We start from the raw sequence: 54,949 nt of genomic DNA on the forward strand, positions 1-54,949 counted from the left end.
GCGGGCTTTCCTCCGGGCTTTCGTTCGGTATTTCGTGTTTCCGACTCTATCAGACTCTTTCGTGTCCGACTTCCTCGGTGCTTTCCAGTTCTTCGCTTTCGCGTTTCCCTTTCCGGCGATCACTACTTTAGCGGATTTCCCTTGCGGCTCATAATCGAGCCGGTGGGCTTGAATTCGGGCATGCCGAAATTCGTACCCGTCAGGGAAGTCGAAGGTAGTGGTTGGCCGCTTCGAGGTGCTTCGGTTCGGCCCGAGGGCCCGTATCGAAAGCACTGCCCGTGTCAAGCGGCTCGGGCTACGTTAGGCGTCCGCCGGGTCCGAGTCAAGTTGATCGGCGGCGAGGCTTGTGCGCCCTGAAAACGCTCACCGTGGGGTCGTCGGCGACCCAGAAGCGCCAGGGGTGGTGCGCGCCGTCGCCGCCCACTCCGGTGCGTGGGCCGTTCTGCACCAGCTCAGCGGGGGCGGGGGTGCCGTGCAGTACATATAGAGCGGAGCCTGGGCCGTCGCAGAGGTCGGTGCCGTCGAGGGTGCGGTCGATGGCCAGTGCGGTCGCGAGGCGGGCCGGGCCTTTGGCCAGTTCCTTGTCATTTCGGGCTGATAGTCGCCGTTTGCGGACGAGATCGTGGCCCCGTGTCACCTCTCCCGCGCGCAGGAGGACGCCGCTCGCCGTGTGTTCCTGGCCGCAGACCAGGTTGAGGCTGAACCACATGCCGTAGATGAAGTAGACGTACACATGTCCGGGCGGGCCGAACATCGAGGCGTTGCGTCGGGTCTTTCCACGGAAGGCGTGGGAGCCGGGGTCGCCCGGGCCGTCGTACGCCTCGACCTCGGTGAGGCGGAGCTCGATCGGGCCGTCTGCGGTCTCGCGTACCAGGGTGCGGCCCAGCAGATCGGGGGCGACCTCCAGTACAGGGCGGTCGAAGAACGCGCGAGGGAGCGGCGTACGGTCGGGGTCCGTGATCATGCCCTCCGAGCGTAGTGGATGTCGTCCGTTCGGGTGGGTGGCGGCCGGGCGGCCGCTTTGTCAGGGTGAGGGCGCGGAACCGGGCGTCCCCGTTCCGCGTTTGTAGTGGTCAGAACCAAGAGCTGGGGAGGAAGACATGGGCTTCAAGAAGTTGCTGGCGAGCCTGGGTGCCGGTGGCGCGTCGGTGGAGACGGTGCTGACCGAGGCGAACGTCGTGCCGGGTGGCGTGGTCCAGGGCGAGGTGCGTATTCAAGGCGGCTCGGTGGATCAGCAGATCGAGGCGCTCTCCGTGGGGCTGCAGGCCCGCGTCGAGGTCGAGGGTGGTGACCAGGAGGTCAAGCAGGACATCGAGTTCACGAAGCAGCGGCTCGGTGGCGCCTTCGAGGTGAAGGCCGGTGCGGTGCATGTGGTGCCGTTCGGGCTGGAGATTCCGTGGGAGACGCCGGTCACGAGCATTGCCGGTCAGCAGCTGCACGGGATGAACATCGGAGTGACGACCGAGCTGGAGATCGCGCGGGCCGTCGACTCGGGCGACCTGGACCCGATCAATGTTCACCCGCTGCCGGCGCAGCAGGCGCTGCTGGATGCCTTCGTACAGCTGGGCTTCCGCTTCAGGAGTGCGGACATGGAGCGCGGTCACATCCGCGGGACGCGCCAGCGGCTGCCGTTCTACCAGGAGATCGAGTTCGCTCCGCCGCAGCAGTACCGCGGGCTCAACCAGGTCGAGCTGACCTTCATCGCGGACGACCGGGAGATGGACGTCGTCCTGGAGATGGACAAGAAGCCGGGGCTCTTCAGTGAGGGCAGCGACTCCTACCGGTCCTTCAAGGTCGGGCTGAACGACTTCCAGGGGACCGACTGGGTCGCGTACCTCAACCAGTGGCTCGCGCAGGTCGGCGGCCAGCGCAACTGGCTCTAGTTCGGATTCCAGGCTCGCAAGCTGTCAGGCAGGACAGCCCAATCGGAGGTTCAGACGTGTCCGAGGCGAAGAGGCCGCCGCTTCCTCATGACTTCCATCCGCCGGTGCCCTCCTTCACCGTGGTGAGTGAGGACGTCACGCACGGGTCGGTGTTGAAGGACGCTCAGGTCAAGGCGGGCGGCGATACGTCGCCGCATCTTCGGTGGGAGGGTTTCCCCGCCGGGGCCAAGAGCTTTGCCGTGACGTGCTTCGATCCTGACGCGCCGACCGGCAGTGGGTTCTGGCACTGGACCGTGTTCGACATTCCGGCGTCGGTCACGGAGCTGCCTGCCGGGGCGGGCAGCGGGAAGTTCGAGGGTTTGCCCGAGGGCGCCGTTCAGGTCCGTAATGACTACGGAACGAAGGACTTCGGCGGGGCTGCGCCGCCGGCCGGTGAGAAGCACCGCTATGTGTTCACCGTGTACGCGGTGGACAGCGAGAAGCTCGGGCCGGATGCCGACGTCTCCCCCGCTGTCGTCGGGTTCAATCTGCGCTTCCACACGCTGGGGCGTGCGCAGTTGGTGGCCGAGTACGAGGCTCCCGCGCAGATTTGATCGTTCATCCTCTGTTTGCCCGCCCCCGGTCTTGGAAGAGATCAGGGGCGGGCATCTTTTTATTGCGTTGTCCATCTCGGTGTGCCCGGTCAGAGTTGATCCAAGCCCGCCATGGGGTGGGCGGGCGCAGGGAGGTGGGCGGGATGCGGGACACGCTGGTACTGAACGCGAGCTTCGAGCCGCTGTCGACGGTGACGTTGAACCGCGCGGTGGTGCTTGTCCTGACGGACAAGGCCGTCGTCGAGCAGGCGCATCCCGGACTGCTGATGCGTGCGGCCGCCGTGGAACTTCCGGTTCCGCAGGTGATCAGGCTCTGCCGGTATGTACGGGTGCCCTTCCGAAGACAGGCACCGTGGTCGAGGCGCGGCGTGCTGGTCCGCGACCAGCACCGGTGTGCGTACTGCGGGCGTCGGGCCACGACCGTCGACCACGTGGTGCCGCGGGCGCAGGGTGGCGGGGACAGCTGGCTGAATACGGTGGCGTCCTGCGCGGAGGACAACCACCGCAAGGCGGACCGTACGCCGGAGGAGGCGGGGATGCCGTTGCTGCGGCGGCCGTTCATACCGTCGCCCGCCGACGCGATGCTGCTGGCGTTGGGGGCTGATGAGCGGTCCGTGCTGCCGGAGTGGCTGGCGCAGCCGGCGTAGGAGTGGCGTAGGGAGTTGCTGTACGACGCGGAAGCCCGCCTCCTGTAGGAGGCGGGCTTTCGTGTGTCGGTGTCAGCGCAGCAGCAGTTGGACGATGGCCAGCGTCCCTACGGCCACGATCACTGTGCGCAGGATCGCCGGGGGAAGGCGGCGGCCGATCTTGGCTCCGATCTGGCCGCCGAGGGTGGAGCCGACCGCGATGAGTGCGACCGCCGTCCAGTCGAATTCCGCGGCGAAGACGAAGAAGAGCGCGGCGATGGAGTTGACGACCGCGGCAAGGACGTTCTTGGTGGCGTTGATGCGCTGCAAGGTGTCGTTGAGCAGCATGCCCATCAGTGCGACGTAGATGATTCCTTGGGCCGCGGTGAAGTAGCCGCCGTACACGCTGGCCAGCATGAGGGCGACGAAGAGGAGCGGGCCGCCGTTCTCGGAGGCGTGGGAGCCGTTGCGGTCGCGGCGGCGCTGGACGGCCTTGGTGATGCGGGGTTGCAGGACCACCAGGACGAGGGCGAGGCCGACGAGGACGGGGACGATCGTCTCGAAGGCTGTCGGTGGCAGTGCGAGGAGCAGTACGGCTCCGCAGAAGCCGCCGGTCGCGGCCGCCAGGCTCAGGCGCAGGATGCGGTCGCGCTGGCCGGTGAGTTCCTTGCGGTAGCCGATGGCGCCGCTGACGGCTCCCGGTATCAGGCCGAGGGCGTTGGAGACGGTTGCGGTGACCGGCGGCAGGCCGGTGGCGAGCAGGACGGGGAACGTGATCAACGTGCCTGATCCCACGATGGTGTTGATGGTTCCGGCGCCGACGCCTGCCGCGAAGATCGCGAGCATTTCCCAGATGGACAAGGCCATCTCCTTCGGTGTTCAGGGAAGCCTCCCCGCCATGAAGGTCGAGGGGCTCCCTGATCATGCACGAAGGCGGGGCCGGGTCAGTCGACCGGGGGCTCCTCGCGGCGCTCCTTGCCGGTGTTGAAACCGGGGACGCCTCCGCCGAGGTTGCCGAAGGCGCCGCTGAGGCCCTTGAGGGCGTCGCCGATTTCGCTGGGTACGATCCAGAGCTTGTTCGCGTCGCCCTCGGCGATCTTCGGAAGCATCTGGAGGTACTGGTACGAGAGGAGCTTCTGGTCCGGGTCGCCCGCGTGGATGGACTCGAAGACCGTACGGATGGCCTGTGCCTCGCCCTCGGCGCGCAGCGCGGATGCCTTGGCCTCACCTTCGGCGCGCAGGATCGCGGACTGCTTCTCGCCTTCGGCGGTGAGGATCGCGGACTGCCGGATGCCCTCGGCGGTGAGGATCGCGGCGCGCTTGTCGCGGTCGGCGCGCATCTGCTTCTCCATCGAGTCCTGGATGGAGGTCGGCGGCTCGATCGCCTTGAGCTCGACGCGGTTGACGCGGATGCCCCACTTGCCGGTGGCCTCGTCGAGGACGCCGCGCAGGGCCGCGTTGATCTCCTCGCGGGAGGTCAGGGTCCGCTCCAGGTCCATGCCACCGATGATGTTGCGGAGGGTCGTGACGGTGAGCTGCTCGATCGCCTGGATGTAGCTGGCGACTTCGTACGTCGCGGCGCGGGCGTCGGTCACCTGGTAGTAGATGACCGTGTCGATGTTGACGACCAGGTTGTCCTGGGTGATCACCGGCTGGGGCGGGAAGGGCACGACCTGTTCGCGGAGGTCGATCCGGTTGCGGATCGAGTCGATGAACGGGACGACGATATTCAGGCCCGCGTTGAGCGTCCGCGTGTAGCGGCCGAAGCGCTCGACGATGGCGGCGCTGGCCTGCGGGATGACCTGGATCGTCTTGATCAGGGCGATGAAGACCAGCACCACCAGAATGATCAGGACGATGATGACGGATGACATCGCGTACCCCGTGCCCTTCGTGTCGTGCTTCTCGGGAGACCGGTCAGGACTATCTGATAACTGAAGATCGATCTTTCCAGAACGCGGTGCGGTGTGTGGGGTGTTCGGCTCAGCTCATGGGCATTCGGCTCGGCTCACATGACGACGGCCGTGGCTCCGTCGATCTCGATGACGTCGACGTGCTCGCCCGGTTCGAAGATCTGGTCCGCGTCGAGGGACCGTGCGGACCAGATCTCGCCCGCGAGTTCGATCCGGCCACCGCTGCCGTCGACCCGTTCCACTACCACAGCCTGACGGCCCTTCAGCGCATCGACGCCGGTGGCCAGTTGGGGGCGCTCCGCCCGGTGTCTGGCCGCGATGGGACGTACGACTGCGATGAGCGCGACCGAGACAGCGGCGAAGACCAGTACTTGCGCGACCATGCCGCCGCCGAGGCCCGCGGTGACCGAGCCCGCGACCGCGCCGGCCGACAGCATTCCGAATTCGGGCATCGCGGTGACTACGAGCGGAATGCCCAGCCCCACCGCACCGATCAGCCACCACACCCACGCGTCGATGTCCACGTGGTCATGGTAGGTGCGGGGGGTCTCCGCGGACAGGGCGTCCCCCAGGTCAGCCGAGAGGCAGACCCTGGGCCGTCCAGCGGTCGGACCTGCGCTCGACGATGAGCGGGAGGCCGAAGCAGAGGGAGAGGTTGCGGGAGGTCAGTTCGGTCTCCATGGGGCCCGCGGCAAGCACCTTGCCCTGACGGATCATCAGGACGTGGGTGAAGCCGGGGGCGATCTCCTCGACATGGTGCGTGACCATGATCATGGAGGGGGCGTACGGGTCACGGGCGAGGCGGCCGAGACGGCGTACGAGGTCTTCGCGGCCACCGAGGTCGAGGCCGGCGGCGGGCTCGTCGAGGAGCAGCAGCTCGGGGTCGGTCATCATCGCGCGGGCGATCATCGTGCGCTTGCGCTCGCCCTCCGAGAGCGTGCCGAACTTCCGGTCGAGGAAATCCGTCATGCCGAGGCGGTCAAGGAAAGCGCGGGCGCGCTGCTCGTCGACCTCGTCGTAGTCCTCGTGCCAGGTGGCGGTCATGCCGTACGCGGCGGTGAGCACCGTCTGGAGCACGGTCTGGCGCTTGGGCAGCTTCTCGGCCATCGCGATGCCGGCCATGCCGATGCGGGGGCGGAGCTCGAAGACGTCCGTGCCGGGGCTGCCGAGCTGCTCGCCGAGGACGGTGGTGGTGCCGGTGGAGGGGAAGAGGTAGCTGGAGGCGATGTTCAGCAGGGTGGTCTTGCCGGCGCCGTTCGGGCCGAGGATGACCCAGCGCTCGCCCTCTTTGACCGACCAGGAGACGTCGTCCACCAGAGCGCGTCCGTCGCGGACCACGGATACGTCCACCAGCTCCAGTACATCGCTCATGAGCGCGTTGTCTCCCCATGCAGTCTCGAGATTGTCGGGCGTACCTGTAGGCACAGCTCCAGGGAAAACCTACGCCACCGGTCGAGCGGCCCGGCTTCTAGGTCCGCCCTACGGTCGGGCCCGGGGTCCGGCCCAGGCTCCGACCCGGGTCCGCCCCAGGTCTGCGCCGGGTCCGGCGCCTGGCTCGGGTCCGGGTCTGTGGCCGGTCCGGCGCCTGGCTGTCCCGGTCTGTCCATAGGGTGGGCCCATGCTCTTGGAACCACGCTCAGGACGGCTGGCCGCATGGGGAAATGCCCTTTTGGCCGGACTTGCTTCACCGGATGACGCCGCGCTCGGCATTGTCGGGGAGGACACGGTGCACCGGGTTGAAGGGGTGCCCGGGGAGGCGGGGCCGGTCGGGCTCACGCTGACCCTCGGGCGACTGCGCGGCCTGGGAGTGACCGGGTTCCGGGTTGCGCTCCCCGCGCCCGGGCATCCGCTGGGGCTCAGCGGGCCGCCGGAATTCAATGCGCGTGCGCTGGAGGCGGAGGAGGCGGTGGTCTGCTCCGGGGCGGCGTTCGGGCTCGTGCCGGAGGTGTACGAAGCGGGGCCGGCCGGTGATGTGCATACCGAGGTGACGTGGCACTGCCTGGCGGTACGGGAGGCTCCGCCGGCGGATGTGCCGTCGCTCGGGGAGGCCGAGCGGGAGCTCGCGGAGGCGCTGCGGGATGCGACGGCGGTGCTCTCGCGGCTGGACGTCGCCGGGTCCGGGCCGGTGGCGGAGGCGGCGATCGATGCGTACCGGGCGCGGGTCGAGGGCGGCGGCGGGGAGTTGCTGGCTCCCGGGTATCCGCCGCGTGCGGTACGGGTCCTGGAGCTGGCGCAGCGGGTTGGGCTGCTGATCTCGGTGGCGTACGAGAACGGACACGGCGGTGCGGTGAGCGCGTCGGAGATCGCGGCGCGGGGGGAGGCACTGCGGCCGGTGGAGCGGGTGGCGCGGAGGGCTCAAGTGGCGGCGTACAACGCGTGGGTGGAGGAGCGCGAGCGGGGGGTGTGAGCGGGGGCTCGGTGCGGGGGGCGTGCGGGAGCCTGTCGGCGGGGTGTGGGTGCGTGCCGGGAACTGCGTACCGTGCGGGTGCCTGCAGGCGCGATGTGGGGTGCGTACCGGGAACTGCCTACCGTGCGGGTGCCTGCGGGCAGGATGTGGGGGGCGTGCCAGGAACTGCGTACCGTGCGGGTGCCTGCGGCCGCGATGTGAGGCCGTGCCGTGTGGGTGCCTGCGGCGCTGGTCCCCTCCCCGCGCCCCTTCCCGAAACCGGGGGCAAGCCCCGGACCTCCAGGGGGTGGGGAGGAGTGCCCCGGTCCGGGGATCCGGACCGGGGCACTCCTCCCGGGTAGCGGACCGGCCCCCAGGCGCTGTGCGCCTGGGGGCCGGTGGTCACCGCTCGACCGGGGGTGGTCAGTGGTTGATGCCTTCGTTCCCGAAGGCCGGGTTCAGGACGCCGACCACGTTGATGGTGTTGCCGACGACGTTCACCGGGATGGCGACCGGGGCCTGGACCAGGTTGCCCGAGGCGACGCCCGGGGACTGGACGGCCTTGCCGTTCGCGTGCGCACCGTCGGTGGCGGAGGCGACGCCCGCACCGGCGGCGATGAGGCCTCCGGCAACCATCGTGACGGCAGCGGCCTTCTTCAGGGTCTTCACTTCAGGATCCTCCTAGCGGTCGCTGCGGCCAGCCGCCGCAGCACGCCATGGAGAACGGCCGCGGGCCGATCTGGTTGCGCCATGTGGGGGACGTACACCCGACAGTATGAATCTCGGATCGGATGTAGACGCTCCGGTTAGCCCGTTACCCCATGTCGTACGGCCCAGAGCGCCGCCTGCGTCCGGTCGGAGAGATCGAGCTTCATCAGGATGTTCGATACGTGCGTCTTGACGGTCTTTTCCGAGAGGACCAGCGCCCGGGCGATCTCGCGGTTGGAGCGGCCGTCGGCGATCAGAGTCAGTACTTCCCGCTCCCGCTCGGTGAGCGTGTTCCCCCGGCCTGTGCCGCCGTTCCCCTCGTCCTGGGACAGCAGGGCGCCCGCGACCTCCGGCTGGAGGAGCACGTGGCCGGCGTGGACGGAGCGGATGGCTCCGGCCAGGGCGTCCGGGTCCACGTCCTTGTATACGTAGCCGGAGGCGCCGGCGCGCAGGGCGGGGACCACGGTCCGCTGCTCGGTGAAGCTGGTGACGATCAACACCTTGGCCGGGTTGGCCAGTTCGCGGAGTTTGCGGAGTGCGTCGATGCCGTCCGTGCCCGGCATCTTGATGTCCATGAGTACGACGTCGGGGCGGAGCTCTTCGGCCCGGGCCACCCCCTCGGCGCCGTCCCCTGCCTCCCCGACCACCTCGATGTCGTCCTGGATCTCCAGGAACGTGCGGAGGCCTCGGCGTACCACCTGGTGATCGTCGACCAGCAGTACGCGGATACCGGCCTTTGCCTCAGCCACCGGGGACCTCCATCTTGATCGTGGTGCCCGTGCCGGGCGCCGATTCCACGGTGAGCTGTCCGCCGGCCCCGCTTGCGCGGTCGCGCATCGAGACCAGGCCCAGGTGGCGGCCCGCCTTGCGGACGGTTCTCGGGTCGAAGCCGGAGCCGTCGTCCGTGACCCTCAGCATGGCGCCCTGGCCGTGCTTTTCGAGTACGACGTCCACGCGGGAGCCGCCCGAGTGGCGCAGTGCGTTGTGCAATGCCTCCTGGGCGACCCGGAGGAGGGCTTCCTCCTGGGCGGCGGGAAGGGCGCGTACCCCTGAGCTTTCAAAGGTGACGCGGGCGCTGTGGGCGCGGTCCATGACCTGGATCTGGGTACGGAGGGTGGCGATCAGGCCGTCCTCGTCCAGGGCCGCGGGGCGGAGTTCGACGACGGCGTCGCGCAGTTCGTCGGCCGCTTCGGCGGCCAGCGCCGCCACCTGCTGGAGCTCTCCCTTGGCGCGGGCCGGGTCGCGGTCGACGAGAGCGGCCGCGGCCTGGGCGGTCAGGCGCAGGGAGAAGAGCTTCTGGCTCACGGCGTCGTGGAGCTCGTGGGCCAGGCGGGAGCGTTCCTCGACGATGGTGAGTTCGCGGCTGCGCTCGTACAGACGGGCGTTGGTGAGGGCGATCGCGGCGTGCTGGGCGAGCATGCCGAGCAGCTCCTCGTCCTCTTCCGTGAAGCCGCAGCCGCCGTCGGGCTTGGGGCAGCGCTTGTTGGCGAGGAAGAGCGCGCCCATGACCTCGTCGCCGTCGCGGATGGGCAGGCCCAGGAAGTCGGACATGTCAGGGTGCGCGGACGGCCAGCCCTCGAAGCGGGGGTCCTTGCGTACGTCCCCGAGGCGCTCGGGCTGCGCGCCGTGCAGCATCGCGGCGAGGATGCCGTGCTGGCGGGGCAGGGGGCCGATGGCCTTCCACTGCTCGTCGCTGACGCCGTCGACCACGAACTGGGCGAACCCGCCGTGGTCGTCGGGGACGCCCAGGGCGGCGTACTCCGCGTCCAGGAGCTCACGGGCGGAGGCGACGATCGTCTTGAGGACGTCGCGCACTTCCAGGTGCCGGCTCATCGCGAGCAGCGCGGTGCTCACGGCGGACAGGCCGGAGCGTGGGGATGGGGTCTCCGCCCCTGCTCGCACGGGGTTGAGACCTCGGGGAACGGTCATGGGATCACCGTACCGGCGGGGGTGCGGTGGCCGTATCGGACCTGCGGCGGCCTCTGCTTAGGGCGCAAGGCGTAGGCCGAAGTGCCCTGGTGCGGTGGGGCTCTCGCATGAGGCGCGGGGCGGGGGCGCGTTCCTACGTTGGGGGCATCGACGCGATGCCTAGGGATACAAGGGGACGGTTGCCATGCCGGTTGCGATCATCACGGGGGCTTCGAAGGGGCTGGGGCGTGCGCTGGCCCTGGGGCTCGCGGAGCGGGGCTGGGATCTGGTGCTGGATGCCAGGACCGGGAGCGTGCTGGAGGACGCGGCGCGGGAGGTGCGTAAGTACGGGACGCGGGTGGTGGCCGTGGCGGGGGATGTCACGGACGCCGCGCACCGGGCGGAGCTGGCCCGGGCGGCGCGCGGGCTCGGCGGCCCGGATCTGCTGGTGAACAACGCCAGCGCGCTGGGCGCGGAGCCGCTCGTACGACTGGAGGAGCTGCCGCTGGAGGGGCTGCGGGCGGCGCTGGAGACGAACGTGGTGGCGGCGCTCGGGCTCGTACGGGAAGTGCTGCCGATGCTGCGGGAGGCGGGGGGCGCGGTGCTTTCGGTGAGCTCGGACGCGGCGGTGGAGGCGTACGAGACGTGGGGCGGGTACGGGGCTTCGAAGGCGGCGCTCGACCATCTGTCGGCGGTGCTGGCGGTGGAGGAACCGGGGCTGCGGGTGTGGGCGGTGGACCCCGGCGACATGCGGACCGATCTGTACGCGGCTGCTGTGCCGGGGGACGAGGACGCGCGGCCCGAGCCCGGGAGCGTGGTGCCTGCGCTGCTGCGGCTGCTGGACGAGCGGCCGGCCAGCGGGCGGTTCACGGCGGCCGCGCTGCTGGGGGTACGGCGATGACCGTGCTCGACACACTGCGCGTACCGGAGGAGCTGTCGGCCCGGGTGCCCGCCGAGGCACGTGGCAGCGGCCGCGACGATGTGCGGCTGCTGGTCTCGCACGGGACGGAGGTGGCGCACCACGCGTTCCGGGAGCTGGCCGGTCGGCTGAGGGCCGGGGACGTCCTGGTGGTCAATACGTCGCGGACGCTGCCGGCCGCGGTGGACGGGTGGCTTGTGGGGCCAGGGTCCGGGGCGGTTTTTGTTGGCGAGGCTGTGGTTGTGCACTTCTCCACCCGGGGGGACGACCTGCGGTGGAGCGTGGAGCTGCGGAGTCCTGTGGGGGACGGGACCACCCGGCCGCGTGCCGGTGTGGGCCCGGGGAGCGTGGTGCTGGTGGGTGAGGGCGTGCGTCTGGTGCTGGAGGAGGCTGTCAGCGCTGGTGGGGAGCGGTTGTGGTGGGCCCGGGTTTCCGGTGGGGACGTGCCGGGACTGTTGCGCGGGCATGGGCGGGCCATTCGGTACGGATATACGGAGCGGGACCAGCCGCTGTCCGCTTACCAGACGGTGTTCGCGCTGGACTCCCCCGACGGGTCCGGTTCCGCGGAGATGCCCAGCGCCGGGCGGCCCTTCACCGCGGCGATGGTGGCGGGGCTGGTGAGCCGGGGTGTGCAGTTCGCACCGCTCACCCTGCATACAGGGGTGTCGTCGGCCGAGGCGCATGAGCCGCCGTACCCGGAGCGCTTCGAGGTTCCGGAGGCGACGGCGCGGCTGGTCAATGCCGCCCGTGCGGGAGGAGGCCGGATCGTTGCCGTCGGGACGACGGCCGTGCGCGCGCTGGAGTCGGCGGCGGGTCCCGACGGGGTGGTGCGCGCGGCGGCGGGCTGGACCGATCTGGTGGTCACCCCCGAGCGCGGGGTGCGTGTGGTGGACGGGCTGCTGACCGGGCTGCACGAGCCGGAGGCGTCGCATCTGCTGATGCTGGAGGCGATCGCGGGGCGGACCGCGTTGCGCCGCAGTTACGCCGAAGCGCTGACCCATCTCTACCGCTGGCACGAGTTCGGCGACGTACACCTCATCCTGCCGGACGAGGCCACTCACTCTGAGCATCGCTCGTGCAACGAGCGGTGAGGTTGTTACGTGCCCGATGTGAGCCCGCGCATAGGACACACATCACTTACGAAGGAGCGTAGTGGTCGCATAAGGGCCAGTTCGGTGGGGTAGGCGCGGGCGCCGGGCCTAGATCCGGGGGCCCCTTCCCACTACCTCCCGTAGTACGTCACACCTTTGCCACAGGATTTTGCGGACGCTAACAATGGCTGCCGTCGCGGACTCCGCGGCTTCCGCTACTCGAAGAGGTACGTCTGTATGTCCGCGTCCAGCACCCCCGGCCATAGTCGCCTGAAGAAGACCCACAAGGTTTCCATCGCCGGTGTCGCCGCCCTCGGCGCCGCTGCCCTCGCGTTCTCTCTCGTCCCCGGTAACGCATCTGCTCAGGCCGAGCCCGCGACCCTCGCCGCCGCACCGGTGGCATGGTCCGCAGCGGCCGCCGACGGTGCACAGGCCAAGACTGTGCACACCAGCATCACCCAGCAGCACACCGACGCCGACAGGCTGGCGAAGGCTGTGGCCGACGCGCGGGCGAAGGCCGACGCCAAGGCCGCCGCGGCCGCCAAGGCCAAGGCCAAGGCCGAGGCCCAGGCGAAGGCCAAGGCCGCCGCGAAGAAGCGCGCCGCCGACCAGAAGGCCGCTGCCAGCCGCGCTGCTGCCCGTAAGCCCGTCTACGCGAACAACCTGGACGGCTGGATCCGCGAGGCCCTGTCCATCATGAAGGCCAAGGGCATCCCGGGTACGTACGACGGTCTGCACCGCAACATCATCCGCGAGTCCGCCGGCGACCCCCGCGCCATCAACAACTGGGACATCAACGCCCAGAACGGCGTCCCGTCGATCGGCCTGCTGCAGGTCATCAAGCCGACGTTCGACGCCTACCACGTGGCCGGTACGGCCCACAGCCAGTACGACCCGGTTGCCAACATCACCGCCGCTGCCAACTACGCGGCCGACCGGTACGGCTCCATCGACAACGTGAACAGCGCCTACTAAGAGGCACCGGACTTCACGAGCATGAAGGAAGGGCGGCACCCCGTGCGGGGTGCCGCCCTTCTTCGTGTGCGCGGGCGCGTGTTTCGTGTGCGCAGGCGCGTGCGCGCAGGTGCTGTTACGCGCAGGTGCTGTTACTTGCGCATGACCTCGGGCTCGTGGCGGCGCAGCAGTCGCGCGACCGCGAAGCCGCAGGCGACGCCGATCGCCAGCAGGACCGTGATGTTCATGCCCCACACGCCCGCGCTGTGCTCCCACAGCGGGTCCAGGTCCGTGGGGTTCTGCGGGTCCCACGGCGGCATCAGGTGCGACAGGTCGAGCGTCGCACCCGCGCCGGCGATGGCCCAGCGGGACGGCATCAGCCAGGCGAACTGCTCCAGGCCGGGCGAACCGTAGACCTGGAAGAGGATGCCGGTGAAGACGACCTGGACGATCGCGAACATGACGAGCAGCGGCATGGTCTTCTCGGCGGTCTTCACCAGCGAGGAGATGACCAGGCCGAACATCATCGAGGTGAAGCCGAGCGCGATGATGATCACGCACAGCTCGACGGCCGGGGGCATCAGCAGGCCCTCTTCCGGCAGGTCGCGGGAGGCGAAGCCGATGGCGCAGATGATGACGCCCTGGATGGCCGTGATCACTCCGAGGACGATGACCTTGGACATGAGGTACGCCGAGCGGGACAGGCCGGTGGCCCGTTCCCGTTCGTAGATGACCCGTTCCTTGATCAGCTCACGTACGGAGTTGGCCGCGCCGGAGAAGCACATGCCGACCGCGAGGATCAGCATGATCGTTCCGGCGTCGCCGTTGAACCTGGACGGCGGCTCGGGCGGCGCGAGGCCGAAGTCGGCCGGGATGACGACGCTGACCACGCCGAGGACGGCGGGCAGGACCACCATCAGGCCGATAAAGCCCTTGTCGGACGCGATGACCGAGGTGTATCGCCTGATCAGTGTCCAGAGCTGAACCATCCAGCCTTGCGGCTTGGGCGGCCGCATCTGCTGGGCGGGCGGCATGTGTACGGACTGTGCGGCAACGGCGTCGATGTCCGCGGCGTACATCTGGTAGTGCTGAGAGCCGCGCCAGCGGCCCGCCCAGTCGTAGTCGCGGTAGTTCTCGAAGGCGGAGAAGACGTCGGCCCAGGTGCTGTAGCCGAAGAAGTTCAGTGCCTCCTCCGGCGGACCGAAGTAGGCGACGCTGCCGCCGGGCGCCATGACGAGGAGCTTGTCGCAGATCGCGAGCTCGGCCACGGAGTGCGTGACGACGAGGACCGTACGGCCGTCGTCGGCGAGGCCGCGGAGCAGCTGCATGACGTCGCGGTCCATGCCCGGGTCGAGGCCGGAGGTCGGCTCGTCCAGGAAGATCAGCGACGGCTTGGTCAGCAGCTCCAGGGCTACGGAGACGCGCTTGCGCTGGCCACCGGAGAGGGAGGTGACCTTCTTCTCCTTGTGAATGTCCAGCTTGAGCTCGCCCAGCACCTCGTCGATGCGGGTCTGGCGCTCGGCCTCGGTGGTGTCTGCCGGGAAGCGGAGCTTGGCGGCGTACTTGAGGGCCTTCTTGACGGTCAGTTCCTTGTGCAGGATGTCGTCCTGCGGGACCAGACCGATGCGCTGGCGGAGCTCGGCGAACTGCTTGTACAGGTTCCGGTTGTCGTAGAGGACGTCGCCCTGGTTGGCGGGCCGGTAACCGGTGAGCGCCTTGAGCAGGGTGGACTTGCCGGATCCGGACGGGCCGATGACCGCGATGAGCGACTTCTCCGGTACGCCGAAGGAGACGTCCTTGAGGATCTGCTTGCCGCCGTCGACCGTCACCGTGAGGTGGCGGGCCGAGAAGGAGACCTCACCGGTGTCGACGAACTCCTCGAGCCGGTCCCCGACCAGGCGGAACGTCGAGTGACCGACGCCGACGATGTCGCTCGGACCGAGCAGCGCGGTGCCGGACTTGGGAATCGGCTGACCGTTGACGTACGTGCCGTTGTGGCTGCCGAGGTCGCGGATCTGGAAGCGGCCGTCGGGCGTCGACGTGAACTCCGCGTGCAGGCGGGAGACCTGGAGGTCGGAGACGACCAGCTCGTTCTCCAGCGCACGGCCGATCCGCATCACGCGGCCGAGGGCCACCTGGTGGAACGTGGTCGGGCTACGGTCTCCGTACACCGGCGGAGCCCCCGCGACACCGCCGGACTGGGCGCCGCCCTGGCCCGCGTGGCCGCCCTGCTGGTGTGGCACCTGCGGCTGCTGCCAGGCTTGCTGGGGCTGCTGCTGTTGCTGTTGCTGTTGCTGCTGGGGCTGTTGTTGCGGGTGCTGCTGTTGCTGAGGGGCCTGTGCTGCCCAGCCGGGAGCGCCCTGCTGGTGCGGTGCCTGCTGCTGCGGCGCCTGGTGCTGCTGCGGCGCCTGAGCCGGTGCCTGCTGGGCCATCGCGCCCGCCCCGCTCAGGCTCAGTCGCGGACCGTCGGTCGCGTTGCCGAGGTGCACGGCGGAGCCGGGGCCGATCTCCATCTGGTGGATCCGCTGGCCCTGCACGTACGTGCCGTTGGTGCTGCCGTGGTCCTCAATGACCCAACTCCGGCCGCCCCAGCTGATGGTGGCGTGTCGCCACGAGACTCTGGCGTCGTCGATCGCCAGGTCGCCCTGCGGATCGCGTCCGAGGGTGTACGACCTGGACGGATCGAGCGTCCAGGTCCTTCCATTCAATTCCAGTACGAGTTCCGGCACTCCGCGCCCCACTAGTTGTCCCCCGAGTTACCCCCGTCGCAGGGAGTCTAGGGATGCTGAACATCGGGAGGAACTATTTCAGGCCCGGTCCCGAATTAGAAAGTCGGGCTCCGTACAGACCGTGCACGGGCTGCCCGTTGACGCGGGAGAAATACCTCCGGAGAGTGGTAAGCACCCATGAGTACGTACGGATCATGCGCGAATAGAACAACCTAGGACAGTTCTGCACGGATCGGGGGGTCCTGATGGACGCTGGCGGCAGGGTGGGCATGCGGTGGGGCGATGTGCTGTTCGCCGCGATCGCCTCGGTGAGCTGGGCGTTGGTCGGCATGGCGGGCGTCGCGGCCCTCGGTCTCCATCTGCTGGGCGCGGATTCGGCGGCGTCGCTCGGGCCGATGACGGCGGCGGTGGTGGTGCTCGGGGCAGGGGGGTCGGTCAGCCCGTCCGGCAATGTCTCGGCCTTCGGTCTGGAGGGCGCAGAGGCGACGACCGCCGTCGACATCGCGCCACTTGGGGTGGGTCTGATCGGGGCTCTCCTGCTGGCATTCTTCTTCCTGCGGTCGCTGCGGGGCGCGGGGAAGGTGATCTCCGGGGGTGAACTGGCCGCGCGGGCGGGCTCGGTGGCCGTGCTGTTCGTCGCCACGATGGGCGGGCTCGCCTGGGCCGGCCACGACGTCATCACCATCGACGGCGATGCGCTCGGCGGCGCGCTCGGGCTCGACGACACCGGCAACGTGCCCGGCGGTATCGCCGACCGCCTTCCCGACGGACTCGGGGACATCGGCGGCCTGCTCCCCGGCGGCCTCCCCGACCGGCTCGCCGACCTCGCGGACGCGAAGGCGTCGGTCGGCTTCACCGTCAATACCGGCGATTCGCTGGTGGGCGGTGCGTGCTGGGTGGTCGGAGTACTGGTCATCGCGTTACTCGCGTCCCGTCGTACGCCGCTGCCTCGTGGGTGGGACGCGGTGCACCGGGTCGTACGGCCGGCCGCTTCCGCCCTGGTCACGGTGCTGGTCGTCGCGGTCGTGGCCGGGCTCGCCGCGGCGGCGTACGCGGCGATCGGCGACGACCACCCTGGGGGTCCCCCCGCCGGAGGCAGGGGGAGGGTCGCGGGCGCCGCGCTGCTCGGGGCGCCGAACGGGGTGTGGCTCGGGATCCCCCTCGGGCTGCTCGTCCCGTGGGACGGCGAGGCGACGGGCGAGCTGGCGAAGGTACTGCCGGATCCACTGGACGAGCTGCTTCGGGCGGGTGCGGAGGAACCGGTAACGCTGGGCAGGCTCGCCGAACTCGACGGGCGCGTATGGCTGTTGGGCGTCGCGGCCGCGGTGATGATGCTGTACGCCGGGGTGCTTGCGGCAGCTCGTACGCCTCGGGGGGAGCTGTCGGTCGCGGGGTTCGCGGGGCGGTGCGGGGTGCGGCTGGGGGCGGTGACCTCGCTTGCGCTGCCGCTGCTGGTGTGGCTGACGGATGTTTCCGCCGACGCTTCGCTGTCGGTGCTGGGGTTCGACGCGTTCGGTGCCGGTATCGAGCTGCACGGGAGTGTGCCGATGGCGGTACTGATGGGCCTGGCGTGGGGTGCGGGGGCGGGGAGCGTGGGGGCGCTGCTGGCGTGTGTGGCGGGGGTGGCGGGGGCGCGGGCTGCGGCCCTGGCGTCGACGTCGGCTTTGGGGAGCGCCGGGGGGCGGACCTACCCGGATCTTGCTTACGTGCCGGGGCCCTACCGGCCGTCGCCGGCGTATCGGCCCTCGCACGACGATACGAACCCGTATCTGCGGCCGCCGGAGGATGTGCATGGGGCGCCTACGGTGGCGGGACCGCTGGTGCCGCCGCCCCCGGTGGGGCCGGGGCCGTCGTGGCCTCCGGAGGAGGAGGGACCGCCGCCCCCCGGGTGGCCGGGGCGGCGGGGCTGAGTGCGCCTGGGCGGGGTGTGCTGGTGGGCGGGGGCTGCGGCGCCGGGTCTTTGTTTCCCCGTACCCGCCCGTTCCCGGCTGTGACATGTGCGGCTGCCACCGTGTGGGGGCTTGCCCCCAGTTCCGGAAGGGGCTGGGTGGGGAAAAGTGCCGCTGACCACGTCCTCCCTGGGCCCACAGGACCGCCGACACCCGCACCAGTGTCCGGCCCTCGGGACAGGAGGTGAGCGTGGGAGGCCGGGCCGATACGGTGGGAGCATCATGAGCGCATCGCAGCCCAGCCAGACCTCCGACGCCCCCACCCTTCTCGTCAAGATCTTCGGGAAGGACCGCCCCGGAATCACCGCCGGGCTCTTCGACACCCTCGCCGCCTACTCCGTCGACGTGGTCGACATCGAGCAGGTCGTCACCCGTGGCCGCATCGTCCTGTGCGCCCTCGTGACCGAGCCCACCGTGAGCACCGCCGGTGAGCTGCGCGCCACCGTGCACAGCTGGGCCGGGTCCCTCAAGCTGCAGGCAGAGATCATCTCGGGTACGGGCGACAACCGGCCGCGCGGCAGCGGTCGTTCGCACGTCACCGTGCTCGGGCACCCGCTCACCGCGGAGTCGACCGCCGCCATAGCGGCCAGCATCACGGCGACCGGCGGGAACATCGACCGTATCTTCCGGCTCGCCAAGTACCCCGTCACCGCCGTCGAGTTCGCGGTGTCCGGTACGGAGACCGAACCCCTCCGCACCGCGCTCGCGCTGGAGGCCGCCGAGCTCGGCATCGATGTGGCCGTGGTGTCCGCCGGGCTGCATCGGCGGGCGCAGCGGCTGGTCGTGATGGATGTGGATTCCACGCTCATCCAGGACGAGGTCATCGAGCTGTTCGCGGCGCACGCGGGGTGCGAGGACGAGGTCGCCGAGGTGACCGCGCAGGCGATGCGCGGTGAGCTCGACTTCGAGCAGTCGCTGCACGCGCGCGTGGCGCTGCTCGCCGGGCTCGACGCCGCCGTCGTGGACAAGGTGCGGCAAGAGGTGCGGCTCACGCCCGGCGCCCGGACCCTGATCCGTACGCTCAAGCGGCTCGGTTACCAAGTGGGCGTCGTATCGGGCGGCTTCACGCAGGTCACCGATGATCTCAAGGAGCGGCTGGGGCTGGACTTCGCCTCGGCGAATACGCTGGAGATCGTCGACGGGAAGCTCACGGGGCGCGTCGTCGGCGAGATCGTGGACCGCGCCGGCAAGGCCCGGCTGCTGCGCCGCTTCGCCACGGAGGCGGGCGTACCGCTCTCGCAGACCGTCGCGATCGGCGACGGTGCGAATGACCTCGACATGCTGAACGCGGCGGGCCTCGGCGTTGCCTTCAATGCGAAGCCTGTCGTCCGCGAGGCCGCCCACACAGCCGTGAATGTGCCCTTCCTGGACACGGTGCTGTATCTGCTGGGCATCACGCGGGAAGAGGTCGAGGCGGCCGACGGCCTCGCCGAGTGAACGTGAGGGAGGCCCCGGGACGGATGGATGTCCGTTACGGGGCCTCTTTTCGTACGCGGAAGATTCGTACGCGGAAGAGAAAGGGCGCCGTCAGTCGTGCGGTGCCCAGTAGTCCAGGAGCCTGCCCGCGCCGTGCTCCACGGACTTCCAGGAGCCGGTGAAGCCGATGACCGCGAAGGACGCGGTCGGGAAGCCGCTGCGGGTCATCCGGGCCAGTGCGTCGCCCTCGGCGCCGCCCGCGAGGGCGTCGGCGGCCGCGTGCATACCGGGGTTGTGGCCGATGACGAGAAGGTCGTTCACCTCGTCCGGGGTCTCGTTCAGCAGCGCGAGAAGGTCGCCGAGGGAGGCTTCGTACAGCCGCTCCTCGTAGACGGTCTTGGGCCGCCGCGGCAGCTCCTGCACGGCCAGCTTCCAGGTCTCACGGGTCCTGGCGGCGGTCGAGCAGAGAGCCAGATCGAAGGTGATGCCGGTGTCCGCCAGCCGGTGGCCGGCGACCGGGGCATCCATGCGGCCTCGGTCGGCGAGCGGGCGCTCATGATCGGACACCTGTGGCCAGTCGGCCTTCGCATGCCGGAGTAGGACGATCCTTCGGGGTGTATCGACGCTCATGCATCCCAGCTTCGCACGAATCGTGCCACGGGGCGCTGGGTGTTGGCGGGCTCCCCCACCACGGGTGAACGGGCCGTGGGGGACTAGCGGGACAGGGTCTGCTGGATGCGTTCCACGAGGTGCGCGACCGTCGGATCGCCGCTTACGGCGTGCGCCTCGCCGGGACCGGCGATGAGGAGGAGCAGTACGGCGAAGGCGAGCGTGGGGAGAGCGACGCCCCACCACGGCAGGCGGATGTCGACGCCGGAGGCCTGTGGGTTGGACCGGGTGTGTGCACGGGCCGCCATGGCCGCCTCCGTTGACGTTTCGACTGGTGTACGTCGAACCTACGGAGGGCCGGCGGCGTAACCCATCCGGTGACCCACCCACTTCACCCTGACCCTGTCCCCCTAGGGGAGGGTGGGGAAAACCCCACCACCCTCAGGTCAGGGGGAGGCGAGCGACGCGACGATCGCGATGAGCACCGTGATGCCGAGCATCGCGCCGAGCACGATGAGCAGCTTCTTCTGACCGTTCTGGGGGTTGGGGTCGAGTACAGGCATACGGCCAGTCTCGCACCCTTTGTACGCCCGGACGCGGCCGGGTCAGCGGAGCTCTTCCTCGATGGTGCGGTTGCGTCCGGCCAGCGTGCCGACCACGATCTGCGGCACCATCAGCCCCGCCATCAGGGCGATCGGCAGGCCCCAGCTGCCGCTGTGCTGGTAGAGCACGCCGACGAGCAGCGGCCCGGGGATCGAGAGGAGATAGCCGGTGCTCTGCGCGAAGGCGGACAGGCGGACGACGCCCGCGCCGGTCTTCGCGCGCATGCCGATCATGGTGAGGGCGAGCGGGAACGCGCAGTTGGAGATGCCGAGCAGCAGGGCCCACGCCCAGGCGCCGGAGGCCGGTGCGAGGTAGAGGCCGGTGTAGCCCATGAGCCCGCACAGGCCGAGGGCGACGGCGATGGGGCCCTGGGTGCGCATGCGGGACGCGAGGCGCGGGATGACGAAGGCGAGCGGGACCCCCATCGCCATGGTGACGGCGAGCAGCACACCGGCGGTGCCCGCGGAGACTCCGGCGTCGCGGAAGATCTGCGGCATCCAGCCCATCGTGATGTACGCCGCCGTGGCCTGAAGGCCGAAGAAGCAGGCGAGCGCCCATGCCGTACGGCTGCGGGTGATCCTCAGCGCGGGGGTGTTCCGCTGCTCCTGGGCTGCGGCGGCGCGCGTCTCGGCGGCCCTGGCGCCGGCCTGGCGGGTCAGGACGAGCCAGGGCAGTACGGCGACTGCGGCCAGCGCGCCCCACAGGGCGAGGCCGGTCTGCCAACTGCCGCCCAGGGCCTGGGTCATGGGGACGGTGGCGGCCGCGGCGAGGGCGGTGCCGAGGGAGAGGGCCATCGAGTAGAGCCCGGTCATCTGGCCCACACGGTCGGGGAACCAGCGCTTGACGATGACCGGCATGAGGATGTTGCTCAGCGCGATGCCCATGAGGGCGAGCGCGCTGGCCGCGAGGAATCCGGCGGTGGCCCCGACGAAGGGGCGTATCAGCAGGCCTGCCGCGACGGCCGCCATACCGGCGCACACGATCGCGCCGGGGCCGAAGCGGCGGGCGAGGCGCGGGGCGGTGAGGCCGAAGAGCGCGAAGCAGAGCGGAGGGACGGAGGTCAGGAGGCCGGCGACGCTGCCGCTCATGCCGAGCCCGGTGCGGACCTCTTCGAGGAGCGGGCCGAGGCTGGTGATGGCGGGGCGGAGGTTCAGGGCGGCGAGGACGAGTCCGACGATCAGGAGCCGGGTGATCCAGACCGTGCGCCGGTCTGCGGAGGCCGGTGCCTGTGCGGGGGTGGTCGGCGCCTTGTGGGCGGGGCTCAGGGTCCTGGTCTCGTCGTCGGGCATGGGGCCATCATAGAATCATGGGATGATTGGTTGTCCAATCGTGGCACTGCTGACCAGAGGAGCACCATGGCGCTGACCTCCCCCCGGCGTTCGGCACTCGCCGACCAGGTGATCAACGAGCTGCGCAACCAGATCACCTCGGGCGAGTGGCCCGTCGGCTCGCGGATCCCGACCGAGCCGGAGCTCGTCGAACAGCTGGGAGTGGCCCGCAACACCGTGCGCGAGGCGGTGCGCGCGCTCGCGCACAACGGGCTGCTCGACATCCGGCAGGGCTCGGGGACGTACGTCATCGCCACCAGCGAACTGGCCGGCGTGATGCACCGCCGCTTCGCGGACGCCGACCCCCGCCACATCGCCGAGCTGCGCTCCACCCTGGAGTCCTCCGCGGCCCGGCTGGCGGCGGAGCGGCGTACCGAGCGTGATGTGAGGCAGCTCGACGCGGTGCTCGCGCGCCGGGAGGCGGCCTGGGAGTCGGGCGACGCGGAGCTCTTCGTCCGCGCGGACGCGACGCTGCACCTGGCCGTGGTCGCCGCCTCGCACAACGACGTACTCATCGGGCTCTACGCCGACCTGGGCGACCTGCTGCGCGACTGGCTGCGCGACGACGTGGGTCACGAGCTGCGCCCCGAGGACCACATGGACCATGCGCGGATGGTGGAGGCGATCCGGGCGGGCGACGCTGATACGGCGGCCACCGAGGCGGCGAGCTACGCCTTCAAGTGCCTCGGGGACCGCGTGCAGTCATCTCCCGGGATGTGACTGCATCCGCTCGTGGCTGACCCACGCCGCGCGGACTTCCTTCCAGCAGCGGTCGGTGAGCCGCACGGTCCGGGCGGGGCCGACCTCGACCGGTGGGCCGTCCGCGTCTATGTCCCACCAGCGGTCGCACTCGGTGTGCAGCTGCACCCGGTCGGACTCGGGGAAGGGGTTGTGGCAGTACGCGACGACTCGGGACCCTTCGATCGAGGTCCGGCAGGTGGAGCCGAAGGGTGGTGTGCCGGATGCGGCCGCCTGGACGGCGGTGGCGGGGGCCACCAGTCCGGCCACGGCGACCGATGTCAGTACGAAAGCTGCCGCTCGGTGGTTGGACGGACGCAAGCGCCGTCACCTCCTCCCCACAGCACACCGGGTGAATCCCGGCCTTCACAGTGTGAGGGGAGTGGCCCGCATTTTCGACTCGGGGAGCCGTACGCACACCGGCCGCACACCGGACACGCAGGAAGCCGCGCACCGTCTCGTCGACGGTCGCGCGGCTTCCTGGCAGCCGTGAGACGCTGAGTGGTCGAGCGCTGCGTGCTACGCGCCGATGGCGTGCAGCCCGCCGTCGACGTGGATGATCTCGCCCGTTGTCATCGGGAACCAGTCGGAGAGCAGCGCGACGACGCCGCGGCCGGCCGGCTCCGGGTCGGACATGTTCCACTCCAGCGGGGAGCGGTGGTTCCAGACGTCCGCGAGCTCCGTGAAGCCCGGGATGGACTTGGCGGCCATGGAGCCGATCGGTCCGGCCGAGATCAGATTGCAGCGGATGTTGTCCTTGCCCAGGTCACGGGCGAGGTAGCGGGAGGTGGCCTCCAGCGCGGCCTTGGCCGGGCCCATCCAGTCGTACTGCGGCCAGGCGTACTGGGCGTCGAAGGTGAGGCCGACGACCGAGCTGCCGCTGCCCATCAGCGGGCGGCACGCCATGGTGAGCGACTTCAGCGAGAACGCCGAGACGTGCATCGCCGTGGCGACGGACTCGAAGGGCGTGTTGAGGAAGTTGCCGCCGAGCGCGTCCTGCGGGGCGAAGCCGATGGAGTGGACGACGCCGTCGAGGCCGCCGAGCTCCTCGCGGACCAGGCCTTCGAGCCGGTCCAGGTGCTCGGTGTTGGTCACGTCCAGCTCGATGACCTTCGCGGGCTTCGGCAGCTTCTTCGCGATGCGCTCGGTGAGCGTGGGCCGGGGGAAGGCGGTCAGGATGACTTCGGCACCCTGCTCCTGGGCCACCTTGGCGGTGTGGAAGGCGATGGAGGACTCCATCAGCACACCCGTGACGAGGATGCGCTTGCCGTCAAGAATTCCACTCATGTGATCAGTGACCCATGCCCAATCCGCCGTCAACCGGGATGACGGCTCCAGTGATGTACGACGCGTCGTCGGAGGCGAGGAACCGCACCGTCGCGGCGATCTCGTCCGGCTGCGCGTAACGGCCGAGCGGCACCTGGGCGACGATGCCCTTGCGCTGCTCGTCCGAGAGCGCCTGAGTCATGTCGGTGTCGACAAACCCGGGCGCGACGACGTTGAAGGTGATGTTGCGCGAGCCCAGCTCACGGGCGAGCGAACGCGCGAAGCCGACCAGACCGGCCTTGGAGGCGGCGTAGTTCGCCTGCCCCGCCGAGCCGAGGAGCCCGACGACCGAGGAGATCAGCACGACCCGGCCCTTCTTGGCGCGCAGCATGCCGCGGTTGGCACGCTTGACGACCCGGAAGGTGCCGGTGAGGTTGGTGTCGAGTACGGACGTGAAGTCCTCCTCGGACATGCGCATGAGGAGCTGGTCCTTGGTGACGCCGGCGTTGGCCACCAGCACCTCCACGTTCCCGTGCTTCTCCTCGATCTCCTTGTAGGCCTGCTCCACCTGCTCGGCGTCGGTGATGTCGCACTTGACGGCCAGGCAGCCCAAGTCGGTGAGAGCTGCCGGCGGCTCGCCGGAACGGTAAGTGATCGCGACCTTGTCGCCTGCCTCGGCGAAAGCGCGGGCGATGGCGAGGCCGATGCCCCGGTTTCCTCCGGTGACGAGAACCGAGCGGCTCAACGGATCACCCTTTCGATAGCGGTCTGGTACCGATCGAAGCTATCGGTACCGGGCCGCGTACGGAGAATCGGGGCCTGACAGCGCCGTACGAAAGTCACTGTCGGGTCCCTACAGAAAGTAGTGGGCACGGGGCCCCCGGGCGCGACATGATCGGGGTGACCGGTCTCGACGACAGGAGTCATCCGTGCCTCATTCCATCGACGAAGCGTTCACGGCGCTGCCGTTGCGCGCGCTCGCCGACGCGGCGCTCGCGCGTGCTCGCGCGCTCGGCGCCGATCATGCCGATTTCCGCTTCGAGCGGGTGCGCAGCGCGACCTGGCGGCTGCGCGACGCCAAGCCATCGGGTACCTCCGACACCACGGACCTGGGGTATGCGGTACGGGTGGTGCACGGGGGCAGTTGGGGGTTCGCTTCCGGCGTCGACCTGACCATGGACGCGGCCGCCCGGGTCGCGGGCCAGGCCATTGCGATGGCGAAGCTGTCGGCGAAGGTGATCAAGGCGGCGGGGTCGGACGAGCGGGTTGAGCTGGCCGACGAGCCGGTGCACGCCGACCGGACGTGGGTCTCGGCGTACGACATCAATCCGTTCGATGTACCGGACGACGAGAAGTCGGGGCTGCTCACCGACTGGAGCGCGCGGCTGCTGGCGGCCGAGGGGGTCGCCCATGTGGACGCGTCGCTGATGACCGTGCAGGAGAACAAGTTCTACGCGGACACGGCCGGCACCGTCACCACCCAGCAGCGGGTGCGGCTGCATCCGCAGCTCACCGCGGTCGCCGTGGACGACAAGAGCGGCGAGTTCGACTCGATGCGGACCATCGCGCCGCCGGTCGGGCGCGGCTGGGAGTACCTGACGGGGACCGGCTGGGACTGGGAGTCCGAGCTGGAGCAGATTCCCTCGCTGCTCGCCGAGAAGATGCGCGCGCCGAGCGTGGAGGCCGGGACGTACGACCTGGTGGTCGACCCGTCGAATCTGTGGCTGACCATCCACGAGTCGATCGGCCACGCGACCGAGCTGGACCGGGCGCTGGGCTACGAGGCGGCGTACGCGGGGACTTCTTTCGCCACCTTCGATCAGCTCGGGAAGCTGGCGTACGGCTCCCCGATCATGAATGTGACGGGTGACAGGACCGCCGAGCACGGGCTCGCGACGGTCGGGTACGACGACGAGGGTGTCGAGGCGCAGTCCTGGGATCTGATCAAGGACGGGACGCTCACCGGCTACCAGCTGGACCGGCGCATCGCGAAGCTGACGGGCCTGGGGCGGTCGAACGGCTGCGCCTACGCCGACTCCCCCGGCCATGTGCCCGTACAGCGCATGGCGAATGTCTCGCTCCAGCCGGATCCGGGCGGGCTTTCGACCGAGGATCTGATCGGGGGCGTCGAGCGCGGGATCTACGTCGTCGGTGACCGGTCCTGGTCGATCGACATGCAGCGGTACAACTTCCAGTTCACCGGGCAGCGCTTCTTCCGAATCGAGAACGGGCGGCTCGCCGGGCAACTGCGCGATGTCGCCTACCAGGCGACGACGACGGACTTCTGGGGCTCGATGGAGAAGGTCGGCGGCCCGCAGACGTACGTGCTGGGCGGCGCCTTCAACTGTGGCAAGGCCCAGCCGGGCCAGGTGGCGGCGGTCTCCCACGGCTGCCCGTCGGCCCTGTTCCGGGGCGTGAACATCCTCAATACGACGCAGGAGGCCGGTCGATGAGCCGCACAGCCAAGCCGTACGAGATCGTCGAGCGGGCGCTGGAGCTGTCAACGGCGGACGGCTGCATGGTCATCGCCGACGAGCACTCCTCCGCCAATCTGCGCTGGGCGGGCAACGCCCTCACCACCAACGGCGTCACGCGCGGGCGCACTCTCACCGTCATCGCCACCGTCGACGGCGCGGAGGGCACAGCGTCCGGTGTGGTGTCGCGGTCGGCCGTCACCGCCGACGAGCTGGAGCCGCTGGTACGGGCCGCCGAGGCCGCCGCGCGCGGCGCCGGGCCGGCCGAGGACGCCCAGCCGCTGGTCACCGGAGTGCCCACGTCCCCCGACTTCACGGACGCACCCGCCGAGACCTCCTCCAGCGTCTTCGCCGACTTCGCGCCCGCGCTCGGCGAGGCCTTCGCCCGCGCCAAAGCCGGTGGGCGTGAGCTGTACGGGTTCGCGAACCACGAGACGACCTCCAGCTACCTCGGTACGTCGACGGGCCTGCGCCTGCGTCACGACCAGCCCAACGGCACGCTGGAGCTCAACGCCAAGTCCCCGGACCGTACGCGCTCGGCCTGGGCCGGTCATGCCACCCGCGACTTCAAGGACGTGGACCCGGCCGCGATGGACGCGGAACTGGCGAAGCGCCTGGGGTGGGCGGAGCGCAAGGTCGACCTCCCGGCCGGGCGGTACGAGACGCTGCTGCCGCCGACCGCCGTGGCCGACCTGCTGATCTACCAGCTGTGGTCGTCGACGGCCAGGGACGCCGCGGAGGGCCGCACCGTCTTCAGCAAGCCGGGCGGCGGCACCCGGATCGGCGAGACGCTGTCCGAGCTGCCGCTGACGCTGCGCAGCGACCCGAACGAGCCGGGCCTGGAGTCCGCGCCGTTCGTCATCGCGCACTCCTCCGGCGACGACTCGTCGGTCTTCGACAACGGACTGCCGCTCAACGCCACCGACTGGCTGCGCGACGGCAGGCTCGAACACCTGCTCACGACCCGGCACAGCGCGGGCCTGACCGGGCTGCCGGTGGCTCCCGGGATCGGCAATCTGATCCTGGACGGCGGGGGCGGGCGTTCGCTGGACGAGATGGTGGCTTCCACGGAGCGCGGGCTGCTGCTGACCTGCCTCTGGTACATCCGCGAGGTCGACCCTGCGACGCTGCTGCTGACCGGGCTGACCCGGGACGGTGTCTATCTCGTAGAGAACGGCGAGGTCGTCGGCGAGGTGAACAACTTCCGGTTCAACGAGTCGCCGGTCGACCTGCTGTCGCGGGCCGCCGAGGCCGGACGCAGCGAGAAGACGCTGCCGCGTGAGTGGGGCGACTGGTTCACCCGGGCCGCGATGCCCGCGCTGCGTATCCCGGACTTCAATATGAGCTCGGTCAGCCAGGGCGTATGACGCCCATAGACTGGCCGGGAGACTTCCCATCATTTCGAGGAGAGACAAGACCGTGACGGACATCGTCGACGAGCTGAAGTGGCGCGGGCTGTTCGCCCAGTCCACTGACGAGGACGCACTGCGCAAGGCGCTCGCGGACGGTCCGGTCACGTTCTATTGCGGCTTCGACCCGACGGCGGCCAGCCTGCACGTGGGGCACCTGGTGCAGGTCCTCACCGTGCGCCGGCTCCAGCAGGCCGGTCACCGGCCGCTCGCCCTGGTGGGCGGGGCCACCGGCCAGATCGGTGACCCGCGGCCCACCGCGGAGCGCACGCTGAACGACCCGGAGACGGTCGCGAACTGGGTGGCGCGGCTGCGCGCCCAGATCGAGCCGTTCCTCTCCTTCGAGGGGCCGAACGCGGCCACCATGGTCAACAACCTGGACTGGACCGCGGAGATGTCCGCGATCGAGTTCCTGCGGGACATCGGCAAGCACTTCCGGGTCAGCAAGATGCTCGCCAAGGACTCGGTCGCCCGGCGGCTGGAGTCCGACCAGGGCATCAGCTACACGGAGTTCAGCTACCAGCTGCTTCAGGGCATGGACTTCCTGGAGCTGTACCGGCGCTACGGCTGCACCCTCCAGCAGGGCGGCAGCGACCAGTGGGGCAACCTCACGGCGGGTCTCGACCTGATCCACCGCCTGGAGCCGCACGCGAACGTGCACGCGCTCGCCACCCCGCTGATGGTCAAGGCGGACGGCACCAAGTTCGGCAAGTCCGAGAGCGGTGCGGTCTGGCTGGACCCGGAGATGACCACGCCGTACGCGTTCTACCAGTTCTGGCTGAACGTGGACGACCGGGACATTTCGCCGTACATGCGCATCCTCAGCTTCAAGAGCCGTACGGAGCTGGAGGAGCTGGAGAGGCTCACCGAGGAGCGCCCGCAGGCCCGCACGGCCCAGCGCGCGCTGGCGGAGGAGCTGACGACGCTCGTGCACGGCGCCGAGCAGTGCGCGGCGGTCATGGCCGCGTCGAGGGCGCTCTTCGGCCAGGGCGAGCTCGCCGAGCTCGACGAGGCGACGCTGGGCGCGGCACTGTCCGAGCTGCCCCACGCGACGGTCGCCGAGCTCGGGTCCGTCGTGGACCTGTTCACGGAGGTCGGCCTGTCGCCGAGCAAGTCGGCCGCCCGACGTACGGTCCGGGAGGGCGGGGCCTACGTGAACAACGTCAAGGTCACCGACGAGGACGCCGTACCCGGGCGGGAAGAGCTGCTGCACGGCCGCTGGCTGGTGGTGCGCCGGGGCAAGAAGAACCTGGCGGCGATCGAGGTTGCCGCCGGCTGAGTCGCTTCCGCACGGCAGAGCGGCCGGGTGCGCGATTCCGCGCTCCCGGCCGCTTCTCGTTGTCCCGGCTCGTATGCGTCAGGCCCGCTCTCTGGTGCCCTTCCTCGATGTCCAGAGCATGTCGCCCACTCCGACGATCACGACGGCGCCGATGAGCTGGAACAGGTGGCGGAACCAGTCGATGCCGCGGGTCTCGTCGACGCCGAGCCCCCGGGCGACGGAGTTGCCGACGATGCTGCCGAGAATGCCGAAAATGACGGTGAGCCACAGCGGAATCTGCTGCTTGCCCGGGATGATCGCCTTGGCGATCAGGCCGAGGACCAGGCCCACGATGATCGCCCACAACCAGCTCATGTCGCCTCCTCGTGCGGCGCCGTGTGCGCATGTGCGCCCAGTCTCGGACCGCCCCCGGTACGGCGCATGCCCGACGGCGCCATACGTGGCCGGGCGGTCGCCGTGCGCGCAGGGCTGGGGATCCCCCGGTCTCGAACGCGGCGCAGGCGCGGCGTAACGTGGAATGCGTCCGGTCCGGGGAGTGTCCGGCACACGAATCGGGTGGTGGAACATGATGCGGAAGCACAGCAGCGCCGAGGTCTTCCGGATCACAGGAGCCCGGCAGTCGCTGGCCGACGACGTGCGTGGCCGGCAGCGCCGCTACGTCATTTCGATGTCCGTACGGACGGTTTCATTCATCCTGGCCGCGGTCCTGTGGAACGTGGAGCGGCCCGTCGCGATCGTGGCCCTGGTACTGGGAGCGCTCCTTCCGTACATCGCCGTGGTCATCGCCAACGCGGGGCGGGAAAACGCACCTTCACTGCCCTCGACCTTCGTCCCCACACCCGTGCGCCCGGCGCTCACCGCCTCCCCCGAACCGGCCTCCCCGGAAGCCGAGCCGGAGGCAGCTGAACCCGGCCGGGGTCAACGGGCGCCTGACCAGAGCTGATCCCGTCCGGTCCGCAAAGCTCAAGAAAAGCTCAGATCAATCATGAAGTTCCGGTGCACCGCACCCCATGTCGCGTGACATACTTCGTAGGCGCTCCGCATCCCCCGTCGGAGCGACGGACCGACGCCGGGCAGCTCCCCCCGTGGCTGCTCGGCGTCGCCATTTGGGGCTGACCTAGGGTTGAGCGCGTGAACTCCCCTGATGCTTCCGATTCCAGCGCACCGGTCTGCTCCGCCAAGGGCTGCCGCACCCCCGCCGTCTGGGTCCTCGCCTGGAACAACCCGAAGCTGCACACTCCGGAGCGCCGCAAGACCTGGCTGGCCTGCGACGAGCACCGTGAGCACCTGTCCCAATTCCTCGGCGTACGCGGCTTCTTGAAGGATGTGGTGACGCTCAAGGAGTGGGAGGAGTCCACCGCCGGAGACGACCAGGACGGCTGAGACCAAGAGGGCTGAGACGACCGATCGGCGTCTCAGCCTCCGATGGCCGACATCGGACGGTCGGGCTGCAGGAAGGACGGGTCGTCGAGACCGGAGCCCGCCTTCTTGCCCCACATCGCCAGCTTCCAGAGCCTGGCTATCTCCTCGTCCGGGGCGCCGGAGCGAAGGGCACCACGCAGGTCCGACTCCTCACGGGCGAACAGGCACGTGCGCACCTGGCCGTCGGCGGTGAGCCTGGTCCGGTCGCAGGCCCGGCAGAACGGGCGGGTGACGGAGGCGATGACGCCGACGCGGTGCGGACCGCCGTCGACGACCCAGCGCTCGGCGGGGGCCGAGCCGCGCTCGTCGTCGCCCTCCGAGGTGAGCGTGAAGCGCGTACGCAGCGACTCCAGGATGTCACCGGCCGTAATCATGCCGTCGCGCTTCCAGCCGTGCTGGGCGTCGAGCGGCATCTGCTCGATGAAACGCATCTCGTAGTCGTTCTCGACGGCCCAGGCGAGCAGGTCGGGGGCCTCGTCGTCGTTGAGCCCCGGCATCAGCACGGCATTGACCTTGACGGGGGTGAGGCCCGCGTCACGGGCGGCCGCCATGCCGTCGATCACGTCGTGGTGCCGGTCCCGGCGCGTGAGGGTCTTGAAGACGTCGGGGCGCAGGGTGTCCAGCGAGACATTGACCCGGTCCAGGCCGGCCGCCTCGAGGGCGACGGCGGTGCGCTTGAGGCCGATGCCGTTGGTCGTCAGGGACATCTGGGGGCGCGGCTCCAGGGCGGCGCACCGCTCCACGATGCCGACGAGGCCGGGGCGCAGCAGCGGCTCTCCGCCGGTGAAGCGCACCTCGGTCACGCCCAGGTCCGTCACGGCGATCCGTATCAGCCGGACGATCTCGTCGTCGGTGAGCAGATCCGGCTTGGCCAGCCACTGCAGGCCCTCTTCCGGCATGCAGTACGTACAGCGGAGATTGCAACGATCGGTGAGCGAAACACGCAGGTCAGTGGCGACCCGGCCATAAGTGTCGATAAGCATCCTCGGCCCCCTCCCCGATCCGGAATTCGTCTTGGTCCAACGCTGTCGAGCCTACGCGACGCGTCTGACAACAACAGGGGCCCGATGCCACGAGGAGCACAGTGGCCGCGTCGTACGACTCTACGACGCGGCCAGGGCTCACGATTGTGGAATGTGCTGTGGATTGTGCGGTGGATCCTGCTGTGGCACCTGAGGTCAGTGCGCTCCGATGCCCGTGAGGGACTTGACCTCCAGCTCCGCGTACTTGCCGACGTCCGGCTCCTCCTTCGACAGTACGGACCCGAGCCAGCCGAGCAGGAAGCCCAGTGGGATCGAGATCAGCCCCGGGTTCTCCAGCGGGAACCAGGCGAAGTCCGCGTCGGGGAACATCGACGACGGCTTGCCCGAGACGACCGGCGAGAAGAGCACCAGGGTCACGGACGAGATCAGGCCGCCGTAGATCGACCACAGCGCGCCCTGCGTCGTGAACCTCTTCCAGAAGAGGCTGTAGAGGATCGTCGGCAGGTTGGCGGAGGCGGCGACCGCGAAGGCGAGGGCGACGAGCCCGGCCACGTTCAGGTCGCGGGCCAGTGCGCCCAGTGCGATGGAGACGATGCCGATGGCGACCGTCGCCCAGCGTGCGGCGCGTACCTCTTCCTTCTCGGTGGCCTTGCCGCGCCGGATGACGTTGGCGTAGATGTCGTGCGCGAACGACGACGAGGACGCCAGGGTGAGGCCGGCGACGACCGCGAGGATGGTCGCGAAGGCGACTGCGGAGATCACGGCGAGCAGGATCGCGCCGCCCGGGGAGTCCGCGCCGCCGCCGATTTCCAGGGCGGCCAGCGGGGCGGCCGTATTGCCCGCCTTGTTGGAGGCGACGATGTCGCCGGGCTTGAGCAGCGCGGCGGCGCCGAAGCCGAGCACGATGGTCATCAGGTAGAAGGCGCCGATGATGCCGATCGCCCAGTTCACCGACTTACGGGCGGCCTTCGCCGTCGGCACGGTGTAGAAGCGGATCAGGATGTGCGGCAGGCCGGCGGTGCCCAGGACCAGGGCGATGCCCAGCGAGATGAAGTCGAGCTTCGAGGTCCCCGTGGCGCCGTACTTCAGGCCGGGCTCCAGGAACGCCGAGCCCTTGCCGCTGTTGGATGCCGCCGTACCGAGCAGGTCGGAGAGGTTGAAGTTGAACTTCAGCAGAATCAGGAAGGTGATCAGCAAGGTGCCCGCGATGAGCAGGACGGCCTTGACCATCTGGACCCAGGTGGTGCCCTTCATGCCGCCGATGGTGACGTACACGATCATCAGGACGCCGACGAGGGCGACGATGAGGATCTTGCCCGCGTCGCTGGTGATGCCGAGGAGCAGCGAGACGAGTACGCCCGCGCCCGCCATCTGCGCGAGCAGGTAGAAGATCGAGACGACGATGGTGGAGGTGCCTGCGGCAGTACGGACCGGGCGCTGGCGCATGCGGTACGCGAGGACGTCGCCCATGGTGTAGCGGCCGGAGTTGCGCAGCGGCTCCGCGACGAGGAGCAGTGCGACCAGCCAGGCGACCAGGAAGCCGATGGAGTAGAGGAAGCCGTCGTATCCGAAGAGGGCGATGGCGCCCGCGATGCCGAGGAACGACGCGGCGGACATGTAGTCGCCGGAGATCGCGAGGCCGTTCTGGAAGCCCGTGAACTGGCGGCCGCCCGCATAGAAGTCGGCGGCATTCTTGGTCTGGCGGCCCGCCCAGACCGTGATGAACAGGGTGGCGACGACGAACAGCCCGAAAAGGGTGATGATGAGCGGCCGGTGCTCGCTCGCGTCGCCGGCGGCGGCGAGCTGGACCGTGGCCGCCGTGGTCAGCGCGGTGCTCATGCGTCGCCCTCCATACGGGACTTGATCGCCTCGGACTTCGGGTCGAGCTGCGCGGCGGCGTGGCGCGAGTAGAACCAGGCGATGAGGAACGTCGTGGCGAACTGGGCGAGGCCGAGGGCGAGCGCCACGTTGATGTTGCCGAAGAGCTTGGTGCCCATGAAGCCGCCCGCGTAGTTGGACAGCAGGACGTACAGCAGGTACCAGGCGATGAACGCGACGGTCAGGGGGAAGGCGAAGGAGCGGTGGGAGCGGCGCAGTTCGCCGAATTCCGCGCTCTCCTGCATCTCGACGAATTCTTCCGTCGTGTGCCCTGCGGTGTGTTCTGCCGTGTGCTCTGCCTGGCTCAGGCCCGTGCCGCCCTCGGGCGGTGGTGCATCGGTTGCCACGGAATCTCCTCGCGACGCGGGTGCGGTGGGTGGGGTGGGCAATGTGACCTCACTGGTGGGGGACGGTGGTGCGTGTCTCCCTGTCAACGGCACGGGTCGCGCGACGACTCGGTTCAACATCGGCCATTATCTTTTCCCAACTCGTTGATACGAATGCATGATCGGCGCTAGCTTCACTCGTCACGTACCCGCTCTCGCGCACCCCGCGCAAGGGCGGCTTTCAAAGATGATGTGGAGAACCCATGGCTCATCTGGGATCCAGACGGCAGCGCAACCTGGCACTGCCCCTCGGACTGGCTCTCACGGCGTCGCTCGGCTTCCTGCCTGGAGCGATCGCCACCGCGGCGCCTCTCGAAGACCCGGTTACGGCCACAGCCGCCGCGACAGGCCCGAAGCTGTCGTACGTGGTGAACACCAACGGTGGCCACGGCACGACCGCTTCGGTGAAGAGGGCGATCGTCAGGGCCGGCGGCACCGTGGTGAAGGCGTACGAGCAGATCGGCGTCATAGTCGTCCACTCGCAGAACCCCGACTTCGGCAAGCAGATACGCATGGCGAAGGGTGTGGCGTCGGCGGGTGCCACCCGCACCGCGCCGCTCACCCCGGTCGCCACCACCGAAGAAGGCACCACGCAGAAGCTGTCGGCGGCCGAGGCCGCGAAGGCGGCCGAGGCGGCTGAGCCCGGGCAGGAGCCGCTGGAGGCCAACCAGTGGGACATCCGCGCCATCGGTGCGGACAAGGCCGCCAAGATCAATGACGGCAGCAGCAAGGTCACGGTCGGTGTGATCGACACCGGTGTCGACGACACGCACCCGGACCTCGCGCCGAACTTCTCCAAGTCCCAGTCGGCCAACTGCGTCGGCGGTGTGGCGGATTCGTCCGAGGGCGCCTGGCGTCCGTACACCGACGGCAGTGACCACGGCACCCATGTCGCCGGTACGATCGCCGCCCCGCGCAACGGGCTCGGCGTCACCGGTGTCGCGCCGGGCGTCAAGCTCGCCGGCATCAAGGTCAGCGAGCCGGGCACCAGCCTCTTCTTCACCGAGGCCGTCGTGTGCGGTTTCGTGTGGGCCGCCGAGCACGACATCGACGTGACGAACAACAGCTATTACGTCGACCCGTGGATGTTCAACTGCAAGGACGACCCGGACCAGAAGGCCCTCCTCGACTCCCTGACGCGCGCCACGAAGTACGCGGAGCGCAAGGGCGCCCTGAATGTCGCCGCGGCGGGCAACTCGAACTTCGACCTCTCGGCCGACGAGATCCTCGACGACTCCAGCCCCAATGACACCACCCCGGCCGACCGGCTCATCGACCCGTCCGAGTGCTTCGACGTGCCGACCCAGCTGCCGGGTGTCGTGACGGTGACCGCGACGGGCGACAAGAACGTCAAGTCGTACTATTCCAGCTTTGGTTACGGTGTCGCCGATGTCGCGGCCCCGGGTGGCGACAAGTACCAGATCCCGGCCACGCCCGACGCCAACGGCCGGGTCCTGTCGACCGTCCTGGACGGCGGCTACGGCTACAAGCAGGGCACTTCGATGGCCACCCCGCACGTCGCGGGCGTAGCCGCGCTGCTGAAGAGCACGCACCCGAAGGCGACTCCGGCGCAGCTCCAGGCGCTGCTCAAGGCGCAGGCCGACAACACCGGCTGCCCGAGCCATGTCTACGACGCGGCCGGCAAGTGGGTCGAGGCGACCACTTGCGAGGGCGACAAGAACTACAACGGTTACTACGGCTTCGGCGTCGTCGACGCTCTCGACGCCGTCAAAAGGTGACCGGCCGGCGCTCCGTCCACTTCCGCTCCGCCCACTTCAGCGAACCGGAGATCTCATGACGCCGCACCGCACCCTGCGTTCCAGCCGTACCGTGGCCATATCCGCGGGCATGGCCATCACCGCCGCCCTTGCCTTCCTGCCGGGCACCGCATCGGCGACATCGGCCGACGCCACCGGCGCGACAGGCATGGCAGATGCCCGGGCCGCGGTCGCCGAGGCCGCGGGTACGCCGCTCAGTTACGTCGTCAATGTCCGCCCGGGACACGGCAATGCGTCGAAGGTGAAGCAGGCCATCGGCAAGGCCGGCGGCACGATCGTCCAGGCGTACGACCAGATCGGCGTGATCGTCGTCCACTCGTCGAACGACGCGTTCGCGAAGACGATGCGCAAGGTCAAGGGCGTCCAGTCGGCGGGTGCCACCCGTACCGCGCCGCTGCCCGCCCAGTCGACGAAGGATGTCGGCACGCCGAAGGCGCTCACCGGCGCGCAGTTGGAGGCGGCGTCCGCGGACGCCGTCGCCGGTGAGGACCCGTTGCAGCCGCTGCAGTGGGACCTGCCCGCCATCAAGGCGGACAAGGCCCACGAGAAGTCGCTCGGCAGCAGGGACGTCACGGTCGCAGTGATCGACACGGGTGTCGACGACACCCACCCGGACCTCGCGGCGAACTTCGACCGCGAGGCGTCGGTCAACTGCGTGACCGGCAAGCCGGACACGACGGACGGCGCCTGGCGCCCGTCGGCGGAGGAGAGCCCGCACGGCACACATGTGGCGGGCGAGATAGCCGCCGCGAAGAACGGTGTCGGGGTCACCGGTGTCGCGCCGGGCGTCAAGGTCTCCGGCATCAAGGTGTCCACGACGGCCGGTTTCTTCTACACCGAGTCGGTCGTCTGCGGCTTCGTGTGGGCGGCCGAGCACGGCGTCGATGTGACGAACAACAGCTATTACACCGACCCGTGGATGTTCAACTGCAAGGACGACCCGGACCAGAAGGCGCTGGTCGACGCCATCGTCCGGGCGTCGCAGTACGCCGAGAAGAAGGGCGCGGTGAACGTCGCCGCGGCCGGCAACTCGAACTACGATCTCGCGGCGGACTCGATCAAGGACACGACGAGCCCGAACGACACCACACCGGTGCCGCGCGACATCGACCCGAGCGAGTGCCTCGACGCTCCGACCCAGCTGCCGGGCGTCGTCACCGTCGCTTCGACGGGGGCGAAGGGCCTGAAGTCGTCGTTCTCCAACTACGGTCACGGTGTCGTCGACATCGCGGCTCCGGGCGGCGACAGCACGGCGTACCAGAAGCCCGCGCCGCCGGCGGTCAGCGGGTTGATCCTGGGCCCGATTCCGGGCGGCCAGTGGGGTTACATGGCCGGTACGTCGATGGCCTCCCCGCACGTCGCGGGCGTAGCGGCGCTCATCAAGAGCACGCACCCGCACGCCTCGGCGAAGCGGATCAAGTCTCTCCTGGCGAGCCAGGCGGACGAGACGGCGTGCACCGACCCGTACGACATCAACGGCGACGGCAAGATCGACGCGGTGTGCGAGGGCGGTAAGAACTACAACGGCTTCTACGGGGTCGGCATCGCCGACGCGCTGGACGCCGTGACCAAGAAGTAGGTCGCTTCACGACTTACGCGTTACGAGTGCGCGGGCCGCCCGGTCTCTCTCCGGGCGGCCCGTCTCGCGTCACGGCTCACGGCTGGGCATGCGCAGCACCCGCCATGAGGCAGGTCCTCGGTACTCAGGCGGCTGTACGGCCTTCGCGGTACGCCACCGGGTCCTGGGCCCCGTCGCCGGGAGCCGGGGACGCCCGCCGCGCCAGTACGCCCATGGCCAGCAGACACTGCGCGGCCACGTAGGTGAGCATGATCCAGAAGTCGGGTGCGGGCAGCTGTGGCCACTCGGCGACGCCGGTCGCGATGAGAGTGTCGGAGAGCAGGAAGAGCGCGCCGCCGAGCCCGGCGTACAGCCCGAGGCCGCTCGCTCGCCACGCCATGGCGGTGAGCAGCAGGCTGTATCCGGCCACCGGGATGCGCAGTTCGACGGGGAGGTCGGGCCACAGGAGCGCGACCGTCGCGACGAGGGCGACGGCGTATCCGGCGCCGAGGAGCGGGTACGTGCGGCTGACGCCGTTGCTTCGTTGACGGCTGCGCCCGAACAGCACGAGATAGCAGACATGACCGGCGGCGAAGGAGCCCATGCCGGCCATGAACGCCGGCTCGGCGTCGGAGAGCAGGAAGACGTCGCCGCCCCACCCGAACAGCAGGGCCGCGACCAGCAGCCGGGGTGCGCCGCGCAGCATCGCGTACGCCGCGAGGAGCGGCATCAGCAGCGGCTTGGCGATCAGGTGCCCGGCGTCGGCCCCGGCGACGAGCGAGCCGAGGTCGGCGAGGGCCGCGACGCCGAAGCCGAGGAGGAGCCCCCGGGCCCACACCTCGCGCCGGTCGCGGACGCGGGCGCCGTCGGGCCGGTCCCCGGGGGTGGCGGTGGCGCTCATGCGGTGCGTCCTGCGGCGGCTTCCTGTGCCTGACCGGGGCCTGCCGGCTCCGCCGGGCGCGGCTGCCAGCCGGGGCCGCGGAAGATCCGGCCCGCCCGCTCGCGCCAGGTGGCTGCCGCTCGTACGTCGCGGGCGATGGCGGCGTACTCGTGGGTGGCCACGCGCAGCGGGTTGTAGGTGTCGATGTTCTTCGTCAGGCCGAAGACGGGCCGCTCGGTCTCGGCCGCGAAGGAGCGGAAGAGCCGGTCCCAGAGGATCAGGATGCCGCCGAAGTTCCGGTCCAGGTAGCCGCCTTGGGAGGCGTGGTGGACGCGGTGGTGGGACGGCGTGTTCAGGACGTACTCGAAGGGGCGCGGCAGCTTGTCGACGCGCTCGGTGTGCACCCAGAACTGGTAGACGAGGTTCGCGGAGGAGCAGAACGCGAGCGCGGCGGGATGCACACCGCACGCGATCAGCGGCACGTAGAACGGCCAGACGGTGAGCGTCGTCCAGGGCTGGCGCAGGGCGGTGGTGAGGTTGAACTTGCGGCTGGAGTGGTGGACGACGTGGCAGGCCCAGAGGATGCGGATGACGTGGTGGCCGCGATGCGACCAGTAGTAGAAGAAGTCCTGCGCGAGGAGCATCAGCGGGATCGTCCACCACAGGACGGGGACGCGGGCGGGTGTGAGTTCGTACACGGCCATGTAGATCGCGACGATCGGGATCTTCCAGAGGAGATCGAACGCGATGCTGCCGAGCCCCATGCTGACGCTGGTGACGGCGTCCTTGGTCTCGTACCCGGCGGCATCTTCGTCGGGATGGAGGCGGTAGCTCACTATTTCGAGCGCGGTGAGCAGTACGAAGGCGGGTATCGACCACAGCACGACATCGGGCAGGTTCGGCATGCCCGCACGATAGAGGCGCAGGTGAGCGCTCGGCTAGGGGTTGTTACCGCCAAGTATGTAAGACGTGATGTCAGCGGCTCCCCGGCACCCCCTAGACTCCCGCCGCACCCAGCAGCGACCCCGCCCCGTACGTCACCGCCATCGCCAGCGCCCCGCCCGCCACGTTCCGTACCACCGCAGGGCTCGGCGGTGCCGCGCCCAGGCGGGCGCTGCCCCAGCCCGTCAGGGCCAGGGCGACCAGGACCGAGATCACCGTGACCGGCAGGCGCCAGGACTCGGGCGGGAGGACGATCGCGAGGAGAGGGAGGAGGGCTCCGACCGTGAAGGCGACGAAGCTGGCGGCCGCCGCATGCCAGGGGTTGGTGAGCTCGTCGGGGTCGATACCGAGCTCCACGCGCGCGTGCGCGCGCAACGCGTCGCGTTCGGTGAGCTGTTGCGCGGCCTCGCGGGCCACGTCCGGGGAGAGACCGCGCCCGGCCAGCAGCTCTGTCAGCTCGTCGAGTTCGGCCTCCGGCTGCTCCCGGAGCTCCCGCTTCTCCTCGGCCAGCGCCGCCTTCTCGGAGTCGCGTTGCGTCGACACCGATACGTACTCCCCCGCGGCCATCGACATCGACCCGGCCAGCAGTCCGGCGAGACCCGCCGTCAGCAGCGCGGCGCGCTCGTCGGTCGCGCCCGCGACGCCGACGACGATGCCCGCCGTGGAGACGATGCCGTCGTTGGCCCCGAGCACCCCGGCGCGCAGCCAGTTCAGGCGCGCGCCGAGGCCGCCGCCGTGGGCCGCTTCCTGGGGTTCCGGTTCAGTCACTCAGGGAGGGTCTCACCCGTACGCTCACCACACGCGGACCGACCCGCCCGGTGCGAAGGCGGGGCTGGTCGCGTCCGGCGGGATCTCCTTCAGGGGCTCGGCGATCTCCGCGACGGTGGGTCCGGTCTTCGCCGCGACACGGTCGAGTGCGACGAGGTCGAAGCCGTACACGCGGGCCGCGTTGCCGCCCGCCATGGCCGCGACCTCCTCGCGTGGCAGGCCCGCGTACGCGATCCGCAGGCCCTCGCGGGAGTACGGAGTCGTGCCCTCGTCGTGGGGGTAGTCGGAGCCCCACATGATCTTGTCGAGTCCGATCCGGTCGCGGAGCGGCACCTCGTGCGGGCGCATGAAGCTCGCGCCGACGAAGCAGTTGTCGCGCCAGACCTCGCTGGGGCCCCTGCCCATCGAAGCGGCAAGGCCCGCACCGAACTTGGACTCGGCCGTGGAGGCGCCACGCGTCGCTGCCGCCACCAGACGTGAGTGGTAGTAGTCCAGCATTTCGATCACCCCCGGGATCCAGCCCGAGCCCTGTTCGGTGAGGACGAGTTTCAGGCCGGGGTGGCGTCGGAAAGCGCCGCCGAAGATCAGGTGCCACAGCGCCCGGTGCGAGAACCACGTCGTCTCCACCATGAAGACGGCGCGGGCCGCAGGTTCGTCCCCCAGCGGCGGGGACGCCGATCCGCCGTGGTGGTTGACCGGTACGTCCAGCTCTTCGCATACCGCCCAGATCGGGTCGTACAACTGCGAGTACAGCTCGGGTACGCCGGAACCGGGCGGCGTGCCGGGCAGCAGGATGCCGCCCGTGAGGCCCGCAGCCTTGGTGCGGCGGATCTCGCGTACCGCTTCGTCGACGTCGTTGAGGAGGATCTGCGCGACACCGGCCCGGCGGCCCGGAGCTGCGTCGCAGAAGTCGGCCAGCCAGCGGTTGTGCGCGCGCAGGCCCGCCCAGCGCTGCTCGTACTCCGCCTGGGACGGCGCCGGGGCCATGAGTGAGGCGGAGGGGAAGAAGGGCGGGATGGTGTTGGGGAAGACGACTTCGGCGACGATGCCGTCGGCCTCCAGCTCGGCGAGGCGGCGTGCGGAGTTCCAGTTGCGGTCGGCGGTGTCGGCCAGGAGGTCCTCGTACGGATTGACGTACGCCGCAGCCCATGCGTCGAAGTCGTCGTGGTGCTTCTTCTCCAAGTACGGCTTGTAGTCGAGGAGATCGGCGCCCGCGTGGCAGTCGGCCGAGATCACCGTGTAGCGGTCCGAGGTCATGGCGAGACCCCCAGTACCGGGAAGTCGTGGTCGGTGAGCCAGTGGCGGCCCACCTCACGCGACCTGGCCCACGACGCTTCGACGGGCCCCTGATCGTCGGGCTGGCCCAGCTCCTCCGGCGTCGGGCCGATGCGCCGTGCGAGCGGGGCGAGTTTCGCCGTGTCGAAGCCGAAGACGTCGGCGGCGGCGAGGCCGAGGATGCGGCGGGTCTCGGTCACCGGGATGTCGTGGAAGGTCCTCTTCAGCCACGCACGCGTGTCGGGCCAGGTGCCCTCGGGGTGCGGGAAGTCGCTGCCCCAGAGGATGTTGTCGACGCCGATCTCGTAGCGCTGGGCAAGTTCCCGGCGCTTGGTGTTGGTGGCGCAGATGAAGACCTGCCGGTCCAGGTACTCGCTGGGCGGGCGCTTCAGCTCGGCGAATGGGGAGAGTTTCTTTCCGCCGTGTGCGCCGAGGTAGAGGCGGTCCATGAACCACAGCTGGTTCGGCAGCCACCAGCAGCCCGACTCGGCGATACCGAACTTCAGGCCCGGGTGCCGCTCGAAGACGCCCGACCAGAGCAGGAACCACAGCGGCCTGGCCGGCCACCACGTCACCTCGGATACGTAGATGCCCAGGTGATCGCCGTACTCGTGGCGGGGCGCCGCGCCCGAGTGGGTGACGACAGGCATGGCCGTCTCGGCCGCCGCCGCCCACACCGGGTCGTAACGCCGGTCGTGGTACGGCGCCTTGTCGACCCACATCGAGGGGATCATCAGGGCGCCGAGCCCGGACTCCTTGGCCCGGTGGATTTCGGCCACGACCCTGTCCACCTCTCCCGTGACGGGGAGGAGGGCCACGCCGCAGTGGCGTGATGCGTTTTCGGCGTGGCCGCCCACGAATTCGGCCAGCCAGCGGTTGTGCGCCTGCGCGCCCGCCATGCCCAGCTCGGGGTCCTGGTCGCCGGAGAGGCCGAGGCCTACGCCGAAGGGCGCGGCGGTCTGGCTGTCGACGGCATCGGCGTCGGGGAAGACGACCTCGGCGGCCACCCCGTCGCCGTCGAGCTCCTTGAGGCGCTGGGCGGCGTCCCAACCGCCGCGCAGCCCCTCCTCGTTGTCCTGGAACCACTTGGCGGCGAAGGCTTCGTTGCGTACGCCCAGGCGCGTCATCTCCGCGCGGCGGGCATCGCGCTGCCCGAGGAATTCGTCGAAGTCGCGGTGGAAGGCGCTGTCCAGATAGGGCCGGTACTGCTCGGTCGGCAGCCCGGCGTGGCAGTCGGAGGAGATGATCAGGTACGGGTCTGTCATCGCACGTCCCTCAGTCCAGGATGAAACTTTCCAAGTACGACGGGTCGGCGCGGTCGAGCATCGACTGCGACCTCGCCCGGATCTGCCGGTCGCTGTGCTCGCTCGCCGGAAGCATCCAGAAGCGGTCGGCCCCGATCCCGTCCACGACGTGCTCGGCGACCTGCTCGACCGGCGTGAACTCGATCTCGTGCCCCGCGTCCTTCATTGCCGCCTCCCACTGACCGAGGCTGCGGTAAGGGGTCTTGCGGGGCCGCTCCTTGGCGTACCGCTCGGGACGGTTCCTGTGCGACTCCCACAGTCCGGTGCGGAGCATGTGCGGGCCGGGGAAGAGCACCGACGCGCCCACCGGCACGCCCTCCGCCTTCAGGTGGGCGTACAGCGACTCGGTCATCGTCACGACGGCCGCCTTGGTGACGGCGTACACGGAGGCGGTCGGCAGCGGCGCGATACCGCCGTCGGCCGACGACGTATTGACCACATGGCCCGGCTCGCCGCCCGCGATCATGCGCGGCACGAAGGCCTGGATGCCGTGGAAGACCCCCCACACGTTGACCGCGAACGCCCACTTCCAGTCGTTCGGTTCGTGCTCCCACATGCGGCCCTCGGCGCCCGACCCGACGCCCGCGTTGTTGCACAGCACGTGCACCGCGCCGAAGGTGTCGTACGCCGCGTCAGCGAGCGCGACGACGGACGCGCGCTCGCTGACGTCGACGGCGTGGGCCAGCACCTGCGCGCCCTCCTCGCGAAGTCCGGCCGCCGCCTTCTCCAGCGCGCCCTCCTCCACGTCCGCGAGGACGACCTTGAGACCTTCGGCCGCGAACCGGCGGGCCATCGCGAGCCCGATGCCGCTCGCCGCGCCCGTGACGACGGCGACCTGCCCCTCCGCCAGCCGCATCAGACGCTCCCTTCCGGCGGGCCGTCGAGGATCTGCTGCGGGTCGTCGTAGCGCTGGTGGATGTACGGCAACAGGGCCTGCGCGCTGACCCGTTCGGCCACCCGGCCCTTCTGGTCGGTGGTCTTCTCACCGATGGTGATGCTGACGAGGCGGCGTACGGGCAGGTCGGCGACGGGGTCGTACATCGACTCGCGCAGCACCACATCGCCCACGATCCGCTCCAGCTTCCGGACCTTCTCGTTGCGGGTGCAGTGCACGAGGACGGGGTCGGCGTCGAAGCCCCGTCCGTCCACCGCCGGCAGGAACTTGAAGTAGAAGTCCACCTTCTCCACCGGCTCGGGCAGCGGAAGCGGCCCCTCCACCGCGCCCCGCACCTCGACGAACGCGATGCCGTGCCGTGCGAGGGCCGCCCGTACGACCAGACCGTCGCGCTCGACGCTCACCTCGCCCAGCTTCTTCGGCTCCCCGAAGACCTCGCGGCCGCCGATGAGCGCCCGCTCGTGGGTCATCGGCATGACGAGGGGGTACCAGCCGGTGATCCCGTCGTGGACGGCCGCGACCGCCACCGAACCGGCGCCCAGCGGATATCCGGGCAGGTCGACCTTGCTGATGTTCGCCCGTACGAGCGCACTCCCGTCGGGCTTGAGCGGCGGCGGCAGTACGGCCGCCACCGCGTCCGGGTCGCTCTCCCAGACCGCCACCACACCGGTCGACCAGATGTCGGGGAGCTTGGTGCCGGTCTCGCGCGCGGCCCTGATCTCGGCCTCGGTCCGCGCGCCGTACCGTACGCGTGCCATGTCGTACCCGCCCTTCGTCGGTAGCCTGTAACACAGTTACACCGAGGGCGATGAACGGTAAAGAGCCGTGCACGTACGAGAATTGGGGGCTCCATGGCACGCACCGCCCTGACCCGCGAAGAGGTCCTCGAAGCCGCCGCGGCTCTCGTGAAACAGCACGGCCCGGCGTCCCTCACCATGCGCAAGCTCGCGGCCGAGCTGGGCACCGCGGTCACCTCGATCTACTGGCACGTCGGGAACCGCGAGTCCCTCCTCGACGCGCTGGTGGAGCGCACCGTGCAGGAGATGGGCGCCATCCGCCCCACCGGCCGCACCCCGGCCGCCCGCATCGTCTCCGTCGCCCGCACACTCCGCCGAGAACTGCGCGAGCGCCCGCACCTGATCGCGATGGTCCACGAACGCGGCCTCACCGAGCGGATGTTCCTGCCCGCCCAGCAAGCCCTCGTCCACGAGGTGCACGCGGCGGGCCTGCGCGGCGCGGCCGCCGCCGAGGTCGTACGGGCGGTCCAGTTCCAGGCCGTCGGGCACGTCCTCGTCGAACGCAATCGCGAACGCGCCCCGATCCAGCACCCGGGCGAGGACGAACTGTGGGACGCCGAGACCGCGGAACACGACCCGGCGCTGGCCCGCGCGCTGGCCCGCCCCGCCGATTCCGAACGCCTCTTCGTCAACTCCGTGAGAGCTCTGGTCGATGGTCTGCTCACCCGGGATGACCGGGCTGTCAGTGGGGGCCCGTATCCTCAGTGACCATGCTCGAAGACCACTCGACAGCAGCGCCGTGGCCGACCGCCTACCCAAAGGGGTACGCGGTCGTCGACGTGGAGACCACCGGACTCGCGCGCGACGACCGGATAATCTCCGCTGCCGTCTACCGGCTGGACTACCGGGGGGACGTCGAGGACCACTGGTACACGCTGGTCAACCCGCAGCGCGACCCCGGCCCCGTCTGGATCCACGGACTGACCAGTGACGTCCTCGGCGGCGCTCCGCTCTTCCCGGAGATCGCGGCCGAGCTGTCCGAGCGGCTCGACGGGCGGGTGCTCGTCGCGCACAACGCGATGTTCGACTGGTCGATGATCGCCAGGGAGTACGCGCGCGCCGAGCGCACCGCACCCGTCCAGCAGCGGCTGTGCACCATCGCGCTCTCCAAGGAGCTCCGGCTCCCCCTGCCCAACCACAAGCTGGAGTCGCTGGCCGCGCACTTCGGCGTCGTACAGCAGCGGGCGCACCACGCTCTCGACGACGCGCGCGTGCTCGCGGAGGCGTTCCGGCCGAGCCTGCACGCGGCGGCGCAGGGCGGCGTACGACTGCCGCTACTGGAGTGCCGACCGCTCACCGAATGGTCGGATTCGCCTGCTACACCCCGAATTGGATACCAGGCGTCGTACGGAGGATCAGGCAGCCCGGCGAGCTGGCGCCCGTCGCGCAAGCGCCCCGCCTGCCCTTATCCGAACCCCGGACGGTACGAACCGGGGAAGCTGCTGAAGCAGGGGATGCGGGTGGCATTCTCCGGGGACACCTCCGTGGACCGCGAGCTGCTGGAGGACCGGGCGATCGAAGCCGGGCTGCACGTCGCGACGAGTGTGTCGCGGCTCACGAGTCTGCTCGTCACCAACGACCCCGACTCCGCCACGTCCAAGACGGTCAAGGCCAAGTCCTTCGGCACCCCCGTCGTCGACGAGGCCGCCTTCACCCAGCTGCTGCGGGACGTGACCCCGGCAGACGGGTGATTGCCGGACGACTCGCCCGGCGACCGCTCGCACCGCCGCCGCCCGCCGTCCCACCCTGTGGCGCATGGCACGTTGCGAAGTATGCGGAAACGACTACGGCATGTCCTTCGAGGTGCACGCGCAGGGCGCGGTGCACGTCTTCGACTGCTTCTCCTGCGCCATCCACCGGATGGCACCCATCTGCGAGCACTGCCGGTGCCAGATCATCGGCCACGGCGTGGAGGCGAACGGACACTGGTACTGCTGCGCGCACTGTTCGCGCGCGGAGGGCAAGGTGGGCATCGTCGACCACGTCTGAACCGGCTCCACCGCCCGCCTCGTCCGCCCCCTCCCTCCGGACACCCCATGGCCGAGTTGTACGGTCATGGGGTGTACCGCTTCCTGTTGTCCCGGCAGTGGGTGATCCTCACCCTCCTGATGCTCGCTCTCATCCCCACGATGACCGAGCTGGGGTTCTGGCAGCTGCACCGTCATGAGCACCGGGTCGCGCAGAACAAGCTGATCGCCGACAACCTGACGGCGAAGCCCCTCCCTGTGGGCGACCTCACCTCCCCCGGACACACCGTCCCGCGCGCCGACTACTGGCGCCGGGTGACCGCCACGGGGACGTACGACACCGCGCACGAAGTCGTCGTACGCCGCAGGACCTCCGCCGACGACAGGGTCGGCTACCACGTCCTCACCCCCCTGGTCCTCGGCGACGGCCGCGCGGTGCTCGTCAACCGCGGCTGGATCCCCTTCGGCGCCGACCAGCAGGCCTTCCCCAGGATCCCGGCCGCACCCAAGGGCGAAGTGACCGTCACCGGACGCCTCAAGGCCGACGAGACGACGGCCGGCAGCGGCATCAAGGACCTGAGCGGACTGCCGCCCCGGCAGATCATGCTGATCAACAGCGAGCAGCAGGCGAAGACCCTCTCCCGGCCCGTCCTCGGCGGCTACATCGAGCAGACCGAGCCCGTCCCGGCGGGCCCGAAGCCCGAGCTCATCCCCTCCCCCGACGCCGACTCCATCGGCCCGCACATGGCGTACGCCGTCCAGTGGTGGCTCTTCGCCGCGGCCGTGCCGGTCGGCTGGGTCGTTCTCGTACGCCGGGAACTGCGCGACCGGGCGGAGGCCGCGGTAGCAGGCGACGGCGGTACCGGCGACAGCGGCGGCGACGGTGGTGCGGGCGGCGGCGACGCACAGGCGGAGCCCGCCGCGGCGAACGCCTGACCGTAACCGCACCCGCTTAGCCCCCCGCCCACGCGGGAACACGGTTGGCGTGACCCAACTCATCGAGGACTACGCGCTCATCGGGGACCTGCAGACGGCAGCGCTGGTCGGCAGGGACGGCTCCATCGACTGGCTCTGCCTGCCCCGCTTCGACTCGGCGGCCTGTTTCGCCGCGCTGCTCGGTGACAAGGACAACGGCCACTGGCGCATCGCCCCCAACGGCGCGGGCAACTGCACCCGCCGGGCCTACCGGGGCAACACCCTCGTCCTGGAGTCTGTCTGGGAGACCCGCTCCGGCACGGTCAAGGTCACGGACTTCATGCCGCAGCGCGACAAGGCCCCCGACGTCGTACGGATCATCGAGGGCATCTCCGGCACGGTGTCGATGCGCTCCACGCTCCGGCTGCGCTTCGACTACGGCAACATCGTGCCGTGGATGCGCCGCTCGAAGGGCCACCGGGTGGCCGTCGCGGGGCCCGACGCCGTATGGCTCCGCAGCGGTCCCGAGGACCGGGTGAAGACGTGGGGCCAGCAGTTCAGCACCTGCTCGTCGTGCACCGTCACCGAGGGCGAGCGGATCGCGTTCGTCCTCACCTGGCACCCGTCGCACGAACCGCAGCCGGAGTTCATCGACCCCTTCGAGGCGCTCGAGCACAGCGTCGAGGACTGGGAGGAGTGGTCGTCGCGCTGCCGCTACGCCGGCCCGTACGCCGAATCCGTACAGCGCTCCCTCATCACCCTCAAGGCCCTGACGTACGCCCCGACCGGCGGCATCGTCGCCGCCCCCACCACCTCGCTCCCCGAGGAGATCGGCGGCGTCCGCAACTGGGACTACCGCTTCTGCTGGCTGCGCGACTCCACCCTCACCCTCAGTGCCCTCGTCTCCGCCGGCTACCTCGACGAGGCCGCCGCCTGGCGCGACTGGCTGCTGCGGGCGGTGGCGGGCGACCCCGCCGACCTGCAGATCATGTACGGGATCTCCGGCGAGCGCCGGCTTCCCGAGGTGGAGCTGCCGTGGCTGCGCGGGTACGAGGGGTCCGCCCCCGTCCGTATCGGCAATGAAGCCGTCAAGCAGCTCCAGCTCGACGTGTACGGAGAGGTCATCGACTCCCTCCACCTGGCCAGGTCTTCGGGCCTGGTCGCCAAGCCGCACGCCTGGAACCTGCAGCTCAGCCTGCTCGGCTTCCTGGAATCCACGTGGCGCGAGCCGGACGAGGGCCTGTGGGAAGTCAGAGGGCCGCGCCGCCATTACGTGTACTCCAAGGTGATGGCGTGGGTCGCGGCCGACCGGGCCGTACGCGCCCTGGAGGAGCATCCGACACTGCGCGGCGACGCCGACCGGTGGCGGGCGATGCGCGACGAGGTGCACCGGGAGGTCTGCGAGAAGGGGTTCGACCCGGAGCGCAACACCTTCACGCAGTCGTACGGCTCCACCGAACTGGACGCCGCCACGCTGCTCATCCCCCGGCTCGGCTTCCTGCCGCCCGACGATCCCCGGGTCCTCGGCACGATCGAGGCGGTACGGACCGGGCTCGCCCACAACGGCTTCATCCGCCGCTACACCACGGACCGCAGGGACCGGATCGCGGTCGACGGGCTGCCCGGCTCGGAAGGGGCCTTCCTGGCCTGCTCGTTCTGGCTGGTCGACGCGCTGCGGCTGACCGGGCGCGAGAAGGAGGCCTGCGAGCTTTTCGAACGGCTGCTGTCGCTGCGCAACGACGTGGGGCTGCTGGCCGAGGAGTACGACGCGGCCACCGGGCGCCAGCTCGGCAACTTCCCCCAGGCCTACAGCCATATCGGACTGGTCGTATCGGCCCTCGCCCTGACGGGGGAAGAGACGGCAGGATAGCCCCATGGATCTTGAACTGAAGGACCGCGTGTACGTCGTGACCGGAGCCAGCCGTGGGCTCGGCTTCGCCTCCGCGCGGCAGCTGACGGACGACGGCGCGAAGGTCGTCCTCACCGGCCGCGACGAGAAGGCGGTCGCGGACGCCGCCGCCGAACTCGGCCCGAACGCGGTCGGTATCGCCGCGGACAATGCCGACCCGGGGGCTGCTGAGCGCCTGATCGGCGCTGCCCGTGCGCACTTCGGGCGGTTCGACGGCATCCTCATCAGCGTCGGCGGGCCTGCGCCGGGCAGCGCCGCCGACAACACGGACGAGCAGTGGCAGGCAGCCTTCGACTCCGTCTTCCTGGGCGCGGTACGGCTGGCACGCGCCGCGGCTTCCTCGCTCACGGAGGGCGGAGTCATCGGCTTCGTCCTGTCCGGCTCAGTCCACGAACCCATCCCCGGCCTCACCATCTCCAACGGCCTGCGGCCGGGCCTGGCCGGCTTCGCGAAGTCGCTCTCCGTCGACCTGGGCCCGCGCGGCATCCGCGTCGTAGGCCTGCTGCCTGGCCGCATCGACACGGACCGGGTGCGCCAGCTCGACGCGCTCTCGGGAGACAGCGACGCGGCGCGGGCGAGGAGCGAGTCCCGCGTGCCGTTGGGCCGCTACGGGAGGCCGGAGGAGTTCGGCAGGGCGGCGGCGTTCCTGATGTCGCCCGCGGCGTCGTACGTGACGGGCGTGATGCTCCCGATCGACGGCGGCGCACGCCACGGCTTCTAGCCCCCTCCTTTTTACGTGCGGCGGACTCCGTCCGCCGGGCCGCGGGTGCCGGGCCGCACCCGCAGGCCGGTGGGCGGTGCTCCCGGCCTGCGGCCGGTCCTGCCCCACCCCGCCCACCCGTGCAGGGGCCGATGGGGCGGTGAGCGCCTCCGGTGGGCGGCTCAGCGCCGTTGGCGGAGGACCGGGCAGCGCCCCGGTTTCAGGAAGGGGCGGGGTGGGGGAAAGTTACCGGCGGCGCGCGGACGCGTTCCGCGTCAGGTCACGCGCTGGGCGCGGTGTTTGACCTCTCGCAGGCGGATCTCCGCCGGCAGCGTCTCCAGGCCCGCCGAATCCCGCGCCCGGGCCAGCGCCTCCCGCGTAACCCCCGACAGCGCCGCCGCCGGTTCCGCGTACGGCGCGAGGGTCAGGGTGATCCGGGCCCGTGGCATGGTCCGGCGGCCCGTCAGCCTTACGCGGGCCCGCTCCACCCCCTCCACCGCCTCCGCATCGCTCGCGAGCACGGCCTCCAGCGCCCGCCCCCGCAGCAGCGCCCCCTCGCCGTCGCCGCTGTCGACCAGCACCTCCGCCAGCCGCGACCGGCGCAGCTGGGCCAGCAGCCACCACAGTGCGAGCAGGACCACCGCGGTGAGAACCGCGAAGACCGTGGGCCACCACCACGTCTCGTCCCGCCACCGCTTACGGCCCGACTCGCTCAGCAGTACGTCGTCAGGCCCGTCGAACGGCCACCAGGACGGTACGGACAGCCCGGCTCCGGCGGCGAGCACCGCGCCGCCGACGACGATCAGGGCCAGGCCCGCGAGCCCGAGCAGGACACGGTTGGCCTTCATGGACATCGCCCCGTCACCCCTTCTTGTCCGGGCGGCCGACGTGCACGGACAGCCTCGGCGGGTCGGAGAGGCCGAGCTGCCGGATACCGACGCCGAGCGCGGTGTCCAAGTCGCTGCGTACATCGTCGAGTTGACGGAAGTGGGACACGGCGTTCACGGAAACCTTGGAGCGCCCCACCTGCACCCGCACCGACTGCACGCCGGAGACCTCCATGGCCCGGTCACGCAGCACGAGCGCCGCCGCCGACCGGTCGAGCCCCGCCCGGACGTCCTCCGAGGGCCGCCGCATCGGCAGAATGGCCCGCAGACCGGGCGTGACGGCCAGCACCAGCAGCCACAGGCCGAGCGCCACGGCGACGCCCGCCCCGGTGAATACCCACGTGTCGTCCAGGGGGCGGGTCGCGAGGTCGTCCGCCAGCTCGCGGCGCCAGCGCATCGCGGGGTGTTCGGCCCGTACAGCGGCGATGTCGTACAGCAGCAGGCCGGCCGCGCCGAGAACCACGAGGGCGAGCAGCCCGGCCGGCACCCGGCGTTTGGACCAGAAGCGTCCGGTCTTCCCGTCGTCGTCATCCCCGAGGGTCGGCACCGGGTTGAAGTCCGCGGCGGACGCGGACTGTTCGCGTTCGACGACGGGGATCCGCCGCGTCGTGCTGTCGGGTTCACTCATCGGATCCTCCCGCGGTCCGCGCGGCGTGCCTGGGACGCCGAGTGGAGGCGCTCGACCTGAACCGACACCTCGGGCACTTCCATCCCCGCCAAGGCCTTTACCCGCTGCGCGACTTGGCGACGCACCGTGCCGCACTGCCCGCCGATGTCGGAGGGATAGCCGAGTTCGAGACTGATCCGTACCCGCGCCGTGTCATGGCGCACGGTCACCGCGGCGTGCGGCTCCTTGCCCCGGTCCCTGCCCGGCTGGCCGTCGGGCACCTGGGCGAGCGCCTCGCGCGCCGCCTGTGCGGCGATCTTCGCGACGACCCGGTCGGCGATACGCGTCGCACCGCGCTCGGCCGCCGCGACCCGGCCTGCTGGGGCCTCCCCGGCCGGGACTTGACCATCAGCGACCCGACCGGCGGCGTCCATCCCGGGTCACCTCTGCCGTTCGCCGCGCTCGCGGACACGGAAGAAGTCGCCGAGTTCGAGGTCGCCGTCGGCGAACCGGCCGAGTACGTAACCGATCGCGCCCAGGGCTGCCACCAGCAGAAAGGCTCCGAAGCCACCGAAATACCCGGCGAAACCGAGCGCCATACCGGCCAACAGGCCGACCACAGCCATGCTCATCCTGCGCTCCTCCTCCTAGTGGGCTGTCCGACTGAAACAGGCGGCCTACTGGATACGTGGCTCGGCCTCTTCCTCTTCCTCGTCGGGCAGCTTCACATCGCTGACCGCGATATTGACCTCGACCACTTCGAGGCCCGTCATGCGTTCCACGGCCGAGATGACGTTCTCGCGTACGGCGCGGGCGACATCGGCGATCGAGACGCCGTACTCGACGACGATCTCCAGGTCGAGCGCTGTCTGCACCTCGCCGACCTCGGCCTTCACGCCCCGGGAGACGGCTCTGGCTCCGGCTCCGGCACCCGGCACGCGGTCGCGGACTGCCCCGAAGGTCCGGGAGAGGCCGCTGCCCATGGCGTGTACGCCGAGTACGTCGCGGGCCGCGAGGCCGGCGATCTTCTCCACCACGCCGTCGGCGATGGTGGTACGGCCACGGGAACCCGGATCGCCACCGCCCCGCTTGGTCACGGAGGTCTTCTTGGTCTCGTCGCTGGTGTCAGTCATCGCCGTTCGTCCCTTCCGAGCGGTACTGGACTCCATTGCCCAGATTAGGTTCGGTTGCCCGATCTCGCGCCATGAGTGCGGCAGGCTGGAGGAATGGCACCTGACGGATTGACTCGGGCAGTACGGCAGCGACTGGGCCTGGGCAGGCTGCTGCCGCTGGGTAGGGCGGCGGACGGCGCGTGGCTGGCGGAGCAGGCGGCGGACTCGGTATTGCGGCGCGCGGCGGGGGAACTCCCGGGGGTCGCCCTGGGGGCACTACGGATCGGGCTCGCCGATCCGGAAACGGTCGAGGCCCCCGCCGTACCGCCGCCGCCGGGGGCCCTGCCGCCCGGGCCGCTGCGTATCGATGCGGACTTCGCGGCCACGGCGGACGAGCCGCTTCCGCTGACGGCGGAGGGGCTGCGCGAGGTGTTGTGGGAAGTGGCGTCGGGCCGGCTGGGGCTCGTGATCACGGAGGTGGACCTGCGGGTGACGGACCTGCTCGATGCGGGGCCGGGGGGTGCGGCGCGGGACTCTGCTGCGGCCGCGGCTCCTCCGGAGGAGGGAGAGGCGGGGCCGCAGGCCGGTCCCCTGGCCGGCATCGCCTCGGCAGCGGCGGCCGCCCCCGGGGTGGGGCGGCTGACCAGCACGCTGGGGGCGCCGGTGCATGTCGCCGACGGCCATGTCCGGGTGGAGCTGGCGACGGCAGCGGGGCACAGGCCGCTGGAGGTGGCGCGGGCGGTGCGCGAGGCGGTGGCCCAGGCGCAGGGCGGGGGCGTGACGGTGACTGTGGTGGTGACGGGCGTCGACTGAACGGGGTGCGCCTGCGGCGGGCTTTTCCCCTACCCGCGCCTTCCCGGACTGGGGCTCCGCCCCAGACCCCGCTCCTCAAACTCCCCCAAGGACTACGTCCAGGGGGGACCCCCAGGGGCTGGGTATTTCAGCCCGTCCGGCGTTTGAGGACACACCCGAAGGGCGTCCCGGGGTCTGGGGGCTTGCCCCCAGACTCGGGAAAGGGGCGGGTAGGGGAAGGTGCCGCAGGCAACCCGGCGCCGCGCACCGCACCCAGCAGCACGCACCCGCCCGCTACCCGAACCTAATCCGCAAGCCCCGCCAAGTCACGCAGCCTGCGCGCCTGCGCCGCCCGCTCCGCCACCCGCTGCTCCTCGTACGTACGGTCGGACGCCCCCCGCAGCAGCGCCTTCGTCTCGATCACCGCATCCCGCGGCGCAGCCAGCAGCGCACCCGCCAAGTCACGTACCGCGCCGTCGAGTTCCTCGGCGGGCACGACGAGGTTGGCGAGGCCAATACGCTCCGCCTCCGCCGCGTGGACAAAGCGTCCCGTGGCGCAGATCTCCAGCGCGCGGGCGTACCCGACGAGGCCGGTCAGCGGGTGCGTACCGGTGAGGTCGGGGACGAGACCGAGGCTGGTCTCGCGCATGGCGAACTGCACGTCCTCGGCGACGACCCGCAGGTCGCACGCGAGGGCGAGCTGGAAGCCCGCGCCGATGGCGTGGCCCTGTACGGCGGCGACGGTGACGAGGTCATTGCGCCGCCACCAGGTGAACGCGTCCTGGTACTCGGCGATGACCTTGTCGAGGTCTTCGTCGGAACCACGTGCGAGATCGAGGAAGGACGGCTCACCGTCGAACCCCTCGGGGGTGAACGCCTGCCGGTCCAGGCCGGCGGAGAAGGACTTGCCCTCGCCGCGCAGCACCACGACCCGCACGTCGCCCGGAAGTGACCGTCCGGCTTCTGTCAACGCCCGCCACAGAGCGGGAGACTGAGCGTTGCGCTTGGCCGCATTGGTCAGGGTCACCGTGGCAACAGCGTCTTCGACGGTGAGTCGTACGCCGTCCTTGTCCAGCACAGGGTCGAGCGAAGCCATGTGGCGCCTCCGGTTCGGGTGGCAGTCGGGCAGTGCAGATAAGTGACTGCACAGTAACCACCCGGGCGATCGTGCGACCGACCGGGTGGCCACCGCCGAAACCGGTGAGCCGAGTCCGCCTGCGACCGTCAGGCCGAAGCGGCCTTCTTGCCTCGCGTCGCCCCGCCGCGTCCCCGCAACGTGACTCCGGACTCGCTGAGCATCCGGTGTACGAACCCGTAGGAGCGGCCGGTCTCTTCGGCCAGCGCCCGGATGCTCGCACCGGAGTCGTACTTCTTCTTCAGGTCTGCCGCGAGCTTGTCGCGCGCGGCGCCGGTTACCCGGCTGCCCTTCTTAAGAGTCTCGGCCACCCGTGCCTCCTCAAGGAAGTGCGCTCTGGACTCTCATGATCACCCCTCCAGGGCTTCCTGGCCACCCATTCGGCAAGGTCCGTACAACAACGTTCCCGGACAAGAACCGCCCGCCACAAGTGGAATCAAGGGTTCCGCACGTCTCGGTTCGTACGGCCGAACGGGGGCACGGAAAGAATCACCAGGTCAGCGCCCCCAAAAGATCAGGGGGACAGAAAGGGCCCGCCCCGCGAGGGACGGGCCGCAATCCGGTGGCTGACACGCCGGGGTACGAGAGCCACTACCTCAGATGAGGGATCACCCGTAGGCCGAATGATCCAGAGGAAGTGGATCAGGAGTGGATCAGAAGTGGATCAGGGGGCACTCAGGCCAGCGCGACGAGGTCCTTGTAGTCCGGACCCCACAGGTCCTCGACGCCGTCCGGCAGCAGAATGATCCGCTCCGGTTCCAGCGCGTCGACCGCGCCCTCGTCGTGGGTGACCAGGATGACCGCGCCCTTGTACGTGCGCAGGGCGCCGAGAATCTCTTCGCGGCTGGCGGGGTCGAGGTTGTTCGTCGGCTCGTCGAGCAGCAGGACGTTGGCCGAGGAGACAACCAGGGTGGCCAGCGCGAGACGGGTCTTCTCGCCGCCGGAGAGGACCCCCGCCGGCTTGTTGACGTCGTCGCCGGTGAAGAGGAACGAGCCGAGCGTCTTGCGTACCTCGACGAGGTCGAGGTCGGGCGCGGCCGAGCGCATGTTCTCCAGGACGCTGCGGTCCGGGTCGAGGGTCTCGTGCTCCTGGGCGTAGTAGCCCATTTTGAGACCGTGGCCCGGGGTCACCTCGCCCGTGTCGGGCTTCTCCGCGCCCGCGAGCAGGCGCAGCAGCGTGGTCTTGCCCGCGCCGTTGAGGCCGAGGATGACGACGCGCGAGCCCTTGTCGATGGCCAGGTCGACGTCGGTGAAGATCTCCAGGGATCCGTACGACTT

59 protein-coding genes (1 of these 59 cut by a window edge) are annotated in these 54,949 nt (G+C 70.1%); 24 read left to right on the plus strand and 35 right to left on the minus strand.

Annotated elements, in window-relative coordinates; all coding sequences use genetic code 11:
* Positions 1–322 precede the first annotated feature (322 nt).
* Positions 323–964, minus strand: coding sequence for a DNA-3-methyladenine glycosylase (locus tag J7I98_RS00005; RefSeq protein WP_214914036.1), 642 nt, complete (start codon positions 962–964; stop codon positions 323–325).
* Positions 965–1,100: 136 nt separating this feature from the next.
* Here J7I98_RS00005 and J7I98_RS00010 point away from each other — a divergent pair, with 136 nt between their 5' ends.
* From J7I98_RS00010 to J7I98_RS00020, 3 genes are all read left to right on the plus strand, one after another.
* A complete protein-coding gene (locus J7I98_RS00010) occupies positions 1,101–1,883 on the plus strand; it encodes a sporulation protein (protein WP_214914039.1) in 783 nt (260 codons plus the stop codon).
* 56 nt (positions 1,884–1,939) lie between these two features.
* Positions 1,940–2,476: a YbhB/YbcL family Raf kinase inhibitor-like protein gene (locus J7I98_RS00015; protein ID WP_214914042.1), complete on the plus strand. Its 537-nt coding sequence runs from the start codon at positions 1,940–1,942 to the stop codon at positions 2,474–2,476.
* A gap of 143 nt (positions 2,477–2,619) precedes the next feature.
* Positions 2,620–3,123: an HNH endonuclease gene (locus J7I98_RS00020; RefSeq protein WP_214914045.1), complete on the plus strand. Its 504-nt coding sequence runs from the start codon at positions 2,620–2,622 to the stop codon at positions 3,121–3,123.
* 72 nt (positions 3,124–3,195) lie between these two features.
* On the opposite strand, the gene J7I98_RS00025 is transcribed toward J7I98_RS00020, so the two are convergent.
* From J7I98_RS00025 to J7I98_RS00040, 4 genes are all read right to left on the minus strand, one after another.
* Positions 3,196–3,963, minus strand: coding sequence for a sulfite exporter TauE/SafE family protein (locus tag J7I98_RS00025; protein WP_214914048.1), 768 nt, complete (start codon positions 3,961–3,963; stop codon positions 3,196–3,198).
* Positions 3,964–4,046: 83 nt separating this feature from the next.
* Positions 4,047–4,976 carry an SPFH domain-containing protein gene (locus J7I98_RS00030; RefSeq protein ID WP_214914052.1) on the minus strand — a complete coding sequence of 310 codons (930 nt, stop codon included), beginning with the start codon at positions 4,974–4,976 and terminating at the stop codon, positions 4,047–4,049.
* 134 nt (positions 4,977–5,110) lie between these two features.
* Positions 5,111–5,539 carry an NfeD family protein gene (locus J7I98_RS00035; protein ID WP_214914055.1) on the minus strand — a complete coding sequence of 143 codons (429 nt, stop codon included), beginning with the start codon at positions 5,537–5,539 and terminating at the stop codon, positions 5,111–5,113.
* A gap of 49 nt (positions 5,540–5,588) precedes the next feature.
* Positions 5,589–6,386 carry an ABC transporter ATP-binding protein gene (locus J7I98_RS00040; RefSeq protein WP_214914059.1) on the minus strand — a complete coding sequence of 266 codons (798 nt, stop codon included), beginning with the start codon at positions 6,384–6,386 and terminating at the stop codon, positions 5,589–5,591.
* A 247-nt stretch (positions 6,387–6,633) separates the two neighbouring features.
* On the opposite strand from J7I98_RS00040, the gene J7I98_RS00045 reads away from it, so the two are divergent.
* The gene (locus J7I98_RS00045) at positions 6,634–7,422 is read left to right on the plus strand and encodes a hypothetical protein (RefSeq protein ID WP_214914062.1); all 789 of its coding nucleotides are present in this window, start codon (positions 6,634–6,636) and stop codon (positions 7,420–7,422) included.
* A 402-nt stretch (positions 7,423–7,824) separates the two neighbouring features.
* On the opposite strand, the gene J7I98_RS00050 is transcribed toward J7I98_RS00045, so the two are convergent.
* The 3 genes from J7I98_RS00050 to J7I98_RS00060 all read right to left on the minus strand — a co-directional run bounded on the left by J7I98_RS00050 (position 7,825) and on the right by J7I98_RS00060 (position 10,038).
* Positions 7,825–8,070 carry a chaplin gene (locus tag J7I98_RS00050; RefSeq protein ID WP_214914065.1) on the minus strand — a complete coding sequence of 82 codons (246 nt, stop codon included), beginning with the start codon at positions 8,068–8,070 and terminating at the stop codon, positions 7,825–7,827.
* A 137-nt stretch (positions 8,071–8,207) separates the two neighbouring features.
* Positions 8,208–8,858, minus strand: a complete 651-nt coding sequence (locus J7I98_RS00055; protein ID WP_214914068.1) for a response regulator transcription factor — start codon at positions 8,856–8,858, stop codon at positions 8,208–8,210.
* The gene (locus tag J7I98_RS00060) at positions 8,851–10,038 is read right to left on the minus strand and encodes a GAF domain-containing sensor histidine kinase (RefSeq protein ID WP_214914071.1); all 1,188 of its coding nucleotides are present in this window, start codon (positions 10,036–10,038) and stop codon (positions 8,851–8,853) included. The genes J7I98_RS00055 and J7I98_RS00060 overlap by 8 nt, the downstream gene beginning before the upstream one ends.
* A 184-nt stretch (positions 10,039–10,222) precedes the next feature.
* On the opposite strand from J7I98_RS00060, the gene J7I98_RS00065 reads away from it, so the two are divergent.
* The 3 genes from J7I98_RS00065 (at position 10,223) to J7I98_RS00075 (ending at position 13,002) form a co-directional block, all read left to right on the plus strand.
* Positions 10,223–10,918, plus strand: a complete 696-nt coding sequence (locus J7I98_RS00065; protein ID WP_214914074.1) for an SDR family oxidoreductase — start codon at positions 10,223–10,225, stop codon at positions 10,916–10,918.
* Positions 10,915–12,027 (plus strand): S-adenosylmethionine:tRNA ribosyltransferase-isomerase, encoded by a 1,113-nt coding sequence (locus tag J7I98_RS00070; RefSeq protein ID WP_214914077.1) that lies wholly within the window; start codon positions 10,915–10,917, stop codon positions 12,025–12,027. The genes J7I98_RS00065 and J7I98_RS00070 overlap by 4 nt, the downstream gene beginning before the upstream one ends.
* A gap of 237 nt (positions 12,028–12,264) precedes the next feature.
* On the plus strand, positions 12,265–13,002 hold the full coding sequence (locus tag J7I98_RS00075) for a transglycosylase SLT domain-containing protein (protein ID WP_214914080.1): 738 nt from the start codon (positions 12,265–12,267) through the stop codon (positions 13,000–13,002).
* 131 nt (positions 13,003–13,133) lie between these two features.
* On the opposite strand, the gene J7I98_RS00080 is transcribed toward J7I98_RS00075, so the two are convergent.
* The gene (locus tag J7I98_RS00080; protein WP_214914083.1) at positions 13,134–15,710 is read right to left on the minus strand and encodes an FHA domain-containing protein; all 2,577 of its coding nucleotides are present in this window, start codon (positions 15,708–15,710) and stop codon (positions 13,134–13,136) included.
* Positions 15,711–15,955: 245 nt separating this feature from the next.
* Here J7I98_RS00080 and J7I98_RS00085 point away from each other — a divergent pair, with 245 nt between their 5' ends.
* Positions 15,956–17,620: a streptophobe family protein gene (locus tag J7I98_RS00085; RefSeq protein WP_308377594.1), complete on the plus strand. Its 1,665-nt coding sequence runs from the start codon at positions 15,956–15,958 to the stop codon at positions 17,618–17,620.
* 261 nt (positions 17,621–17,881) lie between these two features.
* Complete coding sequence (serB, locus tag J7I98_RS00090; RefSeq protein ID WP_214914085.1) at positions 17,882–19,096, plus strand: phosphoserine phosphatase SerB; 1,215 nt, start codon at positions 17,882–17,884, stop codon at positions 19,094–19,096.
* A 90-nt stretch (positions 19,097–19,186) separates the two neighbouring features.
* Here the strand turns inward: serB and J7I98_RS00095 are convergent, their stop codons facing one another.
* From J7I98_RS00095 to J7I98_RS00105, 4 genes are all read right to left on the minus strand, one after another.
* Positions 19,187–19,705 (minus strand): histidine phosphatase family protein, encoded by a 519-nt coding sequence (locus tag J7I98_RS00095; RefSeq protein ID WP_214914088.1) that lies wholly within the window; start codon positions 19,703–19,705, stop codon positions 19,187–19,189.
* 83 nt (positions 19,706–19,788) lie between these two features.
* The gene (locus tag J7I98_RS00100; RefSeq protein WP_214914091.1) at positions 19,789–19,992 is read right to left on the minus strand and encodes a hypothetical protein; all 204 of its coding nucleotides are present in this window, start codon (positions 19,990–19,992) and stop codon (positions 19,789–19,791) included.
* A 138-nt stretch (positions 19,993–20,130) separates the two neighbouring features.
* On the minus strand, positions 20,131–20,247 hold the full coding sequence (locus J7I98_RS40705) for an SGM_5486 family transporter-associated protein (protein WP_251019915.1): 117 nt from the start codon (positions 20,245–20,247) through the stop codon (positions 20,131–20,133).
* 42 nt (positions 20,248–20,289) lie between these two features.
* Positions 20,290–21,576: a CynX/NimT family MFS transporter gene (locus J7I98_RS00105; protein ID WP_214914094.1), complete on the minus strand. Its 1,287-nt coding sequence runs from the start codon at positions 21,574–21,576 to the stop codon at positions 20,290–20,292.
* A gap of 66 nt (positions 21,577–21,642) precedes the next feature.
* Here J7I98_RS00105 and J7I98_RS00110 point away from each other — a divergent pair, with 66 nt between their 5' ends.
* Entirely contained in the window at positions 21,643–22,335 is a 693-nt protein-coding gene (locus J7I98_RS00110; protein ID WP_214914096.1) for a FadR/GntR family transcriptional regulator, read from the plus strand.
* Here the strand turns inward: J7I98_RS00110 and J7I98_RS00115 are convergent.
* The 3 genes from J7I98_RS00115 to fabG all read right to left on the minus strand — a co-directional run bounded on the left by J7I98_RS00115 (position 22,318) and on the right by fabG (position 24,364).
* Positions 22,318–22,674, minus strand: a complete 357-nt coding sequence (locus J7I98_RS00115; RefSeq protein WP_214914099.1) for a hypothetical protein — start codon at positions 22,672–22,674, stop codon at positions 22,318–22,320. The genes J7I98_RS00110 and J7I98_RS00115 overlap by 18 nt on opposite strands.
* Positions 22,675–22,872: 198 nt before the next feature.
* Complete coding sequence (fabI, locus tag J7I98_RS00120) at positions 22,873–23,640, minus strand: enoyl-ACP reductase FabI (protein WP_214914102.1); 768 nt, start codon at positions 23,638–23,640, stop codon at positions 22,873–22,875.
* A 4-nt stretch (positions 23,641–23,644) separates the two neighbouring features.
* A complete protein-coding gene (fabG, locus tag J7I98_RS00125; RefSeq protein WP_214914104.1) occupies positions 23,645–24,364 on the minus strand; it encodes a 3-oxoacyl-[acyl-carrier-protein] reductase in 720 nt (239 codons plus the stop codon).
* Positions 24,365–24,548: 184 nt separating this feature from the next.
* Between fabG and J7I98_RS00130 the strand changes: the two genes are divergently transcribed.
* From J7I98_RS00130 to tyrS, 3 genes are read left to right on the plus strand one after another with little or no spacing between them, the layout of a single operon-like run.
* A complete protein-coding gene (locus J7I98_RS00130; RefSeq protein ID WP_214914107.1) occupies positions 24,549–26,072 on the plus strand; it encodes a TldD/PmbA family protein in 1,524 nt (507 codons plus the stop codon).
* Positions 26,069–27,460, plus strand: a complete 1,392-nt coding sequence (locus J7I98_RS00135) for a metallopeptidase TldD-related protein (protein WP_214914109.1) — start codon at positions 26,069–26,071, stop codon at positions 27,458–27,460. Before J7I98_RS00130 ends, J7I98_RS00135 begins: the two co-directional genes overlap by 4 nt.
* Positions 27,461–27,512: 52 nt before the next feature.
* Positions 27,513–28,781 (plus strand): tyrosine--tRNA ligase, encoded by a 1,269-nt coding sequence (gene tyrS, locus J7I98_RS00140; protein WP_214914112.1) that lies wholly within the window; start codon positions 27,513–27,515, stop codon positions 28,779–28,781.
* Between the two features lie 78 nt (positions 28,782–28,859).
* On the opposite strand, the gene J7I98_RS00145 is transcribed toward tyrS, so the two are convergent.
* Positions 28,860–29,135, minus strand: coding sequence for a GlsB/YeaQ/YmgE family stress response membrane protein (locus J7I98_RS00145; RefSeq protein ID WP_214914115.1), 276 nt, complete (start codon positions 29,133–29,135; stop codon positions 28,860–28,862).
* Positions 29,136–29,349: 214 nt separating this feature from the next.
* Between J7I98_RS00145 and J7I98_RS00150 the strand changes: the two genes are divergently transcribed.
* A complete protein-coding gene (locus J7I98_RS00150; RefSeq protein ID WP_214915514.1) occupies positions 29,350–29,724 on the plus strand; it encodes a DUF3099 domain-containing protein in 375 nt (124 codons plus the stop codon).
* Positions 29,725–29,912: 188 nt separating this feature from the next.
* On the plus strand, positions 29,913–30,164 hold the full coding sequence (locus J7I98_RS00155) for a hypothetical protein (protein WP_214914118.1): 252 nt from the start codon (positions 29,913–29,915) through the stop codon (positions 30,162–30,164).
* Between the two features lie 32 nt (positions 30,165–30,196).
* Here the strand turns inward: J7I98_RS00155 and moaA are convergent, their stop codons facing one another.
* The 3 genes from moaA to J7I98_RS00170 all read right to left on the minus strand — a co-directional run bounded on the left by moaA (position 30,197) and on the right by J7I98_RS00170 (position 33,411).
* Positions 30,197–31,186, minus strand: coding sequence for a GTP 3',8-cyclase MoaA (gene moaA, locus J7I98_RS00160; protein WP_214914120.1), 990 nt, complete (start codon positions 31,184–31,186; stop codon positions 30,197–30,199).
* 195 nt (positions 31,187–31,381) lie between these two features.
* On the minus strand, positions 31,382–33,025 hold the full coding sequence (locus J7I98_RS00165) for a cation acetate symporter (protein WP_214914122.1): 1,644 nt from the start codon (positions 33,023–33,025) through the stop codon (positions 31,382–31,384).
* On the minus strand, positions 33,022–33,411 hold the full coding sequence (locus J7I98_RS00170; protein ID WP_374225045.1) for a DUF485 domain-containing protein: 390 nt from the start codon (positions 33,409–33,411) through the stop codon (positions 33,022–33,024). The genes J7I98_RS00165 and J7I98_RS00170 overlap by 4 nt, the downstream gene beginning before the upstream one ends.
* 242 nt (positions 33,412–33,653) lie before the next feature.
* Between J7I98_RS00170 and J7I98_RS00175 the strand changes: the two genes are divergently transcribed.
* Positions 33,654–35,189, plus strand: a complete 1,536-nt coding sequence (locus J7I98_RS00175; RefSeq protein WP_214914124.1) for a S8 family serine peptidase — start codon at positions 33,654–33,656, stop codon at positions 35,187–35,189.
* A gap of 55 nt (positions 35,190–35,244) precedes the next feature.
* Entirely contained in the window at positions 35,245–36,807 is a 1,563-nt protein-coding gene (locus J7I98_RS00180) for a S8 family serine peptidase (RefSeq protein ID WP_214914126.1), read from the plus strand.
* Between the two features lie 124 nt (positions 36,808–36,931).
* Here J7I98_RS00180 and J7I98_RS00185 read toward each other — a convergent pair whose 3' ends face one another.
* The 7 genes from J7I98_RS00185 to J7I98_RS00215 all read right to left on the minus strand — a co-directional run bounded on the left by J7I98_RS00185 (position 36,932) and on the right by J7I98_RS00215 (position 43,608).
* Entirely contained in the window at positions 36,932–37,687 is a 756-nt protein-coding gene (locus tag J7I98_RS00185; RefSeq protein WP_214914129.1) for a lysoplasmalogenase, read from the minus strand.
* A complete protein-coding gene (locus J7I98_RS00190; protein ID WP_214914131.1) occupies positions 37,684–38,571 on the minus strand; it encodes a sterol desaturase family protein in 888 nt (295 codons plus the stop codon). The genes J7I98_RS00185 and J7I98_RS00190 overlap by 4 nt, the downstream gene beginning before the upstream one ends.
* Positions 38,572–38,662: 91 nt before the next feature.
* Complete coding sequence (locus J7I98_RS00195) at positions 38,663–39,376, minus strand: VIT family protein (RefSeq protein WP_214914134.1); 714 nt, start codon at positions 39,374–39,376, stop codon at positions 38,663–38,665.
* Between the two features lie 24 nt (positions 39,377–39,400).
* Positions 39,401–40,633, minus strand: coding sequence for an amidohydrolase family protein (locus J7I98_RS00200; RefSeq protein ID WP_214914138.1), 1,233 nt, complete (start codon positions 40,631–40,633; stop codon positions 39,401–39,403).
* Positions 40,630–41,916, minus strand: coding sequence for an amidohydrolase family protein (locus J7I98_RS00205; RefSeq protein WP_214914141.1), 1,287 nt, complete (start codon positions 41,914–41,916; stop codon positions 40,630–40,632). Before J7I98_RS00205 ends, J7I98_RS00200 begins: the two co-directional genes overlap by 4 nt.
* A 10-nt stretch (positions 41,917–41,926) precedes the next feature.
* A complete protein-coding gene (locus tag J7I98_RS00210) occupies positions 41,927–42,811 on the minus strand; it encodes an SDR family NAD(P)-dependent oxidoreductase (protein ID WP_214914143.1) in 885 nt (294 codons plus the stop codon).
* On the minus strand, positions 42,811–43,608 hold the full coding sequence (locus tag J7I98_RS00215; RefSeq protein ID WP_214914145.1) for an acetoacetate decarboxylase family protein: 798 nt from the start codon (positions 43,606–43,608) through the stop codon (positions 42,811–42,813). Before J7I98_RS00215 ends, J7I98_RS00210 begins: the two co-directional genes overlap by 1 nt.
* A 93-nt stretch (positions 43,609–43,701) precedes the next feature.
* Between J7I98_RS00215 and J7I98_RS00220 the strand changes: the two genes are divergently transcribed.
* The 6 genes from J7I98_RS00220 to J7I98_RS00245 all read left to right on the plus strand — a co-directional run bounded on the left by J7I98_RS00220 (position 43,702) and on the right by J7I98_RS00245 (position 49,159).
* Positions 43,702–44,355: a TetR/AcrR family transcriptional regulator gene (locus J7I98_RS00220; RefSeq protein ID WP_214914147.1), complete on the plus strand. Its 654-nt coding sequence runs from the start codon at positions 43,702–43,704 to the stop codon at positions 44,353–44,355.
* Positions 44,352–45,338: a DEDDh family exonuclease gene (locus J7I98_RS00225; protein WP_214914150.1), complete on the plus strand. Its 987-nt coding sequence runs from the start codon at positions 44,352–44,354 to the stop codon at positions 45,336–45,338. The genes J7I98_RS00220 and J7I98_RS00225 overlap by 4 nt, the downstream gene beginning before the upstream one ends.
* A gap of 64 nt (positions 45,339–45,402) precedes the next feature.
* The gene (locus J7I98_RS00230) at positions 45,403–45,636 is read left to right on the plus strand and encodes a hypothetical protein (protein ID WP_214914153.1); all 234 of its coding nucleotides are present in this window, start codon (positions 45,403–45,405) and stop codon (positions 45,634–45,636) included.
* Positions 45,637–45,707: 71 nt separating this feature from the next.
* Positions 45,708–46,550 carry an SURF1 family protein gene (locus tag J7I98_RS00235; RefSeq protein ID WP_214915522.1) on the plus strand — a complete coding sequence of 281 codons (843 nt, stop codon included), beginning with the start codon at positions 45,708–45,710 and terminating at the stop codon, positions 46,548–46,550.
* A gap of 49 nt (positions 46,551–46,599) precedes the next feature.
* Complete coding sequence (locus tag J7I98_RS00240) at positions 46,600–48,399, plus strand: glycoside hydrolase family 15 protein (RefSeq protein WP_214914156.1); 1,800 nt, start codon at positions 46,600–46,602, stop codon at positions 48,397–48,399.
* Between the two features lie 4 nt (positions 48,400–48,403).
* A complete protein-coding gene (locus J7I98_RS00245) occupies positions 48,404–49,159 on the plus strand; it encodes an SDR family oxidoreductase (RefSeq protein ID WP_214914159.1) in 756 nt (251 codons plus the stop codon).
* Between the two features lie 254 nt (positions 49,160–49,413).
* Here J7I98_RS00245 and amaP read toward each other — a convergent pair whose 3' ends face one another.
* The 5 genes from amaP to J7I98_RS00270 are packed head-to-tail and all read right to left on the minus strand — an operon-like array spanning position 49,414 to position 51,765.
* Positions 49,414–49,992: an alkaline shock response membrane anchor protein AmaP gene (amaP, locus tag J7I98_RS00250; protein WP_214914162.1), complete on the minus strand. Its 579-nt coding sequence runs from the start codon at positions 49,990–49,992 to the stop codon at positions 49,414–49,416.
* A 7-nt stretch (positions 49,993–49,999) separates the two neighbouring features.
* Positions 50,000–50,653 (minus strand): DUF6286 domain-containing protein, encoded by a 654-nt coding sequence (locus J7I98_RS00255; RefSeq protein ID WP_214914165.1) that lies wholly within the window; start codon positions 50,651–50,653, stop codon positions 50,000–50,002.
* Positions 50,650–51,066: an Asp23/Gls24 family envelope stress response protein gene (locus J7I98_RS00260; protein WP_214914167.1), complete on the minus strand. Its 417-nt coding sequence runs from the start codon at positions 51,064–51,066 to the stop codon at positions 50,650–50,652. Before J7I98_RS00260 ends, J7I98_RS00255 begins: the two co-directional genes overlap by 4 nt.
* Before the next feature lie 6 nt (positions 51,067–51,072).
* Positions 51,073–51,264, minus strand: a complete 192-nt coding sequence (locus J7I98_RS00265; protein ID WP_214914170.1) for a hypothetical protein — start codon at positions 51,262–51,264, stop codon at positions 51,073–51,075.
* 45 nt (positions 51,265–51,309) lie between these two features.
* Positions 51,310–51,765 carry an Asp23/Gls24 family envelope stress response protein gene (locus J7I98_RS00270; protein ID WP_214914173.1) on the minus strand — a complete coding sequence of 152 codons (456 nt, stop codon included), beginning with the start codon at positions 51,763–51,765 and terminating at the stop codon, positions 51,310–51,312.
* 93 nt (positions 51,766–51,858) lie between these two features.
* Between J7I98_RS00270 and J7I98_RS00275 the strand changes: the two genes are divergently transcribed.
* Positions 51,859–52,557, plus strand: coding sequence for a hypothetical protein (locus tag J7I98_RS00275; protein ID WP_214914176.1), 699 nt, complete (start codon positions 51,859–51,861; stop codon positions 52,555–52,557).
* A 283-nt stretch (positions 52,558–52,840) separates the two neighbouring features.
* Here the strand turns inward: J7I98_RS00275 and J7I98_RS00280 are convergent, their stop codons facing one another.
* The 3 genes from J7I98_RS00280 to J7I98_RS00290 all read right to left on the minus strand — a co-directional run.
* Positions 52,841–53,632, minus strand: coding sequence for an enoyl-CoA hydratase/isomerase family protein (locus tag J7I98_RS00280; protein ID WP_214914179.1), 792 nt, complete (start codon positions 53,630–53,632; stop codon positions 52,841–52,843).
* A gap of 128 nt (positions 53,633–53,760) precedes the next feature.
* The gene (locus tag J7I98_RS00285; protein ID WP_006123601.1) at positions 53,761–53,982 is read right to left on the minus strand and encodes a helix-turn-helix domain-containing protein; all 222 of its coding nucleotides are present in this window, start codon (positions 53,980–53,982) and stop codon (positions 53,761–53,763) included.
* A gap of 364 nt (positions 53,983–54,346) precedes the next feature.
* Positions 54,347–54,949, minus strand: partial view of an ABC-F family ATP-binding cassette domain-containing protein gene (locus tag J7I98_RS00290; protein ID WP_214914182.1) — the final stretch only. 996 nt of this gene lie beyond the right edge of the window; only the last 603 of its 1,599 coding nucleotides appear in the window; the start codon falls outside the window, past its right edge — the gene reads right to left on this strand; it ends in the stop codon at positions 54,347–54,349.

This window comes from Streptomyces sp. ISL-98 (assembly GCF_018614055.1).
In the GTDB taxonomy this organism is placed as follows: Bacteria; Actinomycetota; Actinomycetes; order Streptomycetales; family Streptomycetaceae; genus Streptomyces; species Streptomyces spiramyceticus.

Bases quoted from the DNA above. Each gene is read 5' to 3' on its own strand.
- J7I98_RS00005 (WP_214914036.1), bottom strand. From the start codon at position 964: ATGATCACGGACCCCGACCGTACGCCGCTCCCTCGCGCGTTCTTCGAC.
- J7I98_RS00010 (WP_214914039.1), top strand. From the start codon at position 1,101: ATGGGCTTCAAGAAGTTGCTGGCGAGCCTGGGTGCCGGTGGCGCGTCG.
- J7I98_RS00020 (WP_214914045.1), top strand. From the start codon at position 2,620: ATGCGGGACACGCTGGTACTGAACGCGAGCTTCGAGCCGCTGTCGACG.
- J7I98_RS00030 (WP_214914052.1), bottom strand. From the start codon at position 4,976: ATGTCATCCGTCATCATCGTCCTGATCATTCTGGTGGTGCTGGTCTTC.
- J7I98_RS00040 (WP_214914059.1), bottom strand. From the start codon at position 6,386: ATGAGCGATGTACTGGAGCTGGTGGACGTATCCGTGGTCCGCGACGGA.
- J7I98_RS00045 (WP_214914062.1), top strand. From the start codon at position 6,634: ATGCTCTTGGAACCACGCTCAGGACGGCTGGCCGCATGGGGAAATGCC.
- J7I98_RS00060 (WP_214914071.1), bottom strand. From the start codon at position 10,038: ATGACCGTTCCCCGAGGTCTCAACCCCGTGCGAGCAGGGGCGGAGACC.
- J7I98_RS00065 (WP_214914074.1), top strand. From the start codon at position 10,223: ATGCCGGTTGCGATCATCACGGGGGCTTCGAAGGGGCTGGGGCGTGCG.
- J7I98_RS00070 (WP_214914077.1), top strand. From the start codon at position 10,915: ATGACCGTGCTCGACACACTGCGCGTACCGGAGGAGCTGTCGGCCCGG.
- J7I98_RS00075 (WP_214914080.1), top strand. From the start codon at position 12,265: ATGTCCGCGTCCAGCACCCCCGGCCATAGTCGCCTGAAGAAGACCCAC.
- J7I98_RS00085 (WP_308377594.1), top strand. From the start codon at position 15,956: ATGGACGCTGGCGGCAGGGTGGGCATGCGGTGGGGCGATGTGCTGTTC.
- serB (WP_214914085.1), top strand. From the start codon at position 17,882: ATGAGCGCATCGCAGCCCAGCCAGACCTCCGACGCCCCCACCCTTCTC.
- J7I98_RS00095 (WP_214914088.1), bottom strand. From the start codon at position 19,705: ATGAGCGTCGATACACCCCGAAGGATCGTCCTACTCCGGCATGCGAAG.
- J7I98_RS00100 (WP_214914091.1), bottom strand. From the start codon at position 19,992: ATGGCGGCCCGTGCACACACCCGGTCCAACCCACAGGCCTCCGGCGTC.
- J7I98_RS40705 (WP_251019915.1), bottom strand. From the start codon at position 20,247: ATGCCTGTACTCGACCCCAACCCCCAGAACGGTCAGAAGAAGCTGCTC.
- J7I98_RS00105 (WP_214914094.1), bottom strand. From the start codon at position 21,576: ATGCCCGACGACGAGACCAGGACCCTGAGCCCCGCCCACAAGGCGCCG.
- J7I98_RS00110 (WP_214914096.1), top strand. From the start codon at position 21,643: ATGGCGCTGACCTCCCCCCGGCGTTCGGCACTCGCCGACCAGGTGATC.
- fabI (WP_214914102.1), bottom strand. From the start codon at position 23,640: ATGAGTGGAATTCTTGACGGCAAGCGCATCCTCGTCACGGGTGTGCTG.
- J7I98_RS00135 (WP_214914109.1), top strand. From the start codon at position 26,069: ATGAGCCGCACAGCCAAGCCGTACGAGATCGTCGAGCGGGCGCTGGAG.
- J7I98_RS00145 (WP_214914115.1), bottom strand. From the start codon at position 29,135: ATGAGCTGGTTGTGGGCGATCATCGTGGGCCTGGTCCTCGGCCTGATC.
- J7I98_RS00150 (WP_214915514.1), top strand. From the start codon at position 29,350: ATGCGGAAGCACAGCAGCGCCGAGGTCTTCCGGATCACAGGAGCCCGG.
- moaA (WP_214914120.1), bottom strand. From the start codon at position 31,186: ATGCTTATCGACACTTATGGCCGGGTCGCCACTGACCTGCGTGTTTCG.
- J7I98_RS00165 (WP_214914122.1), bottom strand. From the start codon at position 33,025: ATGAGCACCGCGCTGACCACGGCGGCCACGGTCCAGCTCGCCGCCGCC.
- J7I98_RS00175 (WP_214914124.1), top strand. From the start codon at position 33,654: ATGGCTCATCTGGGATCCAGACGGCAGCGCAACCTGGCACTGCCCCTC.
- J7I98_RS00180 (WP_214914126.1), top strand. From the start codon at position 35,245: ATGACGCCGCACCGCACCCTGCGTTCCAGCCGTACCGTGGCCATATCC.
- J7I98_RS00185 (WP_214914129.1), bottom strand. From the start codon at position 37,687: ATGAGCGCCACCGCCACCCCCGGGGACCGGCCCGACGGCGCCCGCGTC.
- J7I98_RS00190 (WP_214914131.1), bottom strand. From the start codon at position 38,571: ATGCCGAACCTGCCCGATGTCGTGCTGTGGTCGATACCCGCCTTCGTA.
- J7I98_RS00200 (WP_214914138.1), bottom strand. From the start codon at position 40,633: ATGACCTCGGACCGCTACACGGTGATCTCGGCCGACTGCCACGCGGGC.
- J7I98_RS00205 (WP_214914141.1), bottom strand. From the start codon at position 41,916: ATGACAGACCCGTACCTGATCATCTCCTCCGACTGCCACGCCGGGCTG.
- J7I98_RS00210 (WP_214914143.1), bottom strand. From the start codon at position 42,811: ATGCGGCTGGCGGAGGGGCAGGTCGCCGTCGTCACGGGCGCGGCGAGC.
- J7I98_RS00215 (WP_214914145.1), bottom strand. From the start codon at position 43,608: ATGGCACGCGTACGGTACGGCGCGCGGACCGAGGCCGAGATCAGGGCC.
- J7I98_RS00220 (WP_214914147.1), top strand. From the start codon at position 43,702: ATGGCACGCACCGCCCTGACCCGCGAAGAGGTCCTCGAAGCCGCCGCG.
- J7I98_RS00230 (WP_214914153.1), top strand. From the start codon at position 45,403: ATGGCACGTTGCGAAGTATGCGGAAACGACTACGGCATGTCCTTCGAG.
- J7I98_RS00245 (WP_214914159.1), top strand. From the start codon at position 48,404: ATGGATCTTGAACTGAAGGACCGCGTGTACGTCGTGACCGGAGCCAGC.
- amaP (WP_214914162.1), bottom strand. From the start codon at position 49,992: ATGTCCATGAAGGCCAACCGTGTCCTGCTCGGGCTCGCGGGCCTGGCC.
- J7I98_RS00255 (WP_214914165.1), bottom strand. From the start codon at position 50,653: ATGAGTGAACCCGACAGCACGACGCGGCGGATCCCCGTCGTCGAACGC.
- J7I98_RS00260 (WP_214914167.1), bottom strand. From the start codon at position 51,066: ATGGACGCCGCCGGTCGGGTCGCTGATGGTCAAGTCCCGGCCGGGGAG.
- J7I98_RS00265 (WP_214914170.1), bottom strand. From the start codon at position 51,264: ATGAGCATGGCTGTGGTCGGCCTGTTGGCCGGTATGGCGCTCGGTTTC.
- J7I98_RS00270 (WP_214914173.1), bottom strand. From the start codon at position 51,765: ATGACTGACACCAGCGACGAGACCAAGAAGACCTCCGTGACCAAGCGG.
- J7I98_RS00275 (WP_214914176.1), top strand. From the start codon at position 51,859: ATGGCACCTGACGGATTGACTCGGGCAGTACGGCAGCGACTGGGCCTG.
- J7I98_RS00280 (WP_214914179.1), bottom strand. From the start codon at position 53,632: ATGGCTTCGCTCGACCCTGTGCTGGACAAGGACGGCGTACGACTCACC.